This is a genomic window from Piscinibacter sp. HJYY11, assembly GCF_016735515.1.
Classification (GTDB): Bacteria; Pseudomonadota; Gammaproteobacteria; order Burkholderiales; family Burkholderiaceae_C; genus Rhizobacter.
Genome location: NZ_JAERQZ010000001.1, coordinates 1,875,495 through 1,931,126, shown reverse-complemented (window position 1 = coordinate 1,931,126; position 55,632 = coordinate 1,875,495). Strand labels below are relative to the sequence as shown.

Annotated in this window: 51 protein-coding genes and 1 tRNA gene (2 of these 52 running past the window's edge); 31 read left to right on the top strand and 21 right to left on the bottom strand. The window is 67.5% G+C overall.

Features of this window, described 5'->3' with window-relative positions; translation table 11 throughout:
• Positions 1-341: the 5' portion of a c-type cytochrome gene (locus JI745_RS08750; protein WP_201805482.1), read on the bottom strand. The gene continues 370 nt to the left of window position 1, outside the view; the window shows 341 of its 711 coding nt (coding positions 1-341); it begins with the start codon at positions 339-341; its stop codon lies beyond the left edge, outside the window.
• Positions 342-343: 2 nt separating this feature from the next.
• Complete coding sequence (locus JI745_RS08745) at positions 344-724, bottom strand: hypothetical protein (protein ID WP_201805481.1); 381 nt, start codon at positions 722-724, stop codon at positions 344-346.
• A gap of 214 nt (positions 725-938) precedes the next feature.
• Between JI745_RS08745 and JI745_RS08740 the strand changes: the two genes are divergently transcribed.
• The 4 genes from JI745_RS08740 to JI745_RS08725 all read left to right on the top strand — a co-directional run bounded on the left by JI745_RS08740 (position 939) and on the right by JI745_RS08725 (position 2,907).
• Positions 939-1,421 (top strand): host attachment protein, encoded by a 483-nt coding sequence (locus tag JI745_RS08740; protein WP_201805480.1) that lies wholly within the window; start codon positions 939-941, stop codon positions 1,419-1,421.
• A 162-nt stretch (positions 1,422-1,583) separates the two neighbouring features.
• Positions 1,584-2,111: a hemerythrin domain-containing protein gene (locus tag JI745_RS08735; protein ID WP_201805479.1), complete on the top strand. Its 528-nt coding sequence runs from the start codon at positions 1,584-1,586 to the stop codon at positions 2,109-2,111.
• A gap of 29 nt (positions 2,112-2,140) precedes the next feature.
• Positions 2,141-2,374: a hypothetical protein gene (locus JI745_RS08730; RefSeq protein WP_201805477.1), complete on the top strand. Its 234-nt coding sequence runs from the start codon at positions 2,141-2,143 to the stop codon at positions 2,372-2,374.
• Entirely contained in the window at positions 2,371-2,907 is a 537-nt protein-coding gene (locus tag JI745_RS08725) for a low affinity iron permease family protein (protein WP_201805475.1), read from the top strand. The genes JI745_RS08730 and JI745_RS08725 overlap by 4 nt, the downstream gene beginning before the upstream one ends.
• Positions 2,908-2,910: 3 nt before the next feature.
• Here JI745_RS08725 and JI745_RS08720 read toward each other — a convergent pair whose 3' ends face one another.
• Positions 2,911-3,276: a response regulator gene (locus JI745_RS08720; protein ID WP_201812438.1), complete on the bottom strand. Its 366-nt coding sequence runs from the start codon at positions 3,274-3,276 to the stop codon at positions 2,911-2,913.
• A 235-nt stretch (positions 3,277-3,511) separates the two neighbouring features.
• Between JI745_RS08720 and JI745_RS08715 the strand changes: the two genes are divergently transcribed.
• A complete protein-coding gene (locus JI745_RS08715) occupies positions 3,512-9,835 on the top strand; it encodes a HAMP domain-containing protein (RefSeq protein WP_310738544.1) in 6,324 nt (2,107 codons plus the stop codon).
• Positions 9,826-12,030 carry a response regulator gene (locus tag JI745_RS08710; RefSeq protein ID WP_310738543.1) on the top strand — a complete coding sequence of 735 codons (2,205 nt, stop codon included), beginning with the start codon at positions 9,826-9,828 and terminating at the stop codon, positions 12,028-12,030. The genes JI745_RS08715 and JI745_RS08710 overlap by 10 nt, the downstream gene beginning before the upstream one ends.
• A gap of 7 nt (positions 12,031-12,037) precedes the next feature.
• On the opposite strand, the gene JI745_RS08705 is transcribed toward JI745_RS08710, so the two are convergent.
• Together JI745_RS08705 and JI745_RS08700 are read right to left on the bottom strand one after the other, a co-directional pair.
• Positions 12,038-13,219, bottom strand: a complete 1,182-nt coding sequence (locus JI745_RS08705) for a GGDEF domain-containing protein (protein WP_201805473.1) — start codon at positions 13,217-13,219, stop codon at positions 12,038-12,040.
• 10 nt (positions 13,220-13,229) lie between these two features.
• Positions 13,230-14,372: a diguanylate cyclase gene (locus JI745_RS08700; protein ID WP_201805471.1), complete on the bottom strand. Its 1,143-nt coding sequence runs from the start codon at positions 14,370-14,372 to the stop codon at positions 13,230-13,232.
• Between the two features lie 195 nt (positions 14,373-14,567).
• On the opposite strand from JI745_RS08700, the gene JI745_RS08695 reads away from it, so the two are divergent.
• The 3 genes from JI745_RS08695 to JI745_RS08685 all read left to right on the top strand — a co-directional run bounded on the left by JI745_RS08695 (position 14,568) and on the right by JI745_RS08685 (position 17,361).
• Positions 14,568-15,218 carry a Spy/CpxP family protein refolding chaperone gene (locus JI745_RS08695; protein WP_201805470.1) on the top strand — a complete coding sequence of 217 codons (651 nt, stop codon included), beginning with the start codon at positions 14,568-14,570 and terminating at the stop codon, positions 15,216-15,218.
• A gap of 77 nt (positions 15,219-15,295) precedes the next feature.
• Positions 15,296-16,009, top strand: a complete 714-nt coding sequence (locus JI745_RS08690) for a response regulator (RefSeq protein ID WP_201805469.1) — start codon at positions 15,296-15,298, stop codon at positions 16,007-16,009.
• Positions 16,006-17,361 carry a HAMP domain-containing sensor histidine kinase gene (locus tag JI745_RS08685; RefSeq protein ID WP_201805468.1) on the top strand — a complete coding sequence of 452 codons (1,356 nt, stop codon included), beginning with the start codon at positions 16,006-16,008 and terminating at the stop codon, positions 17,359-17,361. The genes JI745_RS08690 and JI745_RS08685 overlap by 4 nt, the downstream gene beginning before the upstream one ends.
• 25 nt (positions 17,362-17,386) lie before the next feature.
• Here JI745_RS08685 and JI745_RS08680 read toward each other — a convergent pair whose 3' ends face one another.
• Genes JI745_RS08680 through JI745_RS08670 form a run of 3 tightly spaced genes read right to left on the bottom strand, consistent with a single transcriptional unit; the run spans position 17,387 to position 20,528 of the window.
• Positions 17,387-18,766 carry an MATE family efflux transporter gene (locus tag JI745_RS08680; RefSeq protein ID WP_201805467.1) on the bottom strand — a complete coding sequence of 460 codons (1,380 nt, stop codon included), beginning with the start codon at positions 18,764-18,766 and terminating at the stop codon, positions 17,387-17,389.
• Positions 18,763-19,203 (bottom strand): DUF3717 domain-containing protein, encoded by a 441-nt coding sequence (locus JI745_RS08675; protein ID WP_201812435.1) that lies wholly within the window; start codon positions 19,201-19,203, stop codon positions 18,763-18,765. The genes JI745_RS08680 and JI745_RS08675 overlap by 4 nt, the downstream gene beginning before the upstream one ends.
• Positions 19,204-19,217: 14 nt before the next feature.
• Positions 19,218-20,528 carry a tryptophan--tRNA ligase gene (locus JI745_RS08670; RefSeq protein ID WP_201805466.1) on the bottom strand — a complete coding sequence of 437 codons (1,311 nt, stop codon included), beginning with the start codon at positions 20,526-20,528 and terminating at the stop codon, positions 19,218-19,220.
• A gap of 130 nt (positions 20,529-20,658) precedes the next feature.
• Here JI745_RS08670 and purN point away from each other — a divergent pair, with 130 nt between their 5' ends.
• Positions 20,659-21,282, top strand: a complete 624-nt coding sequence (gene purN, locus JI745_RS08665; RefSeq protein WP_201805465.1) for a phosphoribosylglycinamide formyltransferase — start codon at positions 20,659-20,661, stop codon at positions 21,280-21,282.
• Here purN and JI745_RS08660 read toward each other — a convergent pair.
• Entirely contained in the window at positions 21,279-21,515 is a 237-nt protein-coding gene (locus tag JI745_RS08660) for a DUF1653 domain-containing protein (protein ID WP_201805464.1), read from the bottom strand. The genes purN and JI745_RS08660 overlap by 4 nt on opposite strands.
• A 23-nt stretch (positions 21,516-21,538) precedes the next feature.
• On the opposite strand from JI745_RS08660, the gene JI745_RS08655 reads away from it, so the two are divergent.
• The gene (locus JI745_RS08655) at positions 21,539-22,798 is read left to right on the top strand and encodes an RsmB/NOP family class I SAM-dependent RNA methyltransferase (protein WP_201805463.1); all 1,260 of its coding nucleotides are present in this window, start codon (positions 21,539-21,541) and stop codon (positions 22,796-22,798) included.
• A gap of 144 nt (positions 22,799-22,942) precedes the next feature.
• A complete protein-coding gene (locus tag JI745_RS08650) occupies positions 22,943-24,154 on the top strand; it encodes a fatty acid desaturase (protein WP_404932845.1) in 1,212 nt (403 codons plus the stop codon).
• A 105-nt stretch (positions 24,155-24,259) separates the two neighbouring features.
• Here JI745_RS08650 and rpmG read toward each other — a convergent pair whose 3' ends face one another.
• The 3 genes from rpmG to trxB form a co-directional block, all read right to left on the bottom strand.
• The gene (gene rpmG, locus JI745_RS08645; protein WP_047498832.1) at positions 24,260-24,427 is read right to left on the bottom strand and encodes a 50S ribosomal protein L33; all 168 of its coding nucleotides are present in this window, start codon (positions 24,425-24,427) and stop codon (positions 24,260-24,262) included.
• A gap of 14 nt (positions 24,428-24,441) precedes the next feature.
• On the bottom strand, positions 24,442-24,675 hold the full coding sequence (gene rpmB / locus JI745_RS08640; protein ID WP_201805460.1) for a 50S ribosomal protein L28: 234 nt from the start codon (positions 24,673-24,675) through the stop codon (positions 24,442-24,444).
• Positions 24,676-24,802: 127 nt separating this feature from the next.
• Positions 24,803-25,756 (bottom strand): thioredoxin-disulfide reductase, encoded by a 954-nt coding sequence (trxB, locus tag JI745_RS08635; RefSeq protein ID WP_201805459.1) that lies wholly within the window; start codon positions 25,754-25,756, stop codon positions 24,803-24,805.
• 166 nt (positions 25,757-25,922) lie between these two features.
• Between trxB and JI745_RS08630 the strand changes: the two genes are divergently transcribed.
• From JI745_RS08630 to JI745_RS08590, 9 genes are all read left to right on the top strand, one after another.
• A complete protein-coding gene (locus JI745_RS08630) occupies positions 25,923-26,588 on the top strand; it encodes a Crp/Fnr family transcriptional regulator (RefSeq protein WP_201805458.1) in 666 nt (221 codons plus the stop codon).
• Between the two features lie 70 nt (positions 26,589-26,658).
• Positions 26,659-29,022: a DNA translocase FtsK gene (locus tag JI745_RS08625; protein ID WP_201805457.1), complete on the top strand. Its 2,364-nt coding sequence runs from the start codon at positions 26,659-26,661 to the stop codon at positions 29,020-29,022.
• A complete protein-coding gene (lolA, locus tag JI745_RS08620; protein ID WP_201805456.1) occupies positions 29,019-29,630 on the top strand; it encodes an outer membrane lipoprotein chaperone LolA in 612 nt (203 codons plus the stop codon). Before JI745_RS08625 ends, lolA begins: the two co-directional genes overlap by 4 nt.
• Before the next feature lie 37 nt (positions 29,631-29,667).
• A complete protein-coding gene (locus tag JI745_RS08615; protein WP_201805455.1) occupies positions 29,668-31,008 on the top strand; it encodes a replication-associated recombination protein A in 1,341 nt (446 codons plus the stop codon).
• A gap of 178 nt (positions 31,009-31,186) precedes the next feature.
• Positions 31,187-32,110 (top strand): branched-chain amino acid ABC transporter permease, encoded by a 924-nt coding sequence (locus JI745_RS08610; RefSeq protein ID WP_201805453.1) that lies wholly within the window; start codon positions 31,187-31,189, stop codon positions 32,108-32,110.
• A gap of 10 nt (positions 32,111-32,120) precedes the next feature.
• The gene (locus JI745_RS08605) at positions 32,121-33,239 is read left to right on the top strand and encodes a branched-chain amino acid ABC transporter permease (protein WP_201805451.1); all 1,119 of its coding nucleotides are present in this window, start codon (positions 32,121-32,123) and stop codon (positions 33,237-33,239) included.
• Positions 33,236-34,027 (top strand): ABC transporter ATP-binding protein, encoded by a 792-nt coding sequence (locus JI745_RS08600; protein WP_201805448.1) that lies wholly within the window; start codon positions 33,236-33,238, stop codon positions 34,025-34,027. Before JI745_RS08605 ends, JI745_RS08600 begins: the two co-directional genes overlap by 4 nt.
• A gap of 2 nt (positions 34,028-34,029) precedes the next feature.
• A complete protein-coding gene (locus tag JI745_RS08595; protein ID WP_201805447.1) occupies positions 34,030-34,740 on the top strand; it encodes an ABC transporter ATP-binding protein in 711 nt (236 codons plus the stop codon).
• Between the two features lie 121 nt (positions 34,741-34,861).
• On the top strand, positions 34,862-35,710 hold the full coding sequence (locus JI745_RS08590) for a CsgG/HfaB family protein (protein WP_201805445.1): 849 nt from the start codon (positions 34,862-34,864) through the stop codon (positions 35,708-35,710).
• Positions 35,711-35,768: 58 nt separating this feature from the next.
• Here the strand turns inward: JI745_RS08590 and JI745_RS08585 are convergent, their stop codons facing one another.
• Positions 35,769-36,743 (bottom strand): tripartite tricarboxylate transporter substrate binding protein, encoded by a 975-nt coding sequence (locus JI745_RS08585; RefSeq protein ID WP_201805444.1) that lies wholly within the window; start codon positions 36,741-36,743, stop codon positions 35,769-35,771.
• Positions 36,733-37,770, bottom strand: coding sequence for a CDP-6-deoxy-delta-3,4-glucoseen reductase (locus tag JI745_RS08580; protein WP_201805443.1), 1,038 nt, complete (start codon positions 37,768-37,770; stop codon positions 36,733-36,735). The genes JI745_RS08585 and JI745_RS08580 overlap by 11 nt, the downstream gene beginning before the upstream one ends.
• A gap of 56 nt (positions 37,771-37,826) precedes the next feature.
• Between JI745_RS08580 and JI745_RS08575 the strand changes: the two genes are divergently transcribed.
• The gene (locus JI745_RS08575) at positions 37,827-38,717 is read left to right on the top strand and encodes an SDR family oxidoreductase (protein WP_201805442.1); all 891 of its coding nucleotides are present in this window, start codon (positions 37,827-37,829) and stop codon (positions 38,715-38,717) included.
• Here JI745_RS08575 and JI745_RS08570 read toward each other — a convergent pair.
• Positions 38,714-39,304 (bottom strand): rhomboid family intramembrane serine protease, encoded by a 591-nt coding sequence (locus JI745_RS08570; protein WP_201805441.1) that lies wholly within the window; start codon positions 39,302-39,304, stop codon positions 38,714-38,716. The genes JI745_RS08575 and JI745_RS08570 overlap by 4 nt on opposite strands.
• 93 nt (positions 39,305-39,397) lie before the next feature.
• Between JI745_RS08570 and JI745_RS08565 the strand changes: the two genes are divergently transcribed.
• The 4 genes from JI745_RS08565 (at position 39,398) to JI745_RS08550 (ending at position 41,267) form a co-directional block, all read left to right on the top strand.
• Positions 39,398-39,482, top strand: a tRNA-Leu gene (locus JI745_RS08565).
• Positions 39,483-39,583: 101 nt separating this feature from the next.
• Positions 39,584-40,486 (top strand): cysteine synthase CysM, encoded by a 903-nt coding sequence (gene cysM, locus JI745_RS08560; protein WP_201805440.1) that lies wholly within the window; start codon positions 39,584-39,586, stop codon positions 40,484-40,486.
• Positions 40,483-41,034, top strand: a complete 552-nt coding sequence (locus JI745_RS08555) for an NUDIX domain-containing protein (RefSeq protein ID WP_201805439.1) — start codon at positions 40,483-40,485, stop codon at positions 41,032-41,034. Before cysM ends, JI745_RS08555 begins: the two co-directional genes overlap by 4 nt.
• 5 nt (positions 41,035-41,039) lie before the next feature.
• Positions 41,040-41,267, top strand: coding sequence for a sulfurtransferase TusA family protein (locus JI745_RS08550; protein ID WP_201805438.1), 228 nt, complete (start codon positions 41,040-41,042; stop codon positions 41,265-41,267).
• Here the strand turns inward: JI745_RS08550 and galU are convergent.
• A complete protein-coding gene (gene galU, locus JI745_RS08545; protein WP_201805437.1) occupies positions 41,264-42,130 on the bottom strand; it encodes a UTP--glucose-1-phosphate uridylyltransferase GalU in 867 nt (288 codons plus the stop codon). The two genes, JI745_RS08550 and galU, sit on opposite strands and share 4 nt — an antisense overlap.
• 80 nt (positions 42,131-42,210) lie before the next feature.
• Here galU and JI745_RS08540 point away from each other — a divergent pair, with 80 nt between their 5' ends.
• A complete protein-coding gene (locus JI745_RS08540; RefSeq protein ID WP_201805435.1) occupies positions 42,211-43,188 on the top strand; it encodes a D-isomer specific 2-hydroxyacid dehydrogenase family protein in 978 nt (325 codons plus the stop codon).
• Here the strand turns inward: JI745_RS08540 and JI745_RS08535 are convergent.
• Positions 43,130-45,967: a valine--tRNA ligase gene (locus JI745_RS08535; protein ID WP_201805433.1), complete on the bottom strand. Its 2,838-nt coding sequence runs from the start codon at positions 45,965-45,967 to the stop codon at positions 43,130-43,132. The genes JI745_RS08540 and JI745_RS08535 overlap by 59 nt on opposite strands.
• 131 nt (positions 45,968-46,098) lie before the next feature.
• Between JI745_RS08535 and JI745_RS08530 the strand changes: the two genes are divergently transcribed.
• Genes JI745_RS08530 through JI745_RS08515 form a run of 4 tightly spaced genes read left to right on the top strand, consistent with a single transcriptional unit; the run spans position 46,099 to position 50,780 of the window.
• Positions 46,099-47,214 (top strand): hypothetical protein, encoded by a 1,116-nt coding sequence (locus JI745_RS08530; RefSeq protein ID WP_201805430.1) that lies wholly within the window; start codon positions 46,099-46,101, stop codon positions 47,212-47,214.
• Positions 47,211-48,872 carry a VWA domain-containing protein gene (locus JI745_RS08525; protein ID WP_201805428.1) on the top strand — a complete coding sequence of 554 codons (1,662 nt, stop codon included), beginning with the start codon at positions 47,211-47,213 and terminating at the stop codon, positions 48,870-48,872. Before JI745_RS08530 ends, JI745_RS08525 begins: the two co-directional genes overlap by 4 nt.
• Positions 48,869-49,576: a hypothetical protein gene (locus JI745_RS08520; protein WP_201805426.1), complete on the top strand. Its 708-nt coding sequence runs from the start codon at positions 48,869-48,871 to the stop codon at positions 49,574-49,576. Before JI745_RS08525 ends, JI745_RS08520 begins: the two co-directional genes overlap by 4 nt.
• On the top strand, positions 49,560-50,780 hold the full coding sequence (locus JI745_RS08515; RefSeq protein ID WP_201805424.1) for a toxic anion resistance protein: 1,221 nt from the start codon (positions 49,560-49,562) through the stop codon (positions 50,778-50,780). The genes JI745_RS08520 and JI745_RS08515 overlap by 17 nt, the downstream gene beginning before the upstream one ends.
• A gap of 12 nt (positions 50,781-50,792) precedes the next feature.
• Here JI745_RS08515 and JI745_RS08510 read toward each other — a convergent pair whose 3' ends face one another.
• The 4 genes from JI745_RS08510 to JI745_RS08495 form a co-directional block, all read right to left on the bottom strand.
• On the bottom strand, positions 50,793-52,151 hold the full coding sequence (locus tag JI745_RS08510) for an amidase family protein (RefSeq protein WP_201805423.1): 1,359 nt from the start codon (positions 52,149-52,151) through the stop codon (positions 50,793-50,795).
• A 58-nt stretch (positions 52,152-52,209) separates the two neighbouring features.
• A complete protein-coding gene (locus JI745_RS08505) occupies positions 52,210-53,187 on the bottom strand; it encodes a GMP reductase (RefSeq protein WP_201805422.1) in 978 nt (325 codons plus the stop codon).
• Positions 53,188-53,410: 223 nt separating this feature from the next.
• Positions 53,411-55,477, bottom strand: coding sequence for a xanthine dehydrogenase family protein molybdopterin-binding subunit (locus JI745_RS08500; protein WP_201805421.1), 2,067 nt, complete (start codon positions 55,475-55,477; stop codon positions 53,411-53,413).
• Positions 55,474-55,632 carry the final stretch of a (2Fe-2S)-binding protein gene (locus JI745_RS08495; protein WP_201805420.1) on the bottom strand. 315 nt of this gene lie beyond the right edge of the window, so the window shows 159 of its 474 coding nt (coding positions 316-474); its start codon lies beyond the right edge, outside the window; its stop codon occupies positions 55,474-55,476. Before JI745_RS08495 ends, JI745_RS08500 begins: the two co-directional genes overlap by 4 nt.

Below are 55,632 nucleotides of genomic sequence, written 5' to 3'. Positions count from 1 at the left end.
AGGCTGGCGTAGTAGGCCGAAAGGTCTCGCAGGTCCTGGTCGTCGAGGTCGCGGGTGTTGAGCTGCATGACGTCGTGCTTTCGCTGCCCGCTGCGATATCGCTGCAACTGCATCAGCAGGTAGGACGCATGCTGGCCGGCGAGCTTGGCGAACCGCGCGTCGGCGTTGGTGTGCCCATCGCCCTGGCCTTGCGCGCCGTGGCATTCGTGGCAGCGCTCCGCCTCGGCCTTGAGGCGGCCGGCCTCCACGTTGCCGATGGGCGGCGACGCCGCCATCGCCGCAGCGAATGCCGCCACGGCCAGCACCAGCGTGCCGGAGCGTGCGGCGACGCGCATCGCCATGCTCATTCCTTCTTGTAGAAGGTGTGGCAGGTGCGGCAGGTGCGCGAAAGGTCTGTGGCGGCGTTGGTGGCGGCTTCGAAGTCGCTGCTGCCCGCCGACTGGATGATGGCCTGCGTGAGCGTGCGGCTCTTCTTCGACAGCTCGACCGCATTGGCCGCATCGCCGCGGGCGATGAAATGCGCTTCCACCTGGGTGAAGAGCCCGTCGAGCTCCTTCGCGTCGGCGAGCGTGGCACGGGCATCGCGTAGCGCGATGTTGGACGAGAGGCTCTTGTTGAGGTCCTCGATGGTCTGCATGAGCTCCATGCCGAGCTCGAGCGTGGCAGAAGAGACGGTGCCCGCCAGCATCAGCGTGGCGGCGAGAAAAGCGAAGGCCTTGTGCATGGGAGAAAGGAACAAGCAGCGGTCGGGGGCAGGCCCATCCCGCAAGACACGTACCAAGCCGCAAGCCGGTGCGATGGGCCGATCCGGTCGGCAGGTGTTGGCGCAGCAACAGCCTGCTGTTGCATTGCAGCGTTGCCTTGTCGATTGCGCAGCAGCCATCGGCACAGCGCTTGCCGGTCCAGTGCTCCATGCATGACGACGAAAGGAGCACACGATGACGAAGCACACCATCTGGGTCGTGGTGGCCGACGAGGCCATCGCCCGCATCCTCGAACGCAGCGACGACGGTGAGCTGGAGCCGGTCGAGGAGATGACCGACGCGGCCGCGCATGCCAAGGGCCAGGACCTGCGGCGCGACGCGGTGGGCCGGCGTGCCGCCTCGGCCAGCGGCGGACTGGCCACGCAGGGCAACGCCACGGCCTCGGCCGGGGCCGACGAGCGGCACCTCGAAGCCGACGGCTTTGCACGCCGTGTCGCGGCCTACCTCGAGACCGCGATGCATCGCAGCCTTTTCGACGAGCTGCGCCTGGTGGCGGCGCCACGCTTCCTCGGGCTGCTGCGCAAGCAACTCCATCCGGAAGTGGCCAAGCGGGTGAGCGACTCGCTCGACAAGGACCTGGTGCACATGGTCAACAGTGACATCACGGCTCGGCTTTTCCCGCCCCGCAGTGCCGGCGGGCAGGCAGCACGTCCGTGAAAGCGGCAGGCTCCGTCAGCAGCCGCGGTGCTGCGCTTGTAGGAGTTTTCCTCGACTTGCTGACAGGGGCCTTTTGCGCCGTTGCAATCGTTCGTACGCTTCACCCATGCACTGACGAACAGTGATCCTTCAACAGACAGCCACGCAGTACGGAGCCAGCCAATGCCCACCACCTCTACCCAGTCGCGCAAGTCCACCACCACCCGTTCGGCGGCCTCGCGCCAGCCCGACGCCATCAAGCTGCTCACGCGGGACCACAAGGACGTGAAGGCCTTGTTCAAGGAGTACGAGAAGCTCGTCAAGGCCGAGGCCGAGGAAAGCCAGAAGCAGGCCCTCGCCGAGCAGATCTGCGAGATGCTGACGGTGCACACCCAGATCGAGGAAGAGCTGGTGTACCCAGCCGCCTACGAGACCCTGGAAGACGAGGCCGACCTGGTCGACGAGGCGCAGGTCGAGCACGCGAGCGCCAAGGACCTGATCAAGCAGATCCGCACCATGCAACCGTCCGACGACCTGTACGACGCCAAGGTCACGGTGCTGGGCGAATACGTCGAGCACCACGTCAAGGAAGAAGAAAAGGAGATGTTCCCGAAGCTCAAGAAGACGGAACTCGACCTCAAGGAACTGGGCGCCTCGTTGCAGGCCCGCAAGAACGAGCTGATGGGCGAGGAAGCGCCCAAGGCTCACTGATCAACCCTCCAACCGAAAGGGGCCCGGCCATGAAAACCGCGCCTTCCCTCATCGCCACGGTGACCGCGGTGGGAGCCCTCGCCGCCGGCGGACTGCTGGCGTCCGAGGACCGCATGCTCTTCGAGCCACAGCAGGCCACGCTGGTCGGCCTGGTGGACGACGTCAGCGAAGCGCTGATCGACGAGCCGCCGGCCCCCCGCCACGCGGTCGAGCCGCGGCGTTCCGCTCACCGCGCCGGGTCGGGGGCGCTGGAGCGTCGATGAGCGAGGTGGAGCGCGCCGGGGGGCGCGGGGGCCACCCGGGGGCCATGCCGTCGACGACGAGCACGTCGTACGCGGCCACCCACTCGCCCCTGCTCACCGCCTTCGACCGTTTTGCCTCCAGCGTCACCCGCTGGGCGGGCACGCCCACGGCGTTCTGCGCCGCGCTGCTCGTGATCGCGGCGTGGGCGCTGACAGGCCCGCTCTTCGATTTCTCGGAAAACTGGCAGCTGGTCATCAACACCGGCACCACCATCGTGACCTTCCTGATGGTGTTCCTCATCCAGCAGAGCCAGAACAAGGACAGCGTGGCGATGCACCTGAAGCTCAACGAGCTGCTGGCGGCCAACCGCCAGGCCAGCAACCGCATGATCGGCATCGAAGACCTGGACGAGCAGGACCTGCGCGAGGTGGCGAGCTTCTACATGCGCCTGTCGCAGCGGGCCAAGGAAACCGGCCCCCTCAAGGAAGCCCACTCGATCGACGAGGAAGGCATGCCGACCGATGCGCCGGCACGCGAGCGGCAGGCCGCCTGAGGCTCAGGCCGGCGTGCGCACCTGGTCGCACACCTCGTTGACCAGCGCCTCCATCTCTTCCGGCTCGAAGGGCTTGAGCAAGGCCCGCACGTTGGGCCCGAACTGGCCCACCGCATCGCCGAACTCATAGCCCGAGCACAGCACGATGCGGCGGTTGGGCGCGTCGGCCAGCAGCTTGCGCGCAAAGTCGGTGCCCGACATGCCGGGCAGGCTCACGTCGGTGATGACGATGTCGGCTTCGCGCTCCGCCAGCAGCGCGAGCGCCTCTTCCGCGGTGGCACAGCACAGCACCTCCCGGCCCGGTGCTTCGAGCAGCATGCCGATGGTGTCGCGCAGGTCGTCGCTGTCTTCGACGTAGAGGATGGTCACCGCATTCACAAAAAAGGCTCCAGTTGGGTGTCGCGCAGTCTAAGCGCCGGTTTCGGGTCTGGCGATGCGAGCGATCCCTGCAGCAGCAGTCACCACGAGGGGTGTAGGCCCATTCCTACAGCATGTGTCGGGCTTGTCCGTCACTGGCAGTGCGTCGCCAAGCCCTACGCTGCGGTCACCCATCGTCCGCGCGCGCTGCGCCAGCGCGCGCCTGCCCCTGCTGAAAGCTCCTCCCATGAAAGTCATCGAAGACACGGCAATCGCCGTTCCTGCCGAACGCGAGATGGTCGTCCTGCTGAATGCGTTGACCCAGTTGCGCCGGGGTGATTCGAGCGCGCGCCTGCCCCTGCATTGGGAAGGCGTCGCCGGCCGTGTGGCCGACGTGTTCAACGACCTCGTCGACCAGAACGCGGCACTGGCCGCCGAGCTCGGCCGCCTGCGCCAGGTGGTGGGCAAGGAAGGCAAGCTCAAGCAGCGGGCGTCGCTGCCCGACGCGCGTGGCTTCTGGGGCGAGTCGGTCAACTGCATCAATGCGCTGATCGACGACCTGGTGCACCCCACCTCCGAAGTGGCGCGTGTGATCGGCGCGGTGGCGCAGGGCGACCTCTCCAAGAGCATGGCGCTCGAGGTGGAAGGTCGCGAACTCGAAGGCGAGTTCCTGCGCACCGCCAAGACCATCAACAAGATGGTCGACCAGCTTTCCAACTTCTCGGCCGAGGTGACGCGCGTGGCGCGCGAAGTGGGCACCGAAGGCAAGCTCGGTGGCCAGGCGAAGGTGAAGGGCGTGGCCGGCACCTGGAAGGACCTCACCGACTCGGTGAACTCCATGGCCGGCAACCTGACCGACCAGGTGCGCAACATCGCCGACGTGACCACCGCGGTGGCCAAGGGCGACCTCTCCAAGAAGATCGACGTGGACGTGAAGGGTGAGTTCCTCACGCTCAAGAACACCATCAACACCATGGTGGACCAGCTGCGAAGCTTCGCGTCGGAAGTGACGCGGGTGGCGCGCGAGGTGGGCACCGAGGGCATCCTGGGCGGCCAGGCGCGGGTGGAGGGTGTGTCGGGCACCTGGAAGGACCTGACCGACTCGGTGAACTCGATGGCCGGCAACCTGACCTCGCAGGTGCGCAACATCGCCGATGTGACCAAGGCCGTGGCGGCCGGTGACCTCTCAAAGAAGATCACCGTGGACGGCAAGGGCGAGATCCTGGAACTCAAGAGCACCGTCAACACGCTGGTGGACCAGCTGCGATCCTTCGCGGCGGAAGTGACCCGCGTGGCGCGCGAAGTGGGCACCGAAGGCAAGCTCGGCGGCCAGGCCGACGTGCAAGGCGTGGCCGGCACGTGGAAAGACCTGACCGAGTCGGTGAACTTCATGGCCGGCAACCTGACCTCTCAGGTGCGCAACATCGCCGACGTGACGAAGGCGGTGGCGGCCGGTGACCTCTCCAAGAAGATCACGGTGGACGTGAAGGGCGAGATCTCGGAACTGAAGACCACCATCAACACCATGGTGGACCAGCTGCGATCGTTCGCCGCCGAGGTGACGCGTGTGGCACGCGAGGTGGGCACCGAAGGCAAGCTCGGCGGCCAGGCCGACGTGCAGGGCGTGGCCGGCACCTGGAAGGACCTCACCGACTCGGTGAACTTCATGGCCGGCAACCTCACGTCCCAGGTGCGAAACATCGCCGACGTGACCAAGGCCGTGGCCGCAGGCGACCTCTCCAAGAAGATCACGGTGGACGTGAAGGGCGAGATCCTGGAGCTGAAGAACACCGTGAACACCATGGTGGACCAGCTCTCCTCCTTCGCCGCGGAAGTGACCCGCGTGGCCCGCGAGGTGGGCACCGAAGGCCGCCTCGGCGGCCAGGCGCAGGTGCGCGACGTGTCAGGCACCTGGAAGGACCTGACCGACTCGGTGAACTCCATGGCCGGCAACCTGACCTCTCAGGTGCGCAACATCGCCGACGTGACGAAGGCGGTGGCGGCAGGCGACCTGTCCAAGAAGATCACGGTGGACGTGAAGGGCGAGATCCTCGACCTCAAGGCCACCATCAACACCATGGTGGACCAGCTGCGAAGCTTCGCGGCCGAAGTGACCCGCGTGGCCCGCGAGGTGGGCACCGAAGGCAAGCTCGGCGGTCAGGCCGACGTGCAGGGCGTGGCCGGTACGTGGAAGGACCTGACCGAGTCGGTGAACTCCATGGCCGGCAACCTGACGAGCCAGGTGCGAAACATCGCGGAGGTGACGACCGCGGTGGCCGCCGGCGACCTGTCCAAGAAGATCACGGTGGACGTGAAGGGCGAGATCTCGGAGCTCAAGAACACCATCAACACCATGGTGGACCAGCTCTCCTCCTTCGCCGCGGAAGTGACCCGCGTGGCGCGCGAGGTGGGCACCGAGGGCAAGCTGGGCGGCCAGGCCGACGTGCAGGGCGTGGCCGGCACCTGGAAGGACCTGACCGAGTCGGTGAACTTCATGGCCGGCAACCTGACCTCGCAGGTGCGAAACATCGCCGACGTGACGAAGGCGGTGGCCGCCGGTGACCTCTCCAAGAAGATCACGGTGGACGTGAAGGGCGAGATTCTGGAGCTGAAGAACACCGTGAACACCATGGTGGACCAGCTCCGATCGTTTGCCGCGGAAGTGACCCGCGTGGCGCGCGAGGTGGGCACCGAAGGCAAGCTCGGCGGCCAGGCCGACGTGCAAGGCGTGGCCGGCACCTGGAAGGACTTGACCGAGTCGGTCAACTTCATGGCCGGCAACCTGACCTCCCAGGTGCGAAACATCGCCGAAGTGACGAAGGCGGTGGCGGCCGGCGACCTGTCCAAGAAGATCTCGGTCGACGTGAAGGGCGAGATCTCCGAGCTCAAGAACACCATCAACACCATGGTGGACCAGCTGCGAAGCTTCGCGGCCGAAGTGACGCGTGTGGCGCGTGAAGTGGGTACCGAAGGCAAGCTCGGCGGTCAGGCCGACGTGCAGGGCGTGGCCGGCACCTGGAAGGATCTGACCGACAGCGTGAACCTGATGGCTTCGAATCTCACGAGCCAGGTGCGCAACATTGCCGACGTGACGAAGGCGGTGGCAGCCGGTGACCTCTCGAAGAAGATCACGGTCGACGTGAAGGGCGAAATCCTCGAACTGAAGGCCACCATCAACACCATGGTGGACCAGCTCTCCTCCTTCGCGGCCGAAGTGACCCGCGTGGCGCGCGAGGTGGGCACCGAAGGCCGCCTCGGCGGTCAGGCACAGGTGCGCGACGTCTCCGGCACCTGGAAGGACCTGACCGAAAACGTGAACTTCATGGCCGGCAACCTGACCGGCCAGGTGCGCGGCATTGCGAAGGTGGTGACGGCCGTGGCCAACGGCGACCTGAAGCAGAAGCTGACGGTGGAGGCCAAGGGCGAGATCGCGGCTCTCGCCGAGACCATCAACTCGATGACCGACACGCTCGCCACCTTCGCCGACCAGGTGACCAGCGTGGCGCGTGAAGTGGGCGTGGAAGGCAAGCTCGGCGGCCAGGCCAAGGTGCCGGGCGCCGCGGGCACGTGGAAGGGCCTCACGGAAAACGTGAACCAGCTCGCCGCCAACCTCACCACCCAGGTGCGCGCGATCGCCGAGGTGGCGACCGCGGTGACGCAGGGTGACCTGACGCGGTCGATCACGGTGAAGGCGCAGGGCGAGGTGGCCGCGCTGAAGGACACCATCAACGAGATGATCCGCAACCTGAAGGACACCACGCAGAAGAACACCGAGCAGGACTGGCTGAAGACCAACCTCGCCAAGTTCAGCCGCATGCTGCAGGGCCAGAAGGACCTGCTCACCGTGGGCCAGCTGATCCTCTCGGAGCTGGCGCCGGTGGTGGGTGCGCAGCAGGCCGAGTTCTACGTGCTGACCAGCGCGGGCGGCGCCACCAAGTTGCGCCTCTTCGGCAGCTACGCCTCGGGCGGGCAGGACTCGCACGGCAAGGAGGTCGAGCTGGGCCAGGGCCTGGTCGGCCAGTGCGCGATCGAGAAACGCAAGATCCTGCTCACCAACGTGCCGAGCCAGGCCTTCCGCATCGCGACCGGCCTCTCGGAGGCCGCGGCGATGGACGTGCTGGTGCTGCCGATCGTGTTCGAAGGGGAGGTGCGCGGCGTGCTGGAGCTCGCGTCGCTGGAGCGCTTCAACCCGGCGCACCAGGCCTTCCTCGACCAGCTCACCGAATCCATCGGCATCGTGATCAACACGATCAGCGCCAACATGCGGACGGAAGACCTGCTGAAGCAGTCTCAGTCGCTCGCCGAGGAGCTGCAGAGCCGGCAGCAGGAATTGCAAACCACCAACGAGGAACTGCAGGAAAAGGCCCGACTGCTCGTCCACCAGAACCAGGAAGTGGAGCGCAAGAACGCCGAGGTGGAGCAGGCCCGCCAGGCGCTGGAAGAAAAGGCCGAGCAGCTGGCGCTGACGTCCAAGTACAAGTCGGAGTTCCTCGCCAACATGTCGCACGAGCTGCGCACGCCGCTCAACTCGCTGCTCATCCTCTCCGACCAGCTCTGCAAGAACGCCGAAGGCAACCTCACCAACAAGCAGGTGGAGTTCGCCAAGACCATCCACCTGTCGGGCAACGACCTGCTGGCGCTCATCAACGACATCCTCGACCTGTCGAAGATCGAGTCGGGCACGGTGGTGGTCGACGTCTCGGAGCTGCGGCTCGAAGACCTGCAGCGCAGCGTGGACCGCAGCTTCCGCCACGTGGCCGAGAGCAAGCACGTCGAGTTCGAGATCGCCGCCATCCCGCCGCTGCCCAAGACGGTGGTCACCGACGTCAAGCGCCTGCAGCAGATCATCAAGAACCTGCTGTCCAACGCCTTCAAGTTCACCCACCAGGGCTCGGTGCGGCTGTCGCTTGAGGTAGCGCACGGCGGCTGGTCGCGCGACAACGAAGACCTCAACCGCGCGAGCCAGGTGCTCGCCTTCTCGGTGACCGACACCGGCATCGGCATCTCGCCCGACAAGCAGCAGATCATCTTCGAGGCCTTCCAGCAGGCCGACGGCTCCACCAGCCGCAAGTACGGCGGCACGGGCCTGGGCCTGGCCATCAGCCGCGAGCTGGCCCGCCTGCTGGGCGGCGAGATCCGGCTCGTGAGCGCGCCAGCCCAGGGCAGCACCTTCACGCTCTACCTGCCGCAGAGCTACTCGCCGACGCGCAGCCCGCGCCACAGTCGCCCCTCGCAGATCGTGCACGACGTGGTGGCTCGCGACCTGCCGGCCCCGTCGTCTGACCTGGTCTTGCCGGCACCCCGTGTGGTGGTCGGCCCGCAACCGGCGAGCGACGACCTGCACGACCCCGAGGCCCAGGCCGCAGCCAACCCGGCGAACGACGACCGCAACGACATCCTGCTCGGCGACAAGGTGCTCCTGATCGTGGAGAACGACCTCGCCTTCGCGCAGGTGCTGCTGCAGGCCGCGCGGCGCGTGGGCTTCAAGGGCCTGGTGAGCACCAGCGGTGCGGCGGCGCTCGCGATGACGCGCGACTTCCAGCCCGCCGTCATGACGCTCGACATCTTCCTGCCCGACATGGAAGGCTGGCGCATCCTCGAACGACTGAAGTCTGACCTCGCCACGCGCCACATCCCGATCTGCGTCGTCTCAACGGATGACTCGCGCGAGCGTGCCCTCGGTGCCGGGGCGGTGGGCTTCCTGACCAAGCCGCTGCAGTCGGTCGACGAGGTGGAGCAGGCGCTCGGCCACCTCTACGAGTTCGCCGACCGGCGCAAGAAGCGGCTGATGGTGATGATGGCCGCCACGCCCACGCGAGACGCCTATCTCGACGCGCTCGATGCCGACACCGACGTCGTGCAGCCCGACAGCGCCGCCGCCGCGCGGGTGCAGATGCGCACCGGCAACATCGATTGCCTGGTCACCGATGGCAGCGTGCCCGAGTTCGGGCCCGAGGACGTGATCGAGGCGCTGGAGTCGCGGCCGCTCGCGCGGCAGATGCCCATCGTGCTGACGAGCACCGACCCCGCGGTCACGAGCGTCTGGGGTCGTGGCCACAGCGCCTTCGCGCTGCGCCGCGCGGCCTCGCTGGAGCACATGCTGGATGCGACGGCTTTCTTCCTGCACCGTGATGAAGCCGCGCTCACCGAGCAGGAGCGCCGTTCGGTGCATGCGGTGGCCGATGCCGACCGCACGCTCGAAGGCCGCAAGGTGCTGATCGTCGACGACGACATGCGCAATATCTTCGCGCTCGCCACCGTGCTCGACGCCCACGGCATGGTGATCGTCTCGGCCGAGAACGGCCGCGACGCGATCCGCCTGGTCGAGACCGATCCCGAGATCGACGCCGTGCTGATGGACATCATGATGCCGGAGATGGATGGCATGGAGACCATGCGGCGCATGCGCCAGCTCCCGCGCGGCAAGGACCTCCCGCTGATCGCGGTGACGGCCAAGGCGATGAAGGGCGACCGCGAGAAGTGCATCGATGCCGGCGCGTGGGACTACCTCTCCAAGCCGGTTGACACCGCGTACCTGCTGGTCGTGCTGAGGGGGTGGCTGTGCCGCTGACCCATTCAGCGCCGGGCGCGGCCGACGAGGTTGACGAGAAGGTCAACATCCTCATCGTCGACGACCTGCCCGAGAAGCTGCTCGTCTTCCGCACGGTGCTCGAAGAGCTCGGGCAGGAGCTCGTCTTCGTGCGCTCGGGGCGTGAAGCACTGCGGGAAGTCCTGCAGCGCGAGTTCGCCGTCATCCTGCTCGACGTCAACATGCCCGACATCGACGGCTTCGAGACGGCGGCGCTCATCCGACAGTACAAGCGCTCGGTCGACACGCCCATCATCTTCATCACCTCGTATGCCGACGAGATGCAGACCGAGCGCGGCTATGCGCTGGGGGCGGTTGACTACATCCTCTCGCCGGTGGTGCCGCACATCCTGCGCAGCAAGGTGCGGGTCTTCGTGCGGCTCTTCGCCCTGCAGCGCCAGCTGCGCCGCCAGGCCGATGCGCGCGCGGCGCTCGCCGCGGCCGAAGCGGCGCAGGCCGCCGCCGAAGACAGCGACCGGCGCTCCGCCTTCCTCGCCAGCGCCAGCCACGTGCTCAACAGCTCGCTGCAGACGGCCGTGAGCCGGCGTGACCTGGCCCGCCTGCTCGTGCCCACGGTGGCGACCATGGCGGTGGTGCTGGGCAGCGAAGACCTCGACAACCGGCCGGAGGTGGTGCTGGCCCGTGACGGCGAGGTGCGCGAGCTGCCCTGGACCTCGCTCGACGGCAGCGTGCGTGTCGCGCTGCGCCGTGCCATCCAGGACCGCACCCGTGTCGACCTCGACCAGATGCTTCTCGCCGCGCTGGAAGAAGCGGTGCACGACGGCCCGGGGGCCTCGTCCGGCGAGCGCAGCGCACGGCCGTGGCAGCGCGCGGCGGCCCTGCCGCTGATCAACGGCGACCGGCTGCTGGGGGCGCTCTTCGTCGCCAGCGACGGCAGCGACCACCTGGTCGACTGGCGGGTGCTCGACGACCTGGCCGCACGCGCTGCGATGGCGCTGGAGAACGCCACGCTCTATGGCAGCCTGCAAAGCGAGATCGTCGAGCGGCGCGCCGCCGAGATGGAGCTGCAGGAAGCCGGCCGCCGCAAGGACGAGTTCCTCGCAATGCTCTCGCACGAGCTGCGCAACCCGCTGGCGCCCATCCGCACCGCGCTGGAGGTGATCCGCCGTGTGGCGCCGCCCGACCCCAAGCTCAACCGCGCCTCCGACATCATGGTGCGCCAGGTGCAGCAGATGACGCGCCTGATCGACGAGCTGCTCGACGTGGCGCGCATCAGCCAGGGCAAGATCGTGCTCACGCGCGAGAAGGTCGACCTCAACGCGGTGATCGCGCACAGCGTCGAGACCGCACAGCCGCTCGTCGATGCGCGCGGCCAGACGCTGCAGGTCATGCCCCTGGCCGAGCCGGTGTGGCTGCAGGGCGACTTCGCGCGGCTGGCGCAGATCCTCTCGAACCTGCTCAACAACGCCTCCAAGTACAGCGAGCGCGGCACGGTGGTGCGCCTGCACGCGAGCCGCGACGGCGAAGGCGCGGTGATCCGCGTGCGCGACCAGGGCATCGGCATCGACCCGCAGCTGCTGCCGCGCATCTTCGACCTCTTCACCCAGGGCTCGCGCGGCCTCGACCGCTCGCAGGGCGGGCTGGGCGTGGGCTTGACGCTCGCGCGCCGCCTGACCGAGATGCACGGCGGCCGCCTGGAAGCGGCGAGCGAAGGCGTGGGCAAGGGCTCCGAATTCACCCTGCGCCTGCCCTGCGTGGGCCTGATCGCCAGCGGCGACCCAACACCCACGCAGCCCGAGCAGCCGGCGCCTCCCTCCTGCCGCGTGCTTGTGGTCGACGACAACCGCGACGCGGCGCAGAGCGTGGCGAGCTTCTTCGAGTTGAGCGGCCACGAGGTGCGCACCGCCGCCGATGGCGGCGAGGCGCTGGTGGCCGCCGAGCTCTTCGTCCCGGAGGTGGTGGTGCTCGACATCGGCCTGCCGGTGCTCGATGGCTACGAAGTGGCGCGCCGCCTGCGCCAGATGCCGGCGCTGAAGGATGCGCTGCTGCTGGCGCTCACCGGCTACGGGCAGCGCGAAGACCGGCAGAACGCCGAGGCGGCGGGCTTCAACCAGCACTTCGTGAAGCCGGCCGACCCGATGGCGCTGCTCACCTGCATCGACGGCTGGTTGCGGGACCGGCCCGCCACCCCCGCCGTGGAGCGCTCGAGCGCCTGAGCCCGGCTCAGGCGTCGACGCGCGTGCAGTCGCGGCCGTCGCGCTTGGCGCGGTAGAGCGCGCTGTCGGCGCGCTGCAGCAGCGCTTCTGGGGTCTCGCCCGGCCGGTAGGCGGCGATGCCGCAGGAGAAGGTCATCGAGAAGCCGGGGGCGACGCTGCTCCAGTCGGCTTCCTTCAGCGCGCCGCGCATGCGGTCGATCGGGACTTCGGCGGTGTCGAGTTCGGTGCTGGTCATCACCAGCAGGAACTCCTCGCCTCCATAGCGGCCGAAGCGGTCGGCCTTGCGGGTGAGGGCCGACAGCGTGCCGGCAAAGATCTTGAGCGTCTTGTCGCCGGCCAGGTGGCCCAGCTGGTCGTTGACGGCCTTGAAGCGGTCGAGGTCCATGATGGCCACGCACAGCGGCTGCTTGGAACGGTCGGCACGCTGCAGCTCGTCGCGCAGGGCGGCGAAGAGGCTGCGCCGGTTCATCACGCCAGTGAGCTCGTCGTGGTGGGCCAGCAGGTCCACCTTGGCGGTGAGCTCGGCCAGCTCGCGGCCGCGGGCCTTGAGGCGGCTCGTCATCTGCCGGTTGAAGCTGCCGATCAGCACGCAGCGCCACAGCGTGATCACGAAGAACGCGAAGCTGATGACCTGCTCGGCCGTGCTGGCGTTCGGGATGTGCAGCGGCGTGCCCACCACGGCCAGCACGCCGGCGGCGCTGGTCGCGGCGATCGCCCAGGCGATGAGCGAGCGCGTCACGTCGAGCGACAGGGTCAGCGTGCAGTACACGATGAACAGCAGCAGGGCGAACATGAAGCTCACCTCGGGCACGAAGGCCATGCAGGCCAGCTGCAGCACCTGCGCCGGGATGGTCTGCCCGACGGTGATGCCGCTGTCGCGGAAGCGCTGTGTAAAGCCTGAGGCGATCAGCGTGTAGGTCACCGCCGTGATCAGCAGCCCGCTGCCGGTGTAGGCGAGCACCGGGAGCCAGCCGATGGTGCCGGCAAAGTGGAAGGCCACCAGCACCAAGCCGTCGATCAGGTAGCTCACGAGGATGAGCCGCTGGTTGTTCAGGTGATGCGCATACCGGCGGTCGGGTTTGACGGCCCCTCGGCCGACGGGTACGTCGGCCGATCCCCCGAGGGGATGCGGGCCGGCTTGGGAGCGGCCCGGCGCTCGACCCGCGTCTGGGTGGGTGAGATCGCTCATGGGTCGGTCCTCACAGGGCGCGGCTGCAGTTGCGGCCGCTGCGCTTGGCTTCGTACAGCCCGAGGTCGGCGCGGCCGAGCAGCACTTCGACCGATTCGGTGCCGTTGTAGGTGGCGATGCCGGCGGAGAAGGTCACGCGCAGCTCGGGCGAGATGTCGCTCCAGTCGATCTTGGCCACCGCGGCCCGCACACGCTCGACGGCCTGCAGCGAGGCCTCGGTCGAGGTGTCGTTCAGGAGGATGAGGAATTCCTCGCCGCCGTAGCGGCCGAAGCGGTCGGTGGTGCGGGCGTGGCGCTGCACGGCGGTGGCGAAGCGGCGCAGCACCTCGTCGCCACAGAGGTGGCCGAGGGTGTCGTTCACCGCCTTGAAGTGGTCGAGGTCGAGCAGGGCCACGCTCACCGGCACGCCGGCGCGGTCGTGCCGGGCCAACTCCTCGCCGAGGAAGTGCAGCATGCGGCGGCGGTTGAGCGCGCCGGTCAGCTCGTCGTGGTGGGCCAGGCGCTCGATCTCGGCCAGCTTGGCCTGCATCTCGATGCCGCGATCGCGCAGCAGGCGGTTGTTGTGGGTGTTGATCACGCTCAGGAACACGCAGCGCCCGAGCGAGACCACGAAGAAGAGAAGCGACAGCCAACGCTCCAGCGGCGTGGCGCTCGGCACGGTGAGCGGCTTGCCCTGCCCGAAGGTGAGGGCGGCGAAGAGCACCACCACCACGACCAGCATCGTGTGGAGCCGGCGCTTAGGCATGCGGTAGGTCGCGGTGAGCATCAAGGTGAAGAGCACCAGCGCATAGGCAAAGGCGAGCTCCGGGAAGAGGGCGACGCCGAGCAGCGTGAGCGCCGCATTGCCGTCGGCCTGCACCCTCGACATGCTCGGGTCCTGCAGCTTCTCGCTCCTGCCGGTGGAGATGAGCCAGACACAGGCGGCCGACAGCAGCACGCCCGGCAGCCCGTAGCACACGCCCGCGCTCCAGTGCACCGTGCCGCTCAGCGCGAAGAGGCTCAGCAGCACGCCGTTGAGCACGTAGCTCGCGCCGATGACGGCGCACTCCACCGCCCACACCCGCTGGCGATTGCGGGCGTGTGCGTCGCCGTCGCTGTCGGCGCGGGGCTCGACGGCGGGTGCGGACGCAGCGGTGATGGCGGTGTTCGACATCGTTGTTCGATTGCAGCGGCGAGGGCGCCTGACGGGAGACTTCGTTTGCCTTATCGGCGGCCACTCACATCACTTGAGGGGTGGGTGTGCACTGCTGCACGGTTCACACATCTTTACCCCCCGGCCACCTGCACTTCACCCCCGGCGCCGACAGTGTGACCGTGGGCGATGGGCCCCATTCCCAGGAGATACGTGATGTTGCAAGGCAAGGCAGAAGCTGGCATGGCGGTGGCGACCGGCACCCGCGGCCTGAAGCTCGTGATGCTGGTGACGCTGCTCGCCCTGGGCGGCACGGTGGCGCTGTCGGCCTGGGCCCAGCCCGCCGGCTCGCAGGACGCGCCGGCGCGGCATGGCGCACCGCACCATGGCGCGCACGGCCACCACGGCCCGCGCGGTGGCGACTTCGGCTTCGGCGGCCGTGGCCTCTTCCTCGCACCGCCCGAGCACGCCGAGCGCGCCGAGCGCGCCGTCGACCGGTTCCTCAAGGGCGTGGACGCGACGGATGCCCAGCGCTCGCAGATCCAGCAGATCGTGCGCACGGCTGCTGCGGACTTGAAGCCCGTGCATGCCACCGTGCGCGGCCTGCGCGAACAGATGCAGCAGCTCTTCACCGCGCCGGTGGTTGATGCCCGCGCCGTGGAAGCCACGCGCGTGCAGCTCGTGCAGCAGCACGACCAGGCCAGCAAGCGCATCAGCCAGGCCATGCTCGACATCAGTGCCGTGCTGAGCCCCGAGCAGCGCGCCAGGTTGGCTGCGAAGGTGAAGGAGCGCCAGGAGCGCATGAAGGAGCGCCTGCAGAACCGCACCCTCGAGCGTCGCGGCGCCGCCAGCGCCCCTGCGCGATGAATGCCCCCGGCTTGTGGTCTGATTCGGCCTCGGCCCTGCCGCATGAGCCGCGGGGCGTTTCGATGGATGCCGCAGTCATGAGTGCTCGCCTGTTGATGATCGATGACGATGCCCGCCTCTCGGCGATGGTGGGCGACTACCTGGGCAACGCCGGCTACAAGGTCGAGGTGGCGGGCTCGTTGGCCGCCGGCCGCGAGCGGATGGCCGCCGAGTCCTACGACGCCTTGCTGCTCGACCTGATGCTGCCCGACGGCGATGGCCTCGACCTCTGCCGCGAGCTGCGCAGCGACCCCCGCACGCGCAAGCTGCCGCTGCTGATGCTCACCGCCCGCGGCGAGCCGATGGACCGCATCGTCGGCCTGGAGCTCGGTGCCGACGACTACCTGCCCAAGCCCTTCGAGCCGCGCGAGCTGCTGGCCCGCGTGAAGGCGCTGCTGCGCCGGGCCGCGCCCGACGATGCGTCGGACGAGGTGCTGCGCTTCGGCCGGCTCGAGATCGACCTGGGCGCCCGCGTGGCCCGGCTCGACGGCAAGCCCTGCGACCTGACCAGCCACCAGTTCGACCTCCTGGTCGTGCTGGCGCAGAGCCCGGGGCGTGTGCTCTCGCGCGACCAGATCATGGACAGCCTCAAGGGCCACCCGCTCGAAGCCTTCGACCGATCGATCGACGTGCACATCTCGCGCATCCGCGCAGTGATCGAAGACGACCCCAAGGCACCCAAGCGGGTGCTGACGGTGCGGGGCGCCGGGTATGTCTTTGCCAAGAAGCAAGACGCAGGCACCGACGAATGAGAACGCTCACGCTGCGCATCTACCTCACGGTGGTCGCGGTTCTGTTGCTGTTCGCCTTCGGCTCCGGCTGGCTCTTCCAGCGCCAGATGCAGCGCGAACGGCAGCTTGCCGAGTCGGCCGTGTCCGAGCGCATGGGCGCCTGGGGCGACCTGCTGCAGCGTGCCTTGCCGCCCGCCGAGGCGCCGGTGTCCGAGCAGGCCGCGGCCCTTGCGGAATGGTCGCAACGGCTGCGCCTGCCCCTGGCGCTGGACGACCGTGCCGGGGTGCGCATCGCGGCGTCCGAGTCGTTCCAGCGCCGCCAGGCCGACGGCAGCGGGCGCCTGCATGCGGTGCCGCTCGACGATGGGCGCACGCTGTGGGTGTCGCGCCTGGGGGCGGGCGCCCGCCTGCGGGCGATGACCGGGCAAGGCGGAGGGGGAGGCGGCCCGCGTGGCGACGGGCCGGTGATCCGCTCACTGCCGCCGCCCTTGTTGCCGTTCATGCCGCCGGCCTGGCAGGGCTTCGGGCCGGTGGTGCTGCTGGTGTTGCTCTTCGTGGCCGTGGCCGCGGGCGCGTGGCCCGCGGTGCGCCACCTCACGCGGCGTCTGCAGGCCCTGAAGCAGGGCGTGGAGCAGTTCGGCGCCGGTCAGCTTCACCACCGGGTGGAGGTGAGCGGGCGCGACGAGGTGGCCGCGGTGGCGGCGAGCTTCAACCTGGCGGCCGAGCGCATCGAGAACCTCGTGCGCTCGCACCAGTCGCTGCTGGCGAATGCGAGTCATGAGCTGCGCTCGCCGCTCGCGCGCATGAAGATGGCGGTGCAGATGCTGGACGGCGCCTCGCCGCAGCAGTCGCAGCGCCTGAAGCACGAGATCGAGACCAACGTGGCCGAGCTCGACGCGCTGGTCGAGGAGGTGCTGCTCGCGAGCCGCCTGGATGCGGTGCAGCGCGTCGACAAGCGCGACCCGGTGGACCTGCTGGCGCTCGCCGCCGAGGAAGGCTCGCGCGTGGGGGCTGCCGTGGACGGCACCTCCGCCACCGTGGCCGGCGACGAGCGCCTGCTGCGCCGCGCGCTGCGCAACCTGCTGGAGAACGCGCGCCGCTATGGTGGTGACGACATCACCGTCAACGTCAGCTCCGGCGGCAACCAGGCGACGGTGCAGGTGTGCGACCGCGGCCCCGGCGTGCCCGAAGCGCAGCGCGAGCGCATCTTCGAGGCGTTCTACCGCCTGCCCGGCCATGCCGAGCAGGCCGGTGGTGTGGGCCTGGGGCTGAGCCTCGTGAAGCAGATCGCGGAGCGGCACGGAGGCAGCGTGCGCTGCACGGGCCGCGACGGCGGGGGCAGCTGCTTCGAGCTGGTGTTTCCGAGGGCCTGACGGAGCCCCCATCGCTGGCGCCGGACTATCGCCTGCCTTTGTGTCGCAGCACCCAGGCCATCAGCGTGACCAAGCCACCACCTGACAGCACCAGCCCGGTGACCGACGCGGCCCAGAAGCCTTGTGCCCCGGTCAGCGACGGGGGCGTGAGGCCGGTGAGGTTGAACGCGAGCACGTAGCCGCCGCCCAGCCCGACGCCCCATAGCGCCACCGCGTAGATGACCATCGGCGCTGTCGCCACGCGGTAGGCACGCATGACGAACGACGCGACCGTCTGCGTGGCATCGGCCACGTGGAAGATCGCCACGTAGGCGAGCAGCGGCATCGCTGCGGCCACGATCACCGCGTTGTTGGTGTAGGCCTGCAGCACCGGCTCGCGCAGCAGGTAGACCGTGGTGCCGAGCACGGTGGCGACGATCGCACCGATCTGCAGCCCATGCCAGCCGAGGCGCCGTGCATCCGCATGCCGCTCGGCCCCGATGCTCTGCGCGACGAGCGTGCTGGTGGCATTGGCAATGCCCAGCGGCATCATGAACATCAACGACACCAGGTTGGCTGCGAGCTGGTGGCCTGCAACCTCGGTGGTGCCGATGCGCGAGATGAAGATCGCCATGAAGGTGAAGCCGGTCACCTCGATCAGGATCGACAGGCCCATCGGAATGCCCAGGCGCAAGAGCTCCCTGAGGCTTGCCCAATGCGGCGCGTTGAGCCGCGTGACGTGCAGGCCGAAGGGTGCGTAGAACGGGTCGCGCCGCAGCACCCACCAGGCGATGGCAAGCTGCGCCCACATCGCGATCGCGCTCGCGAGCCCGCAGCCGGCCGCGCCCATCGACGGGATGTGCAGCGCCGGCAGCCCGTAGATGAAGAGGGCATTGAGCGGCAACTTGAGCGCCAGTGCCCCGAGCTGCAGCGCCATCACCACCTTGGGCCTCGAGACGGCCGTGTTGAAGCCGCGGAAGGCCTGGAAGACCAGCGAGGGCGGCAGCGCGAGCGCGAGGTAGCCAAGGTAGGCCTGCACCTTCTCGGCCACTTCGGGCCTGGCCTGCGCGGCGTAGAGGAAGGGGGCCGGCATCAGCAGCAGCGCGCTGCCGAGCACCGAAAGGCCGAGCGCCACCCACACGGCCTGGTGCAGCTGCGCGCCGGCGTCTTCCATCTTCTTCGCGCCGAAGAGCTGCCCGGCGATCGGGCCGATGGCGAGCACCATGCCCATGAAGCCGACGAAGACCGTGATGTAGGCCGCGGCGCCCACCGCGAGCGCGGCGAGGTCAAGGGCCGAATAGCGCGCCACCATCACCGTGTCGACGGTGCTGAAGGCGAGCACCGCCACCTGCCCGACGAACACCGGCCAGGCCAGCGGCACGATCCGGCGTGCGCTGTCGAGCAGGCCCTGCCCGGCGACCGTCAAGCGGCGCCCTCGGCGGCCGTGTTCTGCGGCTGCGCGTCGGGTGCGCGTTCGCTGTAGCGGTTGAAGCGCCAGGCGGTGCCTTCGAAGGTGATGCGGCGCCAGGTCTGGCGCTTCTCCGACGGGGTCATCACCGTCCAGTTCTGCACCTCGTCGAAGGTGCGGCCGCAGCCCTTGCAGACGTCGTCGCCCTGGCTCGTGGAGCAGATGGCGATGCAGGGGGCGTCGGGCGTGCTCGCGTACCAGGCGAGCCAGGCGTCGCGCGCCTTGGGCGGCATGGTGTCTTCGTCGCACTCGGGCTCGTGGTAGTACACCATCAGCGCGTACACCTCGGCGAGCGCCAGCACCTCCTTGCAGGCGGTGATGCCGTCGGGCGAGGGCGAGCGCTCGCGCCACCAGTTGATGGCGGACTCGATGTCGGTGATGTGGATGCCGGCCATGCGGGGCGTCGCGGTCAAGCCTTGCTTTCGGCGGCGGCAGCGATGAGAAGCTCCGCGAGCGCGGCTTCGACGCCCGCGCGGTCGACGAACTCGATGGGCGCGTCGTCGAGTGCCTTGCTGCCTTCGGTCTTCAGGCGCTTGACCCACTGGCCGGCTTCGCGGCCGTCGGCGAGGCCGCGGCTCTGCAGCAGCGTGGTGCCGTTGGCGGCGGTGAGCTTGAAGTAGAAGCGGCCGTCGTTTTCGCGGTATTGCTTGAAGAGGGGCAGGGCGGCGGCCTTGCTCGCGGCGGTCTTCGTCGCCACCGGCCGCGCGACCATCTTGCGCAGGCCGACGGCGGCGCGAAGCTCCTGCATCAGCGGCACGGCGACGGCACGGGCCTTGGCAGCGCCTTCCAGCAGCGCTTCTTCCACGCGCTCGGGGTGGGCCATGAGGTCGTCGTAGCGGGCGCGCATCGGGCCGAGGTGCGACTCGATCAGCTCGACGGCGCGCTGCTTGGCGTCGCCCCAGGCGAGGCCAGCGCGCAGGTCGGCGCGCATCCGGGCGCGCTGTTCGGCGTTGGCGAAGGCGTCGTAGATGGTGACGAGCGATGAGCCCTCCGGGTCCTTCGGCTCACCGGGCAGGCGCGAGTCGGTGACGATGCGGGCCACGGCCTCCTTCAGGCCCTTGGGGCCGCCTTCGAAGAGCGGGATGGTGTTGTCGTAGCTCTTGGACATCTTGCGGCCGTCGAGCCCCGGCAGCGTGGCCACTTCTTCCTCGACCTCGGCGCTGGGCAGCACGAAGAGCTCGCGGCCGTTGCCGAAGAGGTGGTTGAAGCGCTGCGCCACGTCGCGCGCCATCTCGATGTGTTGCACCTGGTCGCGGCCGACCGGCACGCGGTGCGCGTTGAAGAGCAGGATGTCGGCGGCCATCAGGATGGGGTAGCTGTACAGGCCCATCGTGATGTTGGCGTCCGGGTCCTCGCCGGCGGCCACGTTGGCATCGAGCGCCGCCTTGTAGGCGTGCGCGCGGTTCATCTGGCCCTTGGAGGTGACGCAGGTGAGCAGCCAGGTGAGCTCGGGCGTCTCGGGGATGTCGCTCTGGCGGTAGAAGGTGACGCGACTCGTGTCGAGCCCGGCGGCGAGCCAAGTCGCGGCGATCTCGAGGCGCGAGCGCTCGATGCGCGCGGGGTCGTCGCACTTGATGAGCGCGTGGTAATCGGCGAGGAAGAAGAAGCTCTCGACCCCCGGCGCCTGGCTCGCGCGGATGGCGGGGCGGATGGCGCCGACGTAGTTGCCGAGGTGGGGCGTGCCGGTGGTGGTGATGCCGGTCAGGACGCGTTCAGTCATAGAGGCTCTCGAAGGGGGCACCGATTATCGAGCAACGCCCGAGGAGCCGGCTTTGCCGGGCCTCTGGGCGGCGCCCCTTGGGGGCAGGAGCGAGAGCGACTGGGGGCTGTCATCTACACTGCCGGCCCCTATGAAAAACATCGTGATCCTGATCTCCGGCCGGGGCTCCAACATGGAGGCAATCGTTCAGGCGTGTGCCACGGAAGGCTGGTCCGCGCGCATTGCAGCGGTTGTGAGCAACCGGCCTGATGCGGCGGGGCTGCGCTTCGCACAGGCACGCGGGATCGCGACGGCGGTGGTCGATCACAAGGGGTTTGCCGACCGCGAAACCTTCGACGCCGAGCTCGCGCGGGTGGTGAACGGCTTCGCGCCCGACGTGGTGGTGCTCGCGGGCTTCATGCGCATCCTCACGCTTGGCTTCGTGAAGCAGTTCGAGGGCCGCATGCTCAACGTGCACCCGTCGCTGCTGCCGGCGTTCCCCGGGCTCGGCACGCACCAGCGCGCCATCGAGGCCGGCTGCAAGGTGGCGGGTGCGACGGTGCACTTCGTGACGCCCGAGCTGGACCACGGGCCCATCATTGCCCAGGCCGCCGTGGCGGTGCTGCCGGGGGACACCGAAGAGACGCTGGCCGCGCGCGTGCTGTCGCGCGAACACCTGCTCTATCCGAAGGCGGTGCGCTGGCTCGTCGATGGGCTGCTGCGCGTGGAGAACGGCGTCGTCACGCAGAGCAAGGGCGAGCCGCAGCTGCTCTAGCCGATGCGCGTGAAGCGCGGGCGGCGCGCGCCGTCGATCTCGACGTCTTCGAAGAACATCGCGTGCGGCCGCACCCACAGGCCGCTGGCGTTGTAGAGCGGGCGGTAGAGGACGAGCGGCTCCAGCGTCTCGCTGTGGCGCGCAACGCCGAGCACTTCGTATTCGTGGCCCTTGTAGTGGCGGTAGCGGCCCAAGGGCGTGTCGGGCAGGGGCTGAAGGTTGTCGTCGCTCATGAGGCGGCAAGGATAATCGCGGGATGCACCCCAACGCCTTGCTCGAACTCGCCACCGATCTGCTGCACAAGGTCCTGCAGTTCGACTCACCGGCAGACCGTGTGGTCTCCGATTTCTTCCGCGCCAACCGCGCGCTTGGCCAGCGCGAGCGCCACACCCTTGCCGAGACCACCTACACCGTGCTGCGCGAGCGCCTGCTGTACCAGCACCTCGCGCAATCGGGCAAGGGCGAGATGGAGCGCCGGCTGGCGGTGCTCGCCTGGCAGGGCAACGAAGGCTTCCTGCGTGCGGCACTGAGCGAGCCCGAGCAGCAATGGCTGGCCCAGGTGCAGGCGGTCGACCGCAGCGCTTTGAGCGAGAAACTGCGCCACAACCTGCCCGAGTGGCTGGCCGACATGCTGAAGGCGCAACTCGGCGACGAGTTCTGGCCGCTGGTGGAAAGCCTCAACGTCAGCGCGCCGCTCGACTTGCGCGTCAACACCTTCAAGGCCAAGCGCGAAGAGGTGGCCCAGGCCCTCGCCGACGCCCGCATCGATGCCCAGCCCACGCCGTATTCGCCCTGGGGCCTGCGGGTGCAAGGCAAGCCGGCGCTGAACAAGCTCGACGTTTTCACCCGTGGCGACGTGGAAGTGCAGGACGAGGGCAGCCAGCTGCTGTCGCTGCTCACCGACCCGAAGCGCGGCGAGATGGTGGTCGACTTCTGCGCCGGAGCCGGGGGCAAGACGCTCGCGCTTGGCGCGGCGATGCGCAACACCGGCCGGCTCTACGCCTTCGACACCTCCGGCCATCGCCTTGCGGCGCTCAAGCCGCGCCTGGCCCGCAGCGGGCTGTCCAACGTTTACCCGGCCCAGATCGCCCACGAGCGCGACGAGCGGATCAAGCGGCTGGCCGGCAAGATCGACCGGGTGCTGGTCGATGCCCCTTGCTCCGGGCTGGGCACGCTGCGCCGCAATCCTGACCTGAAATGGCGGCAATCGCCCGAGTCAATTGAGGAATTGCGCGTGAAACAGGCGGCAATCCTGGCGAGCGCGGCCCGCCTGGTGAAGCCGGGCGGACGCCTCGTGTACGCCACCTGCAGCGTGCTGGAGCAGGAGAACGAGGCGATCGTGACGGAATTCACGACAGCGCAGGGCAAGGAGTTCAAACCCCTGCCGGCAGCCGAATTGCTGGAGAAGGCGCACGTGGCCGGTGCCGAGGGGCTCGTCCGCGGGGAGTTCTTGAGGCTCTGGCCACACCGTCACGGAACCGATGGTTTTTTTGCCGCGGCGTGGGAACGTCGCTGATCCTGATGTCTCCAATCCAGGCCTTCAGTTCGGGAAGACGGGTGTGCAAACCACGCAGTTTTCCGGATTCCGGCTGGAGGGCCCCCTCTACAATGGCCCACCCGTTTGGGTGAGTCGCTTTCAAGGTAGCTGATGAACGAAATGATGTCTTTGTGGGATGGTCTGGTCGCCTGGCTGGCCGGTGGTCTGGTGGAAACGTCCTGGTGGCAGATCGTGCTGTACACCCTGGCCACGACGCACATCACCATTGCTGCGGTCACGATCTTCCTGCATCGTTCGCAAGCCCACCGCGCGCTCGACCTGCACGCCATCCCCTCGCATTTCTTCCGCTTCTGGCTGTGGCTGGGCACCGGCATGGTGACCAAGGAATGGGTCGCCATCCACCGCAAGCATCACGCGAAGTGCGAGACGCAGGACGACCCGCACAGCCCGGTCGCCCACGGCATCAAGACCGTGCTGCTGACCGGCAGCGAGCTCTATCGCGCCGAAGCGAAGAACCAGGAAACGCTCGCCAAGTTCGGCCACGGCACGCCCGATGACTGGATGGAGCGCAATGTCTACAGCCGCTTCACCTGGCAGGGCGTGGGCATCATGCTCATCCTCAACCTGATGCTGTTCGGTGCGGTCGGCCTGACTGTCTGGGCCGTGCAGATGCTGTGGATCCCGATCACCGCCGCCGGCATCATCAACGGCCTCGGCCACTGGTGGGGCTACCGCAATTTCGAGGCGCAGGACGCGAGCACCAATGTGTCGCCCTGGGGCATCATCATCGGCGGCGAAGAGCTGCACAACAACCACCACACCTACCCGACCTCGGCCAAGCTGTCGGTCAAGAAGTACGAGTTCGACATCGGCTGGGCGTACATCCGCGGCCTGGAAATGATCGGACTCGCCAAGGTCCGCAAGACGCCGCCGATGCTCAAGCTCGGCAATGTCAAGCCTGTCGCCGACTCCAAGACGCTCGAGGCGCTCATCGCCAACCGCTATGAAGTGATGGCGAAATACGCCCGAAACCTGCGTGTGGCTTGCGCGGGCGAGGTCAAGCGCCTGAAGGCCGAAGGTGCTGCTGGCCACGCCAAGCTGGCCAACATGCGTCTGGCGCGCCGCTGGTTGCACCGCGATGCCGACAAGATCCCGAGCCATGTGAAGGCGGCGGTCGAGAGCGCCCGAGACCAGAGCCCAGCGCTGATCAAGCTGGTGGCCATGCGCGAGGAACTGCGTTCGCTGTGGACCCGCACCAACGTGTCGGCCGAGCAGCTGGTAGCCGACCTGCAAGCCTGGTGCAAGAAGGCGGAAGAGAGCGGTATTGCCGCCCTGCAGGAGTTCGCCCTGAAGCTGCGCGCGGCGCACGCGTGATGCCTGTAGGCTAGAGAAGACGGCGGGCCCGCTTGGCGGGCCCTTCCTTTTTTTGGGGCAACAAAAAACCCGCCGGAGCGGGTTTCTGTTTGAAGCGAGCCTGAATTACTTCAGCTTCGTTTCCTTGTACATCACGTGCTTGCGCGCCTTCGGATCGAACTTCATGATTTCGATCTTCTCGGGCGTGGTCTTCTTGTTCTTGTCGGTCGTGTAGAAGTGACCGGTGCCGGCTGACGATTCCAGCTTGATCTTTTCGCGTCCACCTTTTGCCATGATCGGCTCCTAACTTAGATTTCGCCGCGGGCGCGCAGGTCGGCGACGACTTGCTCGATGCCCACCTTGTCGATCAGGCGCAGGGCCGCATTGGAGATGCGCAGGCGCACCCAGCGGTTTTCGGTCTCGAGCCAGAACCGGCGGTATTGCAGGTTGGGCAGAAACCGGCGCTTGGTCTTATTGTTGGCGTGGGAAACGTTGTTGCCCACCATCGGGCCCTTGCCCGTGACTTGACAGACGCGTGCCATGACGCTTCTCCGTGTGATCTGTTTGACTGGAGCCGAGGCCGTGCAGGAAATGCGCAGCTGGTTTCGGCAAAGACCGCGAGTATAGCCCGCTTTTTTCTGCCTGCCTACCCTGGCGCTCAGCCCCCTGTCAATGCCCCAGGAAACGCTGGGCGTCCAGCGCGGCCATGCAGCCGGTGCCCGCACTGGTGATGGCCTGACGGTAGATGTGGTCCTGGACGTCGCCTGCGGCAAAGACCCCCGGCACGCTGGTCATCGTGGCCATGCCGTTCAGTCCGCTCTGGGTGACGATGTAGCCGTCCTTCATTTCCAGTTGACCCTTGAAGATGTCAGTGTTGGGCTGGTGGCCGATGGCGATGAAGCAGCCCTTGACGTCGATGTCGCTTGTCGTGCCGCCCTGGGTGCTCTTGATGCGCACGCCGGTCACGCCGGACGCATCGCCCAGCACTTCGTCCAGCGTCTGCCACAGGTGCAGTTGCATCTTGCCGGCAGCGACCTTCTCCATCAGCTTGTCGATCAGGATGGCCTCGGCGCGGAACTTGTCGCGCCGGTGAATCAGGTGCACCTTGCTCGCAATGTTGGACAGGTACAGGGCTTCTTCGACGGCCGTGTTGCCGCCGCCCACCACGCACACCTCCTGCCCACGGTAGAAGAAGCCGTCGCAGGTGGCGCAGCCGCTCACACCCCGGCCCATGAAGGCCTCTTCCGAGGGCAGGCCCAGGTACTTGGCCGAGGCGCCCGTGGCGATGATCAGGGCGTCGCAGGTGTAGGTGCCCGAGTCGCCCTTGAGCGTGAACGGGCGCTTGGAGAAGTCGACGGTGTTGATGTGGTCGAACACGATCTGCGTATTGAAACGCTCGGCGTGCTGCAGAAAACGCTGCATCAACTCCGGGCCTTGCACCCCCATCACGTCGGCCGGCCAGTTGTCGACTTCGGTCGTGGTCATGAGTTGCCCGCCTTGAGCGATGCCGGTCACCAGCATGGGCTTGAGGTTGGCGCGTGCGGCATAGATGGCCGCGGTGTAGCCCGCAGGGCCGGAGCCCAGGATCAGGACCTGGGCGTGTTGGGTGTTGTTCTGTGTCATGGCGGATCAGGGAACGGAAACGGCAATAGGGCGCCAGTCTGACATGGGGTTGACGCCGACTGGCATCAATTCATGTAATGGCGACAATTGCGCATATGCTATGAAAACGTTAGTTTTCCACGCTTGAATTCTCGGGCTGCGCATTCCACAACAAGGAGGTTCTCCGATGGCCATGTTGTCCAATCTGGACTTGATCCGACGCGTGCCGCTGTTTTCCCTGCTGACCAACGAGCAGGCCACGGCCATCGCCGACAGCGTGGTGAAGCGCCGTTTCCGTCGCGGCGAGATCATCGTCGAGCATGGCAAGAAGTCGAACGCGCTGTTCATCCTGCTCACCGGCCGCGCCCGCGTGCTGACTTCCGACTCCCGCGGCCGTGAGGTCATCCTCGCGGTGCTGCACCCTGGCAACTACGTCGGCGAGATGAGCCTCATCGACAACGAGCCGCACTCGGCCACCGTGCGTGCCGAGGTGCAGACCGACATGCTCATCCTCGGCCGCGCCGAATTCGCCCGCTGCCTGCCCGAGAACTCGAGCCTCTCCTACGCAATCATGCGCGGCCTGGTCACGCGCTTGCGTAGCGCCGACCGCCAGATCGAATCGCTGGCCCTGCTGGATGTCTATGGCCGCGTAGCCCGATCGCTGCTCGACATGGCCGAAGACGACGGCGACGTGAAGATCATCCGCAACAAGGTGTCGCGGCAAGACATGGCCAAGATCGTCGGCGCCTCGCGCGAGATGGTGAGCCGCGTGATGAAGGACCTGGAAGACCGCGGCATGGTCGAGACCCAGGAAAACGGCTCGGTCATCATCAAGGAACGCCTGACGGGCTGAGCTTCGCTCATGCCCTTCGGCGTGGGGCGATTCGGCAGAGTCGCCACACCGCATCGGCCACAATGGCTGCATGACGTTTCCCCTCGGATCGCTACGCCCTGACGGCGGCTCGGCGGCCTCGGCTGCCGGCACCTACACCCGCGACGGGGCGCCCGCTGCTCCTCCCATCACCCCCGTCGGCCTGCGGGCGCGCTTCGGCGTGCTCGTCGGTGGTGTGCTGTGGTTGCTGGCGCTGATCGCGCTTGCCAGCCACAACCCGGCCGACGCGGCCTTCTCGACGTCCGGCAGCAATGCCGTGCCGCTCAACAAGGTCGGCGCCCTGGGCGCACGCTTCTCCGACATCGCGTTCGTGCTCTTCGGCTACTCGGCCTGGTGGGGCATGTTGATCAGCCTGCGCGCGTGGCTGAGTGCGCTGGCGCGCGTGCTGCGCGGCGGCGAGCCGCTGCAGGGCCAGCGGCCCCAGCCGCCGTTGTGGATGTTCTGGGTCGGGGTGGCGTTGCTGATGAGCGCGAGCTCGGCGCTCGAATGGACGCGCCTCTACCGGTTCGAGGCCTCGGTGGCCGGTGGCAATGCCGGCGGGGTGCTGGGCTATCTGCTCGGGGGCGCCAGCCAGAGCCTGCTGGGATTCGTCGGCTCCGGGGTGCTGTGGATCGCCGTGCTGGTGGCAGGCTTGGCCTTGGCTTTCCGCTTCTCGTGGCTGCGCACGGCCGAGGGCATCGGCCAGTGGATCGATTCGTTGCGCGAGAAACGCGTCGAGCGCATCGAGCGCGCCGAAGACCAGCGCATCGGCGAACGTGCCGTGCGCGAGCGCGAGCATGTGGTCGACGTCGAGCACCAGCTGCACGAAGAGCATGTGCCGATCGTCATCGAGACGCCGGTGATCGAGGTGCCGAAGTCCGAGCGCGTGGTCAAGGAGCGCCAGAAGCCACTCTTCACCGAGCTCGCCGACACCAAGCTGCCGCAGGTCGACCTGCTCGATGCGGCGCCCGGTCGCCAGGAGACGGTGACGCCCGAGACGCTCGAGATGACCTCGCGCCTCATCGAGAAGAAGCTGAAGGACTTCGGCGTCGAGGTGCGTGTGGTCGCCGCCTCCCCTGGCCCGGTCATCACGCGCTACGAGATCGAGCCGGCCACCGGCGTGAAGGGCTCGCAGATCGTCAACCTCGCGAAGGACCTCGCGCGCTCGCTGAGCCTCGTGAGCATCCGCGTCGTCGAGGTGATCCCGGGCAAGAACTACATGGCGCTGGAGCTGCCCAATGCCAAGCGCCAGACCATCCGCCTCTCCGAGATCCTCGGCTCCCAGGTCTACAACGACGCCGCCTCGCAGCTCACCATGGGCCTGGGCAAGGACATCATCGGCGCGCCCGTCGTGGCCGACCTGGCGAAGATGCCGCACTGCCTCGTGGCCGGCACCACCGGCTCGGGCAAGTCGGTCGGCATCAACGCGATGATCCTGTCGCTGCTCTACAAGGCCGAAGCACGCGACGTGCGCCTCATCCTCATCGACCCGAAGATGCTGGAAATGAGCGTGTACGAAGGCATCCCGCACCTGCTGGCGCCTGTGGTCACCGACATGAAGCAGGCCGCCAACGCGCTCAACTGGTGTGTGGGCGAGATGGAGCGCCGCTACAAGCTGATGAGCAAGCTGGGCGTGCGCAACCTCGCCGGCTACAACAAGAAGATCGCCGAAGCCACCGAGCGCGGCGAATCCATGCCGAATCCGTTCAGCCTCACGCCCGAGCAGCCCGAGCCGCTGGAGCGCCTGCCGCACATCGTGGTGGTAATCGACGAGCTGGCCGACCTGATGATGGTGGTCGGCAAGAAGATCGAAGAGCTGATCGCCCGCCTCGCGCAGAAGGCGCGCGCCGCCGGCATCCACTTGATCCTCGCCACGCAGCGCCCGAGCGTCGACGTGATCACCGGCCTCATCAAGGCCAATATTCCCACCCGACTCTCGTTCCAGGTCAGCAGCAAGATCGACAGCCGCACCATCCTCGACCAGATGGGCGCCGAGGCGCTGCTGGGCATGGGCGACATGCTCTACATGGCGTCGGGCACCGGCCTGCCGGTGCGCGTGCACGGCGCTTTCGTGAGCGACGACGAAGTGCACCGCGTGGTCGACTACCTCAAGCAGCAAGGCGAGCCCAACTACATCGAAGGCATTCTCGAAGGCGGCACGCTGGATGGTGAAGGTGACGTGAGCACCGCCGACATGCCGGGCGGTGGCGGCGGCGAGAACGATCCGATGTACGACCAGGCCGTGGCCGTGGTGCTGCAACACCGCCGTGCGTCGATCTCGCTCGTTCAGCGCCATTTGCGCATCGGCTACAACCGTGCAGCCAGACTCCTGGAACAAATGGAGAAATCCGGCCTCGTAAGTGCCATGTCCACCAACGGCAACCGCGACATCATCGTCCCGGCCCGCAGCGAATGAAGAAGATTCTTTTCTCGACCTTGCTGATGTTTGCTGCGGCGGCAGCCAACGCGCAATCCGCGGTCGACACGCTCAAGGACTTCGTGCGCGATGTGAAGACCGGCCGCGCCGAGTTCACGCAGACCGTCACCTCTCCAGATGGCGCGAAGAAGAAGACCTCGAGCGGCAAGTTCGAGTTCTCGCGCCCCAACCGATTCCGCTTCACCTACCTCAAGCCCTTCGAGCAGACCATCGTGGCCGATGGCCAGAAGGTGTGGATCTACGACGCCGACCTGAACCAGGCCAGCTCGCGCAAGTTCAGCCAGGCGCTCGGTGCCACACCCGCCGCGCTGCTGGCCGGTGGCTCGCTGGAAAAAGATTTCGACCTCGCCGCTCAGCCGGCGAAGGATGGGCTGGACTGGGTCGAAGCCACGCCCAAGGCGAAGGACGGCAGCTTCAAGTCCGTGCGCGTCGGGTTCAAGGGCAAGACCTTGAGCGCGATCGAGGTGGTCGACGCGTTCAACCAGCGCTCGCTGCTGCAGTTCAGCCAGTTCGTGGCCAACGAGCCGGTCAAGCCCGAGACCTTCGTCTTCACCGTGCCCAAGGGCGCCGACGTCATCGAGCAGTGAAGCGCAGGGGCAAAGTCCCCGCTGCGACAATCCGCCGATGGAATCGTTGCAGCTGCCCCTGGGAAACGATGAGCCGCAGGCCCCGCTGGCCGAGCGCCTGCGGCCCAAGACGCTGGCCGAAGTGATCGGCCAGCAGCACCTCCTGGGCGAAGGCAAGCCGCTGCGCGTGGCGTTCGAGTCGGGGCGCCTTCACTCGATGATCCTCTGGGGCCCGCCGGGTGTCGGCAAGACGACCCTCGCACGGCTGATGACCGATGGGTTCGATGCCCAGTTCATCCAGATCTCGGCGGTGCTGGGCGGCGTGAAAGACATCCGCGAGGCTGTCGAGCGTGCGCAGGTCGCGCAGGGCACCGGCAAGCGCACGGTGGTGTTCGTCGACGAAGTGCATCGCTTCAACAAGGCCCAGCAGGACGCCTTCCTGCCGCACGTCGAATCGGGCCTCTTCACCTTCATCGGTGCGACGACGGAGAACCCTTCGTTCGAAGTCAACTCGGCCTTGCTCTCGCGCGCGACGGTGCATGTGTTGAAGTCGCTCACCGACGACGACATGACCCAGCTGCTGCAGCGCGCCCGCGAGCTGCTGGCCGCGCCGCCACTGAGCGACGCCGCCCGCGACCGCCTCATCGGCTATGCCGACGGCGACGCACGCCGCCTGCTCAACGCCTACGAGAACCTCGTGCGCATGGCCGACAAGACGGCTGACACCATCGACGAAGCGCAACTCGAACGCTCGCTGGGCGAGCAACTGCGCCGCTATGACAAAGGCGGCGAGCAGTTCTACGACACGATCTCGGCCTTGCACAAGGCCGTGCGTGGCAGCGACCCCGATGCTGCGCTCTACTGGTTCGTGCGCATGCTCGATGGCGGCGTGGATCCCCGCTACGCCTCGCGCCGCCTGGTCCGCATGGCGAGCGAAGACATCGGCCTCGCCGACCCGCGCGCGCTGCGCATGGCGCTCGACGCAGCCGAGACCTACGAGCGCCTGGGCAGCCCCGAGGGCGAGCTGGCGCTCGCACAGGCGGTGGTCTTTCTCGCGATGGCGCCCAAGTCCAACGCGGTCTACACCGCCTACAACACCGTACGGGCCTTCATCGCCAAGGACGGCACCCGTGCGGTGCCGCTGCACCTGCGCAACGCACCGACCAAGCTCATGAAGGATCTCGACTACGGGCGCGACTACCGCTATGCGCACAACGAGCCGGGAGGCTTTGCGGCCGGTGAGAACTACTGGCCCGACAAGCTTGCGCCGCAGCGCTTCTACCAGCCTGTCGACCGCGGCCTGGAGCTCAAAATAAGGGAGCGACTCCAGGAGTTGAGGCGCCTCAACGACGAGGCACGCGAGCGCGCGACAGAGGGAGACAAGCGCAAGAATCGCTGATTGCCGTACGGGGAAACGCGCAGCAGGCGCCGCTCAGATGGCCCCCTAGAATCGCCCCCGTCACAGCCCAGACATCAGACAAAGCCCAGGCGTCCACACGACGGCGGGCTTTTTGCTTACAGGCAGGGGCGGCGTCCACAAGACGATCCGCTTTCGACTTCCCCAGGAGACTCCTTCGATGGATACATTCATCCAGCAGATCATCAATGGTCTGGTGCTCGGCAGCGTGTATGCGCTGGTGGCCCTCGGCTACACGATGGTCTACGGCATCATCAACCTCATCAACTTCGCGCATGGCGAGGTGCTGATGGTGGGCGCGCTCACGAGTTGGACCGTGGCCACCGCGCTCATCGGCATCGGATGGCCAGGCTGGGTGGTGATGCTCATCTCGCTGCTCGCCGCGATCATCGTGTGCTCGGTGCTCAACTTCAGCATCGAGAAGATCGCGTACCGGCCACTGCGCACCGCGCCGCGCCTGGCGCCGCTGATCACCGCGATGGGCATGTCGCTCCTCTTGCAGACGCTCGCGATGATCATCTGGAAGCCGAACCCGAAGCCGTATCCGATCCTCATCTCGGCCGAGCCGTATGAAATCGGCGGCGCCGTGATCAACACCATCCAGATCGTCATCCTCATCACCACGGCGATCACACTCGCCGGCCTGATGTACCTCGTCAACCGCACCAAGCTCGGCCGCGCGATGCGCGCCACCGCCGAGAACCCGAAGGTCGCTGGCCTCATGGGAGTGCGTCCCGACATGGTGATCTCGGCCACCTTCATCATCGGCGCGGCGCTCGCGGCGCTGGCCGGCGTGATGTACGCGGCCAACTACGGCTCAGTGCAGCACTCGATGGGCTTCCTGCCGGGCCTCAAGGCCTTCACCGCCGCGGTGTTCGGCGGCATCGGCAACCTGGCCGGTGCGATGGTGGGCGGCGTGCTGCTCGGCCTGATCGAAGCCATGGGCGCCGGCTACATCGGCGACCTGACCGGCGGCATCCTGGGCAGCCATTACCAGGACATCTTCGCCTTCATCGTGCTCATCCTCGTGCTCACGTTGCGGCCGCAGGGCCTGCTCGGCGAGCGTGTGGCCGACCGGGCTTGAGGAGCGAGCGATGAACCTTCGAGACAACAAGCTCATCACCTTCATCATCGCCGGCGTGCTGCTGGCCATCACCCCGCTGATCGCGCAGCAGTTCGGCAACGCGTGGGTGCGCATCATCGACATCGCGTTGCTCTACGTGCTGCTGGCGCTGGGCCTCAACATCGTGGTGGGCTATGCCGGCCTGCTCGACCTGGGCTACGTGGCCTTCTATGCGGTCGGGGCCTACATGCTGGGGCTGCTGGCCTCGCCGCACCTGTCGCAAACGTTTCCGGGCTTCGCAGCGGCCTTCCCCAACGGGTTGCACACGCCGCTATGGCTGGTGATCCCGCTCGGTGCGCTCTTGGCGGCGGTGTTCGGGGTCGTGCTGGGTGCGCCTACGCTCAAGCTGCGCGGCGACTACCTCGCGATCGTCACGCTCGGCTTCGGCGAGATCATCCGCGTGTTCCTCACCAACCTCGACGCACCGGTCAACATCACCAACGGCCCCAAGGGCCTGAGCCAGATCGACTCGTTCAAGGTGCTGGGCTACGACTTCGGCAAGTCGCACACCCTCTTCGGCATCGAGATCCCCTCGGTCACCGGCTACTACTACCTGTTCCTGGCGCTCGTGATCGTGAGCGTGATCATCTGCCACCGGCTCGAGCAGTCGCGCATCGGCCGGGCGTGGATGGCGATCCGCGAAGACGAGATCGCCGCCAAGGCCATGGGCATCAACACCCGCAACATGAAGCTGCTCGCCTTCGGCATGGGCGCGACCTTCGGCGGTGTGTCGGGTGTGCTGTTCGCGAGCTTCCAGGGCTTCGTGTCGCCTGAGTCGTTCAGCCTGCACGAGTCGGTGATGATCGTCGCGATGGTGGTGCTCGGGGGCATCGGGCACATTCCCGGCGTGATCATCGGCGCGCTGCTGCTGGCCGCGCTCCCAGAGGTCTTGCGCTACGTTGCCCACCCGCTGCAAAGCATGACCGACGGCCGCCTCGACGCTGCGATCCTGCGCCAGCTGCTGATCGCGCTCGCGATGATCGCGATCATGCTGTCGCGGCCGCGTGGGCTGTGGCCGGTGCCCGAGCACGGGCGAATGCGGCCCGGCTCGCCTGACCAGGACCCGGCACCGAAGGGGACCCTGTCATGAGCAGCACGACCAACGCAACCCCGGTGCTCGAAGTCGCCAACGTCTCCAAGCGATTTGGCGGCCTGCAGGCCCTGAGCGACGTGGGCATCCGCATCGAGCCGGGCCAGGTCTATGGCCTGATCGGCCCCAACGGTGCGGGCAAGACCACCTTCTTCAACGTGATCACCGGGCTCTACACGCCCGATTCCGGCAGCTTCAAGCTGGGCGGGCAGCCGTACAAGCCGACCGCCGTGCACGAAGTGGCCAAGGCCGGCATCGCCCGCACCTTCCAGAACATCCGCCTCTTCGCCGACATGACGGCGCTCGAGAACGTGATGGTGGGCCGCCACGTGCGCACCGCCTCGGGCCTGATCGGTGCGGTGTTCCGCACCGGCGGCTTCAAGGCCGAAGAACGCGCCATCGCCACACGCGCGCAGGAGCTGCTCGACTACGTGGGCATCGGCAAGTACGCCGAGTTCAAGGCGCGCACGCTGAGCTACGGCGACCAGCGCCGCCTGGAGATCGCCCGCGCACTTGCCACCGACCCCAAGCTCATCGCGCTCGACGAGCCCGCCGCCGGCATGAACGCCACCGAGAAGGTGGTGCTGCGCGAGCTGATCGACCGCATCCGCAAGGATGGCCGCACCATCCTGCTGATCGAGCACGACGTGAAGCTGGTGATGGGCCTGTGCGACCGCGTGACCGTGCTCGACTACGGCAAGCAGATCGCCGAGGGCTCGCCCGCCGACGTCCAGAGAAACGAAAAGGTGATCGAGGCCTACCTCGGCGCCGGCCACAAGGCGCACTGACCATGACGACCCTTCTGAAAGTGACTGGCCTGAAAGTGGCCTATGGCGGCATCCAGGCCGTGAAGGGCGCGTCGTTCGAGGTGAACGAAGGCGAGCTCGTGAGCCTGATCGGTGCCAATGGCGCCGGCAAGACCACCACGCTCAAGGCCATCACCGGCCTGCAGCCGGTGGGTGCGGGCGACATCGAATTCCTCGGCCGCAGCATCAAGGGCCAGGGCGCATGGGACCTGGTGAAGCAGGGCCTCGTGATGGTGCCCGAGGGCCGCGGCACCTTCACTCGCATGTCCATCACCGAGAACCTGCTGATGGGCGCCTTCGTGCGTAACGACAAGGAGATCGACGCCGACATCGACAAGGTGTTCGGCATCTTCCCGCGTCTCAAGGAGCGCCGCAACCAGCTGGCCGGCACGATGTCGGGCGGCGAGCAGCAGATGCTGGCGATGGGCCGGGCATTGATGGCACGTCCCAAGGTGCTGCTGCTCGACGAGCCCTCGATGGGCCTGTCGCCCATCATGGTCGACAAGATCTTCGAGGTGGTGGCCGACATCGCCAAGCAGGGCGTCACCATCCTCCTCGTTGAGCAGAACGCGAGCCGTGCGCTGCAACTGGCCAACCGCGGCTACGTGATGGAGTCGGGCGAGGTCACGATGAGCGGTCAAGCCTCGGCCCTGCTGAGCGACCCGAAGGTGCGGGCGGCCTACTTGGGCGAGTAGGACGAGTCGGGCGAATCGCCCGCTCGGGTGCGACCAAAGTCACCTCTCTGGCGAGGGGTGCACTTCTATACTTTCCCGCAGCCTGGCATCGGTCGGGCGTGTCACCGTGGAAAGGTTTTCGATGAACGCAACGCTCACCCGTCTCACCCAATTCGCGCTCGCGGCTTCGGCGGTGGCCGTGCTCAGCGGCTGCGGTTCGACCATGCCTTCGATGGGCGGCAACAAGGGCGTGGTGTCCGGCTCGGCCGGCGGCTCCACCACCGAGGGCAACAACAGCCAGCTCGAGAAGTGCGCCGAGACGCTCGGCACCGTGGCCATCGACGAGGATTCGCAGGCGCCCTGGTACTACGAGCTGCGACGCAACAGCCTCGGTTCCACCGTGCCGGTGCTGCGCCTGATGATCCAGCAGAGCAACTGCTTCGTGATCGTCGAGCGTGGCCGCTCCATGAACAACATGATGCGAGAGCGCCAGCTTGAGTCGAGCGGAGAAATGCGGCAGGGCAGCAATTTCCAGAAGGGCCAGATGGTCGCAGCTGACTACACCATGCAGCCGTCCATCCAGTTCTCGGGCCGCACCGGCGGCGCTGCGGCAGGCCTGCTCACCGGCCGCCTGGCGCCCCTGAGCGTGGTGGCGGGCAGCGTGAAGCGCAACGAAGCCGCGACCACGCTGCTCCTGATCGACAACCGCTCCAGCGTGCAGATCGCCGCGGCCGAGGGCTCGGCGGGCAACTTCGACTTCGGCCTCTTCGGTGGCGGCTTCCTCGCCGGGCTGGCCGGTGGTGGAGGTGGCTACTCCAACACCCCGCAAGGCAAGGTGATCGTGGCGGCGTTTGCCGACTCGTTCAACCAGATGGTCAAGTCGCTGCGCAACTACAAGGCGCAGACGGTCAAGGGCGGCCTGGGCACCGGAGGCCGCCTGGGGGTGGACGGCGGCAGCACGCCGGCGTCGAAGGAGCTCAACAAGAAGTAAGCCTCCCGGCTTGCTTGATCGAAAGGCCGCGCTCGCAAGAGCCGCGGCCTTTTTGTCGTCAGTCGACCTTCGCGCCCGAGGCCTTCACGACCTTTTCGTACTTCGCGTTCTCGCGCTTCACGAACTCGCCGAACTGCTGCGGCGTGAAGGGCATCGCCTCGGCCATCAGCGTGGCGAGACGGGCTTGGAGCTCCGGCGAGGCCAGCGCCTCCGTGAAGGCCTTGTTCAGCCGCTGCGTCTGGTCGGCCGGCAGGCCGGCCGGCCCGAAGAGGCCGAACCAGGTGTTCACGTCGAAGCCCGCCAGCGTCTCCGCGATGGCCGGCAGCTCGGGCGTGGCCTTGGCGCGCTTCGCGGTGGTCACGGCCAGGGCCTTCAGCTTGCCGGCCTTGATGTTGGCCGAGGCGCTCGCAAGGTTGTCGAAGGTGAGGTCGACTTCGCCCGACAGCAGCGCCAGTTGCGCCGGGTTGCCGCCGGCATAGGGGATGTGGACCATGAACACGCCGGCCTGCGACTTGAACATCTCGCCCGCCAGGTGACCCGCGCTGCCGTTGCCGCCCGAGCCGTAGTTGAGCTTCCCGGGGTTGGCCTTCGCGTACGCCACCAGGTCGGCGACGCTTGCGATCTTCAGGCGTGCGGCGGTCTGCGGGTTCATCACCAGCACGTTGGGCACCTGCGCCACGCCGGTGAGCGGCGTGAAGTCGCGCAGCGCGTCGTACGGCATGCGGGTGTAGAGCCAGGGGTTGATCGCGTGCGTGGCGACTGCGCCCATCACGATGGTCTGGCCGTCGGGCGCCGACTTGGCCACGAGATCGGCGCCCAGGTTGCCGCCGGCGCCGGGCTTGTTTTCCACGATCACGGTGCCGAGGGTGTCTTTCACCTTGTCGGCCAGCGTGCGGGCCACGATGTCGAGCGGGCCGCCGGGCGGGTAGGGCACGACGAGGCGGAGCGGCTTGGCGGTCTGCGCTGAGGCAGGCAGCGAGAGGCTCGCGGCGATCAGCGCAAGGGTCTGGCGGCGGGTCGGTTCATTCACCATGTTTGTCGGCTTCGGAGGTGAAGCTGTCAGCAAAGAATTCGTCGAGGGGCAGGTTGCAGTGCGCCACGAAGTCGCGCTGCGCGGAGTCGACCATGACCGGCGCCCCGCAGGCATACACCTGGTGGCCCGACAGGTCGGGCAGGTCGGCCATCACAGCCTGGTGGACGAAGCCGGTGCGGCCAGTCCACCCGTCCTCAGGCCTCGCGTCCGACAGCACCGGCACGTAGCGCAGGTTGGGCATCACGCGGGCCGCTTCCACGCACCAGGCGTGCATGTAGAGGTCGGCCAGGCTGCGGCAGCCCCAGTACAGCACGGCAGGGCGGGTGATGCCCTTGGCCTGCATGTGCTCGATGATGGCCTTCACCGGCGCGAAGCCGGTGCCGCTCGCGAGCAGCACGATGGGCTTCTCGCTGTCTTCGCGCAGGAAGAAGCTGCCGAACGGGCCTTCGAGGCGGAGGATCTCCCTTTCCTTCATCGCCCCGAACACATGGTCGGTGAACAGGCCGCCGGGCATGTGGCGGATGTGCAGCTCGATGCCGGGCTTGTCGCGCTGGCTGCTCGGCGCGTTGGCCATGCTGTAGCTGCGGCGGGCGCCGTCCTTCAGGATGAACTCGATGTACTGGCCGGCACGGTATTGCAGCGCGTCGTTGGCAGGCAGTTGCAGCTGGATCACCGCCACATCGCGCGCGGGCTTGGTGATGGTGGTCACGCGGCAGGGCATCTTGCGCACCGCGAATTCGCCGGCTCCGGCGACCGTGCGCGCTTCGAGCACCACGTCGGTCTGCGCGGCGGCGCGGCAGGTGAGGGTGTAGCCGGCTTCCTCTTCCGCGGGGCTCAGGGCCTTGACCTGGTGCGTGCCGTGGATCACGCGGCCTTCGACCAGCTTGCACTTGCACGAACCGCAGGCACCGTCTCGGCAGCCGTAGGGCAGGCCGATGCCCTGGCGGATGGCGGCGAGCAGGATGGGCTCGTCGCGGTCCACCGAGAAGCTCACGCCGCTGGGCTGGACGGTCACTTTGAACGTCATGGGATAACCTCTTCTGAACCCTTCGTCGAACGACCTGCGATTTTGCCCGCTCGCCCATGTCCCTTCCCCGACCCTTCAGGCGCCCGACCTTGCTCATCGTGGGCTGTGGTGACGTCGGCATGCGGGTGCTGCGCCTGCTGAGCGGGCGCTACCGGCTGCTGGCACTCACCTCGAATGCCGCGCGCATCCCGGCCTTGCGGGCGGCCGGGGCGGTGCCACTGGTGGGCAACCTCGACGACGCGGCCAGCCTGCAGCGACTGGCCGGCCTCGCCGATGCGGTGCTGCATCTGGCGCCACCGCCGCAGCAGGGCGAGGCCGACACACGCACGGCCCGGCTGCTGCAGGCGCTCGCTCGCCAGGGCCGGGTGCGGCGCATCGTGTATGCGAGCACCACCGGTGTCTATGGCGATGCACAGGGCGCGCGTTTTGACGAAGTGCGTGCGGTGGCGCCGGCGACGGACCGTGCGCGGCGCCGCGTCGATGCCGAGGCCCGCGTACGCTGGTACGGCCGCGCCTTCGGTGCGCGCGTGACGGTGCTGCGCATCCCCGGCATCTACGCGGCAGACCGCGAAGGCGGTCATCCGCGCGAGCGCCTGGCCCGGGGCACGCCGGTGCTCGTGGCAGCCGACGATGTCTACACCAACCACATTCACGCCGACGACCTGGCCCGTGCGTGTGTGGCCGCGCTGCACCGCGGCCTGCCACAACGCGTGGTGCATGCGAGCGACGACACCGAGCTGAAGATGGGCGAGTACTTCGACCTGGCGGCCGACCTCTGCGGCCTGCCGCACCCGCCGCGCATCACGCGCACCGAAGCGGCCGAGCACATGTCGCCGGTGCAGCTGTCGTTCTGGAGCGAGTCGCGCCGGCTCGACAACGGCCGCCTCAAGCGAGAGCTGCGCGTGAAGCTGCGGCACCCGACGGTGCGCGAGGGCTTGCTGGCCTAGCGTCGAGGCTTGCCGAAGGGCGGCAGGCCCCGCCAGTACCGGATGGTGAGCCAGCCGCCCAGCATCCCGCCGATGTGCGCAAGCGAGCCGAGATCCCCCGTGTAGCTCATCAACAGCGCGATCACACCGAAGACGATCACGAAGACCTTCATCTTCATCGGGATCGGCGGGAAGAGAGGCATCACCGTGCGGTCGGGGAAATACATCGCCGCGGCAACGAGCAGCGCATAGAGGCCGCCCGACGCACCCACCAGGCGGCTCATGCCCGCGCCCGGCAGGGCGGTGGCGATGAGGAAGAGCAGGCCGCCGAAGATGGCACCGATCGCGAGGAACACCATGTAGCGCTTGCGGCCCCACAGCATCTCGAGCTCCGAGCCGAACATCCACAGGCCGAGCATGTTGAAGAAGAGGTGCAGCACGCTGCCGTGCAGGAAGGCATAGCTCAGCGCCTGCCACGGCATGAAGAATCCGCTGCCGATCGGAAACAGCGCGAACCAGCGGTCGATCAGGGGTGTGAAGATCTGCAGGCAATAGATCGCCGTACAGGCCAGCATCAGGAACTGGGTGATCGGTGGAATCGGAGGCATGCGCAGCGCAGATGACGGAAAGCCGCAAGCGTACCCCGATTGCTCGCGGTGATGAGAAAGCCCTGTGGCAAAATCGCGCGCTCTGCTGTACCGGCCTCGGTGGCGAAATTGGTAGACGCGCGGGACTCAAAATCCCGTTCCGCAAGGAGTGTCGGTTCGATTCCGACCCGAGGCACCACCCCCTCTCTTCACTGTCGACCGCGCCGGTCTTCATGGCAGAGCCACTGCCGATGCCGGGGCGAGCCGCCCCTGCGACAATGCGCGGCAGGAGAGATCACCGTGCATTACAAGACCATCGAAGACACCATCGGCCGCACCCCGCTCGTGCGGCTGGTGCGCATTCCGGGGGCGGAGAACGAACGCCGCGGCAACGTGATCCTCGGCAAGCTCGAAGGCAACAACCCCGCTGGCTCGGTGAAAGACCGGCCCGCCATCAGCATGATCCGCCGTGCGGAAGAGCGCGGCGACATCAAGCCTGGCGACACGCTGATCGAGGCCACCTCGGGCAACACCGGCATCGCGCTTGCAATGGCCGCCGCGATCCGCGGCTACCGTATGGTGCTCATCATGCCGGAGGACCTCTCCATCGAACGCGCCCAGACCATGAAGGCCTTCGGCGCCGAACTCGTGCTCACGCCGCGCAGCGGCGGCATGGAATACGCGCGCGACCTGGCCGACCAGATGGTGCGTGACGGCAAGGGCATGGTGCTCGACCAGTTCGCCAACGCCGACAACCCGCGCGCCCACTACGAGACCACCGGCCCCGAGATCTGGGACGACACCGAAGGGCGCATCACCCACTTCGTGAGCGCAATGGGCACCACCGGCACCATCACCGGCACCTCGCGCTACCTGAAGGAAAAGAACTCGGCGGTGCGCATCATCGGTGCCCAGCCGTCCGAGGGCTCGCGCATCCCCGGCATCCGCAAGTGGCCCGAGGCCTACATGCCGAAGATCTACGACCCGACCTACGTCGACGAGGTGGTGAACGTGTCGCAGGAAGCGTCGGAAGAGATGGCGCGACGCCTAGCGCGCGAGGAAGGCATCTTCGGCGGCATCTCGGCGGCGGGCGCGTGCTGGGTGGCGCTCGAGATCGCGAAGAAGGTCGAGAACGCCACCATCGTCTTCGTCGTCTGTGACCGCGGCGACCGCTACCTCTCGACGGGAGTGTTTCCCGCATGAAGCACCAGTTCAACTTCTGTCCCAACTGCGCCACCGAACTGCAGCAGCTCACCGCCGACGAAGACGGCGGGCCGAAGGTGCGCACGCGTTGCCCGGCGTGCAACTGGACGCACTGGAACAACCCGACACCGGTGCTCGCCGCGGTGATCGAGATGCCCGACCGGAACGGCGACCTGCTGCTGGCGCGCAACGCCGCCTGGCCCGGCCGCTTCTTCGGCCTCATCACCGGCTTCATGGAAGCAGGCGAGACGCCTGAAGGCGGCATCGCACGCGAGGTGCTGGAAGAGACTTCGCTCACCGTCGACTCGGTGAAGCTGATCGGGGTCTACGACTTCCAGCGCATGAACCAGGTCATCATCGCCTACCACGTGGTCGCGCATGGCGAGATCAAGCTCTCGCCCGAGCTCGCCGAGTACAAGATCGTCTCGCCGCACGAAGTGAAATGCTGGCCCGCCGGCACCGGCCAGGCGCTGGCCGAATGGCTCACCTCGCGCGGCATCACGCCGCAGTGGCTCGACCTGCCGCCACGTCGCCCGTCCGAAGGTTGAACGCGATGGACTTCCACAAGGAACTCGACACCCGAGGGCTCAACTGCCCGCTGCCCATCCTCAAGGCCAAGAAAGCGCTTGCCGACATGCACAGCGGCGAGATTCTGAAGGTGGTGGCGACCGACCCCGGGTCGATGCGCGACTTCCAGGCGTTTGCGCGGCAGACGGGGAATGAACTCGTCGAGCAGTCAGCAGCGAACGACGAGTTCGTGCACTACTTGCGCCGCCGCTAGATCTCTACCGAGCGCAGGTAGTCGCGGAAGCCGGGGCCGAGCACAGGGTGCTTCAAGGCCAGCTCCACGTTGGCCTGCAGGAAACCTTCCTTGCTGCCGCAGTCGTAGCGCTTGCCCTCGTAGCGATAGGCAAACACCTTCTCGCGACGCAGCAGCCCGGCGATGCCGTCGGTGAGCTGGATCTCGCCACCCACGCCGCGCGGCTGGTTGGAAATCTCATGGAACACGCCCGGCGTCAGGATGTAGCGGCCGGCCACGCCCAGGCGTGAGGGCGCCACTTCAGGCGCCGGCTTCTCGACGATGCGGCTCACGTCCATCAGGTGATCGTTGACCGGCGTGCCGGCCACGATGCCGTAGCGCCGGGTGTGCTCGGCGGGCACTTCCTGCACCGCGAGGATGGACACACGCCATTCGTTGAACTGCTCGACCATCTGCTTGAGCACGGGCTTGTCGCCCACCATCAGGTCGTCGGCCAGCAGCACGGCGAACGGGTCCTTGCCGATCAGGCGCTGCCCGCACAGCACGGCGTGGCCGAGGCCCAGGGCCTGCGCCTGTCGCACGTAGATGCACTCCATGTCGTCGGGCTTCACCGAGCGCACCACGTCGAGCAGTTCCTGCTTCTTGGCCTGCTCAAGCGCGACTTCGAGCTCGAAGGTCATGTCGAAGTGGTCTTCGATCGGGCGTTTGTGGCGGCCGGTCACGAAGATCATCTCGCGCACGCCAGCCGCATAAGCCTCCTCGACGGCGTACTGGATGAGCGGCTTGTCGACCACCGGCAGCATCTCTTTCGGTTGTGCTTTTGTCGCCGGCAGGAAGCGGGTGCCGAGTCCCGCCACGGGGAAGATCGCTTTGGTGACTAACATCTGCTTACAATCGTGGTCCTGAGGAAGGGTCTCAAGAGATTCTGTCACGCGCTCTGTGGCAGTCGGGACCCCGGGAATGCATGGACATACTCATCATCGAGCCCCTCGAAAACGAGGTGATGCAGTGGCTGGCGGCTCGGCATTCGGTGCGCTATGCCCCCGAGCTGGCGCGCGATCCACGTGATTTCCGGCAGTCGCTCTACAACGTCCGCGCGCTGATCCTTCCTTCTTTCGTTGCGCTGGACAGCGCGGCGCTTCACTACGCGCCGGTGCTGCGCGCCATCGGCCGCGTGAGCGGTGGTGCGGAGAACGTCGACCTCGAGGCCTGCTCTCGCGCCGGCGTGGAGGTCGTGCGCAGTGCCACCGCCACCGCGCAGGCCGAAGCCGAGTTCATGATCGGCGCGATGCTCTCGCTGCTGCGCCGCGTGCCGGTCGAAGGCGCCGACGGCATGCTGGTCGGCCGCGAGCTGGGCGCCTGCACCGTCGGCCTCATCGGCATGCCGCCGGCCGCCAAGGCCATGGCGCAGATGTTGTCGGGCTTCGGCTCCCGCATGGTGGGCTACGACCCGTCCCTGCATGCGAGCGATGGTGTGTTCGAACGCTGGCGTGTCACGCCGCTCGGCCTGCGCGAACTGCTGGAGACGAGCGACGCGGTCTGCGTTCAGCTCAACTATTTCAGCCGCTACCAGGGCCTGCTGGGCGAGCGTTTCCTGCCTTATTGCAAGCCCAACCAGGTGATGGTGAGCATCTCGCATTCGGGCGTGTTCAACGAGCGCGCCTTGGCCGACGTGCTGATCAGCGGCCGTCTCTCGGCCTGCTGGCTCGACAGCCTGGAGCCCGGCGCGCTCGACGAGGGTCGCCCGCTCAAGGGGATGGACACGCTGCAGATCACGCCGCGTGTGGCGAGCACCACGCGCGAATCGCGCCTGCGCAGCTCGTGGGCCGTGGCCCGGCGCATCGACGAGCTGCTGCAGGCGACGCCGCCGGCGCCGCGTGAATTCAGGACGACGGACCCAGGCGTCCCAACTGATCTCGCAGCCGCTCAAGAGCAGCCGTGAAGTCGGCGATGCGCTGACGCTCCTGCGCCACCACCTCGGCCGGGGCGCGCGCGACGAACGATTCGTTCGACAGCTTGCCCGTCGCCTTGGCGTGTTCTCCTTCCAGGCGCTTGATTTCCTTGTTCAAGCGCTCGGTCTCGGCGGCGACGTCGATCTCCACGTGCAGCGCCAGTCGCGATTCGCCCGACACCACCACGGGCGCCTGGCGTGTGGCGGCGTTGAACGCGGCCTCGTCGTCGAACACCTTCACTTCCGACAGCTTGCCGAGCGTCTTCAGCACGGCCGCGGCTTCGTTCAGGAAGCCGTTGTCGCCGATCGCATAGAGCGGCACACGGTCGCTGGGTGACAGGCCCATCTCGCCGCGCAACGCACGGCAGGCGCTGACCAGGCCCTTGAGCTTGGCCATCCACGCATCGGCCTTCGGGTCGATGCGGTCGAGCTGCGCCGTCGGGTAGGGGGCCGTCGCGATGGTGTCGGCATTCTTGCGGCCGGCAATCGGAGCCACCGTGTCCCACAGCTCCGCCGTGATGAAGGGCGTGAGCGGGTGCAGCAGGCGCAGCACTGCCTCCAGCGTGCGGATCAGCGTGCGGCGCGTGGCGCGTTGCTGCGCCTCGTTGCCGTTCTGGATCTGCACCTTGGCGATCTCGATGTACCAGTCGCAGTACTCGTCCCACACGAACTGGTAGAGCGTGTTGGCCACGTTGTCGAGGCGGTACTCCTCGAAGCCTTGCGCCACGGCCGCCTCCACGCGCTGCAGTTCGCTCGCGATCCAGCGGTCGGCCTGGCTGAAGCTCAGGTAGCCGTGGGCGGCGCCGCCCGGCGCGCATTCGGCCTTGGTGTGCTCCTTCAGGCCGCAGTCCTGGCCCTCGGTGTTCATCAGCACGAATTTGGTCGCGTTCCAGAGCTTGTTGCAGAAGTTGCGATAGCCCTCGCAGCGCTTGGTGTCGAAGTTGATGCTGCGGCCGAGCGTGGCGAGCGCGGCGAAGGTGAAGCGCAGCGCATCGGCGCCGTAGCCGGGAATGCCTTCCGGGAATTCCTTCTCGGTCGCCTTGCGCACCTTGGGCGCGGTCTCGGGCTTGCGCAGGCCTTGGGTGCGCTTCTCCAGCAGCGGGGCAAGCTCGATGCCGTCGATCAGGTCGACCGGGTCGAGCACGTTGCCTTCCGACTTGCTCATCTTCTTGCCGTGCGCATCGAGCACCAGGCCGTGGATGTAGACGTGCCTGAACGGCACCTTGCCCGTGAAGTGCTTGGTCATCATGATCATCCGGGCGACCCAGAAGAAGATGATGTCGTAGCCGGTCACGAGCACGGAAGACGGCAGGAAGAGGTCCTGCTCGATCGTCTTCTCGGGCCAGCCGAGTGTGGAGAAGGGCACGAGCGCCGACGAATACCAGGTGTCGAGCACGTCCTCGTCGCGGCGCAGCGCGCCGGTGTAGCCCGCGGCACGCGCCTGGGCCTGCGCTTCTTCCTCGCTGTGCGCCACGAAAAGCTGGCCAGCATCGCCGTACCACGCCGGGATCTGGTGGCCCCACCAGAGCTGGCGAGAGATGCACCAGTCCTGGATGTTCTTCATCCACTGGTTGTAGGTGTTGACCCAGTTCTCGGGCACGAACTTCACGTCGCCCGTCTCAACGGCTTCGATGGCTTCCTGGGCGATGCTCTTGCCGTTGGCGCCGGCTTTCGTCATCGCCACGAACCACTGGTCGGTCAGCATCGGCTCGATGATCTGGCCGGTGCGAGCGCAGCGCGGCACCATGAGCTTGTGCTTCTTCACCTCGACGAGCAGGCCTTCGGCTTCGAGCTGCTCGACGATCTTCTTGCGGGCGACAAAACGGTCCAGCCCGCGGTAGGCCTCGGGCGCTTCGTCGTTCACCTTCGCGTCGAGCGTGAAGATGGTGAGCATGGGAAGCCGGTGGCGCAGGCCCACCTGGTAGTCGTTGGTGTCGTGCGCCGGCGTGACCTTCACGACGCCGGTGCCGAATTCCTTGTCCACGTAGTCGTCGGCGATCACCGGCACCAGGCGGCCGGTGATGGGCAGCTTCACCTGCTGGCCGATCAGGTGGGTGTAGCGAGAGTCTTCCGGGTGCACCATCACCGCCGTGTCGCCGAGCATCGTCTCAGGACGTGTGGTCGCCACGACCAGCGATTCAGACGAACCGTCGATCGGATAGCGGATGTGCCACAGCGAGCCATCCTCTTCCTCGCTCTCCACCTCCAGGTCAGACACCGCTGACTTCAGGACCGGGTCCCAGCTCACCAGCCGCTTGCCGCGGTAGATCAGGCCTTCGTCGTACAGCTTCACGAAGGTGTCGGTGACCACCTTCGAGAGCTTCTCGTCCATCGTGAAGTACTCGTGCTTCCACGACACCGAGTCGCCCATGCGGCGCATCTGGTTGGTGATGGTGGAGCCGGAAACCTCTTTCCACTCCCACACCTTGGCGACGAAGTTCTTGCGGCCGAGGTCGTGGCGGCTGAGCTTCTGCTGCTCGAGCTGGCGCTCCACCACGATCTGCGTGGCGATGCCCGCGTGGTCGGTGCCCGGCACCCACAGCGTGTTGTGGCCCAGCATGCGGTGGTAGCGCGTCAACGAGTCCATGATGGTCTGGTTGAACGCGTGGCCCATGTGCAGCGTGCCCGTCACGTTGGGTGGCGGTAGCTGGATGCAGAACGATGCCCTGGCCGGGTCGAGCGTGGGCTCGTAGGTGCCGCTTTTCTCCCACAAGGGGCCCCATTTGGCTTCGATGGCAGCGGGTTCGAATGATTTGGCGAGTTCTGTCATGGAAAGAGAGGGCCTGCGCCGAAGGCGGCGCCAAAAGGGCAAAGCGGGGAATGCCTGAATTGTAGGCGGGCCCTCCTGGGCAGACCCCGGCGCAGGCTATGCTCCCGTCGCGTCAAAGTGGAGGTTGTCGCATGTCCAAAACGAGCAAGCTGGTGCTGACCCTGGTCCTCCTGGCCGGGTTTGCGGCGGCTTTGTTTTTTGCGCTGCGGGGGCAGCAAGCCGAGGTGGCTGAAAAAGCCCTGGGGCCGGTGACCGAACTGAAGGGCGTGATCGCGCTCGACGTCGAGCCCTTCTTCAAGGACGAGCGTGTCAAGAAGATCCTGGCCGACAACCGCCTGCCGGTGTCGGTGGTGCGCGTGGGCAGCCGCGAGATGGCCGGCAAGGTGGTCGCAGGCCAGATGCCCGACTTCCTCTTCCCCTCGGGCGTGGTCGCCGCAAACCAGATCAGCGATGCCGCCCGCAAGGCCGGCATCAGCGTGGCCCAGTCCTCGCCCTTCCACACCCCGATGGTGATCGCGAGCTGGACGCCGGTCGCCAAGATCCTGGTGGCCAACGACATGGCCAAGCCGCTGGGCGAGCGCATCTACGGTGTCGACATGGCCAAGCTCACGCAGGCCATGCTCGCGAAGAAGCGCTGGAAGGACCTGAAGGACAGCAGCGCCTACGACGTGACACGCAGCGTGCTCGTCTCCACCACCGACGTTCGCCGCAGCAACTCGGCGGCCAATTACCTCGCGCTCACGAGCTACGCCGTGCACGGTGACGTGGTGACCGACCGGGCCACCGCGATCCCACTCGCCACCCGGCTGGCCGAGCTCTTCAAGCGCCAGGGCTACCAGGAGAACTACGTCAACGGCAACTTCGACGACTACGTGGCCATCGGCATCGGCAAGACGCCGCTGGCCTTCATCTACGAGAACCAGCTCGTCGCCTATGCGCTCGACAAGAAGGGCGTCGGGCCGGACATGGTGTTGCTCTACCCGCAGCCGACCATCGTCAACAAGGTCGTGTTCATCGCGGCGAGCGAGAAGGCCAAGGCGCTCGCCGACCTGCTGGCGCGCAACGTCGACCTGCAGCGCATTGCGGTGAGCTACGGGTTCCGGGTGGCGGACACGGGCCTTTTCATGGAGGCCGTGAAACCCACCGGCCTCGCGGTGGAGGAGCGCATCACGCAGGTCATCGACCCGCCGGCCTTCGAGCTGATGGCCGAGATGATCGATGCCGTGGCCAAGGAGATGACGCAATGAGAAGAATCCTGGGAGGGATGTTGCTGGCGGTGCTGTTCTTGACCGCCTGCGACAGGAAAGACGCGGCCGATGCACCGAAGGCGGCCGACAGCAACAAGCCGGTCTTCACCGTGCTTGCCACCACAGATCTCAAAGACGCGCAGCCGCTGGAAGAGATGGTCGAAAAGGCGACGGGCGTGCGCCTGCGCTTCACCTGGGGCGGCACGATGGAAAGCACCGAGGCGGTCTTGAGCGGCTCGACGCCTGCGCACGCCGCCTGGTTCGCCAACGCGAAGTACCTGCTGAGCGATCCGCAGGGCCAGGCCCGCGTGAAGCTGCAGGAAAAGATCATGCTGTCGCCCATCGCCGTCGGCGTGAACCAGACCGCCGCCAGGCAACTCGGCTGGGACGACCCAGCCACGGCCGCCAAGGTCGGCTGGCGCGAGATCACCCAAGCCGCCTCGCAGGGCAAGCTGCGCTACGCCCTGTCGAACCCCGCCACCTCCAACCAGGGCTTCATGGCGCTGATGGGCGTGGTGGCCGCGGCCAGCCAGAAGTCCGAAGCCCTGACCGCCGCCGACGTGAACCGCGGCGCCATCGCCAGCTTCCTCAAGGGCTACAAGCTCCCCGGCGACAACTCGACTTACCTCACCGAAAAGTTCCTCGAGCAGCAGGGCAACAACCCGTCGCAGGTCAACGCCTTCATCAACTACGAAAGCTGGCTGCTCTCGCTCAACAACGGCGGCAAGCTGCGCGAGAAGCTGGTGCTGGTCTACCCGCACGAAGGCGTGGCCACCGCCGACTACCCCTTCATGCTGCTGAAGGACGAGCGCCGCGACGACTACCTGAAGGTCGTGGCCTACCTCAAGGGCGCCGACGCGCAGAAGTGGCTCGCCCGCCAGACCCTGCGCCGCCCGATCAACGCCGAGGTGGCCGCCACCGTGGCCGACCTGCTGCCCAAGGAAGGCATGCGCATCGAGCTGCCGTTCTCGCCCGACCGCGCTTTGGCCGATGGCCTGATCGACGCCTACCTGAACGAATTCCGCCGCCCGATCGCCAGCACCTTCGTGCTCGACACCAGCGGCAGCATGGACGGCCAGGGCCGCCGCGCGCAACTCATCCAGGCGCTGCACTACGTGGCCGGCGCCGACAGCTCGCTCACCGGGCGTCTCGCCAAGCTGACGAACCGCGAGAAGGTCTGGATGCTGCCCTTCAGCGACCAACCCTGGCGCATGACCTACTTCGAGATCCCCACCGGCCGCCCGCAGGCCAAGGGCGTGCAGGTTCAGGAGGATTCCGAGGCCAAGCAGGCCGTGCTGGCCGAGGTGCGCGCCTACGCCGACGGCCTGCGCATGACCGGCGGCACCGCGCTCTACGACAGCGTGCTCGCCGCGCTCAAGCACATGCTGGAGCAGAAGCAGAAGAACCCCAACTACCAGTACTCGGTGGTCGCGTTCACCGATGGCGAGAACACCAAGGGCCGCAGCCTGGAGCAGTTCCAGCAAGCGTATGCGGCGCTGCCGGAAGACGTGCGCGGCATCCCGGTCTTCATGGTGCTCTTCGGTGAAGCGAAGGAAGCCGACCTCAAGGCCCTGGTGCAGACGACCGGCGGCAAAGTCTTCGATGCGCGCAAGACGCCGCTGTACGCGGTGTTCAAGGACATCCGCGCCTACCAATGATGGACAGGCTTGCGCGCATCCTGCTGAGCCCCGCCAACTGGTGCGGGCTCGGCCTCGCCACCGTGGTGCTGGTGCTGAAGGCGCTCAACCTCATCGGCGTCGCCGGCTTGCCGCTCGCCTTCGGTGGCTACATCGCCGGCTTCGTGATCGGCGGGCTGTGGCTGGGCTTTCCCAAGCTTTCGGGCCCGATGTGGGAAGACGCGCTCGAGTTCAGCGACGAGGGTGATGCGAGAGAAGCGATGACCCGCGCGCTCGCCGGCGTGCGTGGCCTCGTCGAATACAACCCCGAGAACCGCCTGCCCGCAAGCCTGCAGGCCAAGGCGCTCGACCTGTGCAAGTCGTTGCAATCGCTCTTGTCGCAATGGGAGCGCAGCCAGGGTGTGCTGTCGATGCAGGAGGGCTTCCACGCCCGCCACATCGCCATCTCGTACCTGCCCGATGCGCTGAAGGCGTATCTGTCGATTCCGCCACAGTACGCCGCCAGCCGCGTGCTGCACGATGGCAAGACGGCGCAGGACATCTTCCGCGATACGCTTAACGAGCTGGAGACCAAGGTGAAGCAGCTGGCCGATGACCTCGCCAGCCAGGATGCGCAGGCCTTCCTCGTGCACTCGCGATTCCTGCACGACAAATTCGGCAAGCCGTCGCTAGCCGCCCCTGAGATACAACCCGCAGCGGAGCCCAAGAATGAACAACGGCCCTGAAGACACCCCCACCGTCGCCTACGGCGGCGTGCCCAACTTCCAGCTCACCCCGCCCGAGGTCATCACCCCCGTGCCGGCCGAGGCCACGCGCACCGCGGTGCCACTGAAGCCCGAGGTGGCGAAGGCGGTCGATGACCAGGTGATGCGCTTCATCGACGCGCTGATGACCGAAGACGTGCACAGCGCCGAGTTCAAGCACAAGCTCGACAGCGCCTTCGCGCTCGGCCGCGAAGAGATCTCGAACGCGGCCGGCCTGATGCAGGGCCGCTTCCTGCAGCGCAACTTCATCGGCGCCGAAGAGACCGCGGCGTACAAGGCCATCGGCGAGATCCGCGGCCACCTCGACAAGCTCAACCCCGGCAACGAAGGCGACCTGCTGGCGCCCAACAAGCTGCTGGGCTTCATCCCCTTCGGCAACAAGCTCAAGGCCTACTTCCGCAAGTTCGAGAGCGCCGGCTCGCAGCTGCAGAAGAGCATGGCGCAGCTCTACGCGGCCCGCGACGACGTGCAGAAGGACATCGTCGACATCGAAGCCACCCGCACCAAGCTGTGGGAGGCGATGCAGAAGCTCGCCGCGGCTGCGCAGTTCGCCACTTCGCTCGATGCGCGCCTCGCCGAACGGGTGCAGTCCCTGAAAGCCACCGACCCGCAGCGCGCCAACGCGCTCGAACAGGAAGTGCTCTTCTACGCCCGCCAGAACCTCGCCGACATCCTGACGCAACAGGCGGTGTGCGTGAACGGCTACCTCGCGCTCGACGTGCTCAAGAAGACCGGCCGCGAGATGATGAACGGCTGCAGCCGCGTGGCGACCACCGGCATGAGCGCGCTCGCGGTCGCGCAGACCGTGGCGCGGGCCACCGGCAACCAGGTGCAGGTGATGGAGATGCTGCAAGGCGTCAACACCACCATCGGCAACCTCATCACCGAAACGGGCCGCCAGCTCAACAGCCACGTCGACAAGACGGCCGAGTTCGCGAGCAACCCCATGCTGGGCATCGACAAGATCAAGGAGATGTTCGAGCAGACCTACAAGGCCATGGATGCGATGGACAGCTTCCGCTCCAAGGCGATTGCGGCGATGGGCCAGAACAACACCATCATGGCCGAGCAGCTTCAGAAGAGCCAGCAGTACATCGACCGTGTGCGCCAGCAGCAGGCCCGCGAAGCCGGGCAGGCGCAGATCCAGGGGCCGGTGTCGCTCTGATCGGCGCCGCGTTCAGCGCCTGAGCTGGCCCACCATGCCGGCGAGCGCCAGTGTCGTGCGGTCTTCCTGCCACGGGCCGATGATCTGCACGCCGATCGGGAGGCCGTCTTTGGACTTGCTCGCCGGCGCGACGGTGGCCGGCAGGCCGGCGACGGTGGCGACGCCGGGCCAGGCGAGCTGGTCGCCATAGGGCGTGGGCTGGCCATCGACCGCCAGCTGCCGCCCCTGCCACGGCCCGTCGTCGAACTGGCGGAAAGCCGGTGTGCCGAACGCCGGTGCAAGCACGGCATCGAATTCGCGGAAGAAGGCGGCCCATTGGTTGCGCAGGCGCTGGCGTGCGTCGAGCAGGCCCAGCCACTGGTTGGCCGTGAGCGGCGGCTGCTGCTCGGGCGTGGCGCGGTTGACCTCGGTCATCAGCATCGGGATGTAGAGCTTGTGCGAGGCCTCCAGGTCCGGCAACAGCGGGCTGCTGCGCGAGACGGTGGCGCCGGCGCGCTCGAAGTCGGCGGCCAGGGCGGCCAGCACCTGGCGCGTGTCGGTGTCGGTAGCGCAGCGCGGGTGGGTGTCGACCACCAGCAGGCGCGCGCCCTTTGGCGACGTCGCGCGTGGCGGCGGCGGCGCGAAGCGCAGTCCCGGGTCCAGCGGGTCGGCCACGGCGAGCAGGTCGAAGGCCAGCGTGAGGTCGTCGATGTGGCGCGCCAGCGGGCCGATCACCGCGAGGCCCGAGCCGGCACCATCGGCCCGTGGCGGCTTGTGCCCGCGCGGCGGCAGCAGGCCGAAGCTCGGCTTGTGGCCGTAGAGCCCGCAGAAGTGCGCCGGCACGCGGACCGAGCCGCCGATGTCGGAGCCCAGCTCCAGCGGCACCATGTGCGACGCGAGCGCGGCAGCCGAGCCGCCCGACGACCCGCCCGGCGAGCGTTCGAGGTCCAGCGGGTTGTTGGTGCGGCCGTAGAGCGGGTGCACCGTCTGCCAGTCGCCCAGCGCCACCGGCACGTTGGTCTTGCCGAGGATGACCGCGCCGGCCTCCTTGAGTCGCGTGACGGCCAGCGCGTCCGCGTCGGGCCGGTAGTCGGCGAATTCGGCAAAGCCCCAGGTGGTGGGCAGGCCCGCCACGTCGAACGATTCCTTCACCGTCATCGGCACGCCCAGCAGGGGCCGGCGTTCGCCACGGGCCAGCGCCGTATCGGCCGCACGGGCGGCCTCTCGGGCCCGATCGAAGTCGCGCACCACCACGGCGTTGATCGTGGTGTCGCGCTGCTCGATGCGCGCGATGTGCAGGTCGCACAGCTCCAGCGCGCCGACCTTGCGTTCGGCCAGCAGGCGGGCCAGCTCAATCGCGCCGGCCTTTTCGATGGATGAGAACGACGACATGCGGTGCTCCTGATGAACGAGGTAGGCCTCGTTTCACCATAGCATCGCAGACAAGGCCTTACATCAGCAGATGCTCGCCCGCGTTGTCGCCGCCGAGGATCACGTAGTTGACCTTGCGGATGTCGGCGAGCCGGGTGCCGCCGGCGTAGCTGATGGAGCTCTGCACGTCTTCGCGCATCTCGCGCAGGGTGTCGGCGAGCTTGCCCTTCACCGGCTCAAGGATGCGCTTGCCTTCCACGTGCTTGTACTCGCCCTTGTTGAAGTCGCTCGCGGAGCCGTAGTACTCCTTGAAGAGCTTGCCGTCGACTTCCATCGTGCGGCCGGGAGATTCTTCGTGGCCGGCGAAGAGCGAGCCGATCATCACCATCGCCGCACCGAAGCGCACGCTCTTGGCGATGTCGCCATGGTCGCGGATGCCACCGTCGGCAATGATGGGCTTGGTCGCCACACGTGCACACCACTTGAGCGCGCTGAGCTGCCAGCCGCCGGTGCCGAAGCCCGTCTTGAGCTTGGTGATGCACACCTTGCCCGGGCCGATGCCGACCTTGGTCGCGTCCGCGCCCCAGTTCTCGAGGTCGATCACCGCCTCGGGCGTGCCCACGTTGCCGGCGATCACGAAGGTGCTCGGCAGCTTCTGCTTGATGTGCTCGATCATCTTGCGCACCGTCTCGGCGTGGCCGTGCGCGATGTCGATGGTGATGTAGTCGGCGCCCACGCCTTCGGCCGCCAGGCGGTCGATCATCTTGTAGTCGTCGGCCTTCACGCCGGCGCTGATCGACACGAACAGGCCCTTGTCGCGCATCTGCTTCGCATAGGCCACGTTGTCGAGGTCGAAGCGGTGCATCACGTAGAAGTAGCCGTTGGCGGCGAGCCATTCGGAGATGGGCTCGTCGACCACCGTCTTCATGTTGGCCGGCACCACCGGCAGCAGGAACTTGCGCCCGCCGAACTCGACCGAGCTGTCGCACTCGGAGCGGCTCTCCACGCGGCACTTGCGCGGCAGCAGAAGGATGTTGTCGTAGTCGAAGATTTCCATGGTCAGGCTCCTGAGGAAGGTCACAGATCGAAGGAGCGGCGCGTTATGTCCTGGAAGACGCAGTGCGCGGCCCAATGGCTGCGAGCGCTTGACTGGTGAGCCCGGTTGTCCGCGAAGGCCGCCAGCGAGGGCGGGGCAGACGAAAAAAACCGGGCGCCAAATTTGGGCCCGGTGGCGCATTCTACGCAGCCGCCGCCTGGGCGCGACGGTCAAAAACCACGGTTCAGGCGAGGTCGGCGGGGGTGACCGGCAGGCGGGTCGGCTGCTTGCCGCTGGCAGCCACCAGCGCGTTGTAGAGGGCGCCGGCGCCGGCCACGATGGCGGCCTCGCCGGCTCCGCTGGGCGGCTTGTCGCTCGGCACGAGGTCGATGTCGAGCGTGGGCATGTCGGTGATGCGTGGCAGCGGGTAGTCGGCCAGGCCTGTTTGCGCAGCGCGTGCGTCGGGCGCGCTGAGCCGTTCGAAAAGCACGAGGCTCAGGCTCCAGACGAGGTTGCCTTCGACCTGCGCGCGCACGCTGCGTGCATCGACCATTGCCCCGCAATCGTGGCTGCACCAGAGGCGCGTGACGCGGATGCGTTCGGCGGTGACGGCGACCTCGGCCACCGCGGCGACGACGCTCAGGCCCTTGTAGACACCGCAGGCCACGCCGCGTCCCACGCGCTCGCCGGCCGCGGCGGCGCGTGGCGCTTCGCGTTTGGCGCGCTCGGCCACCCGTTGCAGCACGGCGCCGAGGCGTGCGGGGTCCGCGAGATGCTCGCCCGCCGGTGCGTTCGCGAGGTGCCGCAGGCGAAACGCCACCGGGTCCTGCCGGCTGGCGCGTGCGGCCGCGTCCATCGCCGCTTCGATCGCCAGCACGTTGGGCCCGGCGCCCAGCCCGCGCCAGGGGCCGGTGGCCAGCGGCACGCGGGTGAGCTGCATCGAGCGGCGCTGGCGCGTGAAGGCATACGGCGCATGCTGGCCACGCGAGGTGCCGGCGTCGCCGACAAAATCGGTGAAGGTCTGCATCCACGGCGGCATGCCGGCCGAGGTGAAGATCACGTGCGAGCTCGAGAGTGCATGCCACCAGTCGGTGATGAGCCCGTCGGCACCCACGCGCACCTTCACGCGGTGCGACGAAGGCGGCCGGTGGAAGGCCCCGGTGAACTCGTCCTCACGCGTCCACTGCAGCTTGACGGGGGCCTTCATCGGCCGCGCCACGTACGCCGCTTCGCGTTCGACGAGCGCCAACGTGCGCCCGCCGAAGCCGCCGCCCAGGCGCTGGTTGTGCACCGTGATGCGCTCGACGGGCAGGCCGTGGTCACGCGCCATCACGTCGCGGATGAAGAACGGGTCTTGCGTGGCACACCAGAGGTCGAGTGTCAGCTTGCCGTCGGCGGTGGTGTCGAAGCGGGCGACCGCGCAGCGTGGCTCGATGGCGGCGTGGGCGGCCATCGGCACGTCGAGCCGCAGGTCGACCGTCCACGCCCCGTCCTCCACGCTGCCGCTGTCTTTGGTGAAGCGGCCTGTTGCCAGCACCGCGTCGATGTCGACCATGCGCTCGGCGTCGGGCATATGCGCCGGTTTCTTCCAGCGCACGGCCGCGGCCGTGCGCATCGCGAAGATTGATTGCGGATCGCGACCCACCAGCACCGGCCCGTCGATCCCGGGCAGCGTGAGCTGGGCGACGAAGCCCGGCACCGCCTGCACCGCCTCACGGTCCCAGCCTTCGAGCTCGACGCCGAGCTCGGGGCGCCACGGCGGGCGCAGCACGCTCGCGTGCAGCATGCCGGGCAGGCGCACGTCGGCGGCGAAGACGGGCGCGCCGGTCACGAGTGCGTGGTGCTGCGGCTGCGCGACGGGCGGCGACGTTGCCGCTTGGCGCAGTGCGCCGATGGCCCGCAAAGGCGGCGGCTCGACGCCCTGCGCCTTCATCTCGTCGCGCAGGCGGGCGCAAGCGGTGGCCAGCGGCACCAGCAGCTCGCGCACGGAGTCGCTGCCGACCGTGCCCTTCACGCGCCCGATGTCGCCGGTGCCGGGGATGCGCACGTCGATGGACTCTTCGCCCACGCCCAGCTCCAGCGCGGCGATGCGGCGCAGGCCGCCCAATACGTTCTGCCCCATCTCGACCCGCGGGCACCAGAGCACGAAACGGCCGTCGGCCGAACGGTGGATCCAGCCGACCGCGTCGTCGAGCGTCGGGGCGGGGCGCTTGGGGATGGGCGGGATCAGCGAGCAGCCGCCCAGCCCGAAGCTGACCGTGATGCCGCCGGCCGTGGCCAGCAGCGTGCGGCGTGACAGCGTGGCGCTCATCGTGCCCCTCCTTCACGCACGATCTGCGCCGCGCGGTGGATGGCGGCTCGGATGCGGTCGTAGGTGCCGCAGCGGCACAGGTGGCCTGCCATTGCAGCATTGATCTGCTCGTCGGTCGGGTTCGGCGTGGCGGCGAGCAGTGCCGCAGCGCCCAT

Excerpts from the sequence above, each read along its gene's own strand:
- JI745_RS08745 (WP_201805481.1), bottom strand. The coding sequence starts at position 724 with ATGCACAAGGCCTTCGCTTTTCTCGCCGCCACGCTGATGCTGGCGGGC.
- JI745_RS08740 (WP_201805480.1), top strand. The coding sequence starts at position 939 with ATGACGAAGCACACCATCTGGGTCGTGGTGGCCGACGAGGCCATCGCC.
- JI745_RS08735 (WP_201805479.1), top strand. The coding sequence starts at position 1,584 with ATGCCCACCACCTCTACCCAGTCGCGCAAGTCCACCACCACCCGTTCG.
- JI745_RS08730 (WP_201805477.1), top strand. The coding sequence starts at position 2,141 with ATGAAAACCGCGCCTTCCCTCATCGCCACGGTGACCGCGGTGGGAGCC.
- JI745_RS08725 (WP_201805475.1), top strand. The coding sequence starts at position 2,371 with ATGAGCGAGGTGGAGCGCGCCGGGGGGCGCGGGGGCCACCCGGGGGCC.
- JI745_RS08715 (WP_310738544.1), top strand. The coding sequence starts at position 3,512 with ATGAAAGTCATCGAAGACACGGCAATCGCCGTTCCTGCCGAACGCGAG.
- JI745_RS08705 (WP_201805473.1), bottom strand. The coding sequence starts at position 13,219 with ATGAGCGATCTCACCCACCCAGACGCGGGTCGAGCGCCGGGCCGCTCC.
- JI745_RS08700 (WP_201805471.1), bottom strand. The coding sequence starts at position 14,372 with ATGTCGAACACCGCCATCACCGCTGCGTCCGCACCCGCCGTCGAGCCC.
- JI745_RS08695 (WP_201805470.1), top strand. The coding sequence starts at position 14,568 with ATGTTGCAAGGCAAGGCAGAAGCTGGCATGGCGGTGGCGACCGGCACC.
- JI745_RS08690 (WP_201805469.1), top strand. The coding sequence starts at position 15,296 with ATGAGTGCTCGCCTGTTGATGATCGATGACGATGCCCGCCTCTCGGCG.
- JI745_RS08685 (WP_201805468.1), top strand. The coding sequence starts at position 16,006 with ATGAGAACGCTCACGCTGCGCATCTACCTCACGGTGGTCGCGGTTCTG.
- JI745_RS08675 (WP_201812435.1), bottom strand. The coding sequence starts at position 19,203 with ATGGCCGGCATCCACATCACCGACATCGAGTCCGCCATCAACTGGTGG.
- JI745_RS08670 (WP_201805466.1), bottom strand. The coding sequence starts at position 20,528 with ATGACTGAACGCGTCCTGACCGGCATCACCACCACCGGCACGCCCCAC.
- purN (WP_201805465.1), top strand. The coding sequence starts at position 20,659 with ATGAAAAACATCGTGATCCTGATCTCCGGCCGGGGCTCCAACATGGAG.
- JI745_RS08660 (WP_201805464.1), bottom strand. The coding sequence starts at position 21,515 with ATGAGCGACGACAACCTTCAGCCCCTGCCCGACACGCCCTTGGGCCGC.
- JI745_RS08655 (WP_201805463.1), top strand. The coding sequence starts at position 21,539 with ATGCACCCCAACGCCTTGCTCGAACTCGCCACCGATCTGCTGCACAAG.
- JI745_RS08650 (WP_404932845.1), top strand. The coding sequence starts at position 22,943 with ATGTCTTTGTGGGATGGTCTGGTCGCCTGGCTGGCCGGTGGTCTGGTG.
- rpmG (WP_047498832.1), bottom strand. The coding sequence starts at position 24,427 with ATGGCAAAAGGTGGACGCGAAAAGATCAAGCTGGAATCGTCAGCCGGC.
- rpmB (WP_201805460.1), bottom strand. The coding sequence starts at position 24,675 with ATGGCACGCGTCTGTCAAGTCACGGGCAAGGGCCCGATGGTGGGCAAC.
- trxB (WP_201805459.1), bottom strand. The coding sequence starts at position 25,756 with ATGACACAGAACAACACCCAACACGCCCAGGTCCTGATCCTGGGCTCC.
- JI745_RS08630 (WP_201805458.1), top strand. The coding sequence starts at position 25,923 with ATGGCCATGTTGTCCAATCTGGACTTGATCCGACGCGTGCCGCTGTTT.
- JI745_RS08625 (WP_201805457.1), top strand. The coding sequence starts at position 26,659 with ATGACGTTTCCCCTCGGATCGCTACGCCCTGACGGCGGCTCGGCGGCC.
- lolA (WP_201805456.1), top strand. The coding sequence starts at position 29,019 with ATGAAGAAGATTCTTTTCTCGACCTTGCTGATGTTTGCTGCGGCGGCA.
- JI745_RS08615 (WP_201805455.1), top strand. The coding sequence starts at position 29,668 with ATGGAATCGTTGCAGCTGCCCCTGGGAAACGATGAGCCGCAGGCCCCG.
- JI745_RS08610 (WP_201805453.1), top strand. The coding sequence starts at position 31,187 with ATGGATACATTCATCCAGCAGATCATCAATGGTCTGGTGCTCGGCAGC.
- JI745_RS08605 (WP_201805451.1), top strand. The coding sequence starts at position 32,121 with ATGAACCTTCGAGACAACAAGCTCATCACCTTCATCATCGCCGGCGTG.
- JI745_RS08600 (WP_201805448.1), top strand. The coding sequence starts at position 33,236 with ATGAGCAGCACGACCAACGCAACCCCGGTGCTCGAAGTCGCCAACGTC.
- JI745_RS08595 (WP_201805447.1), top strand. The coding sequence starts at position 34,030 with ATGACGACCCTTCTGAAAGTGACTGGCCTGAAAGTGGCCTATGGCGGC.
- JI745_RS08590 (WP_201805445.1), top strand. The coding sequence starts at position 34,862 with ATGAACGCAACGCTCACCCGTCTCACCCAATTCGCGCTCGCGGCTTCG.
- JI745_RS08585 (WP_201805444.1), bottom strand. The coding sequence starts at position 36,743 with ATGGTGAATGAACCGACCCGCCGCCAGACCCTTGCGCTGATCGCCGCG.
- JI745_RS08580 (WP_201805443.1), bottom strand. The coding sequence starts at position 37,770 with ATGACGTTCAAAGTGACCGTCCAGCCCAGCGGCGTGAGCTTCTCGGTG.
- JI745_RS08575 (WP_201805442.1), top strand. The coding sequence starts at position 37,827 with ATGTCCCTTCCCCGACCCTTCAGGCGCCCGACCTTGCTCATCGTGGGC.
- JI745_RS08570 (WP_201805441.1), bottom strand. The coding sequence starts at position 39,304 with ATGCCTCCGATTCCACCGATCACCCAGTTCCTGATGCTGGCCTGTACG.
- JI745_RS08555 (WP_201805439.1), top strand. The coding sequence starts at position 40,483 with ATGAAGCACCAGTTCAACTTCTGTCCCAACTGCGCCACCGAACTGCAG.
- JI745_RS08550 (WP_201805438.1), top strand. The coding sequence starts at position 41,040 with ATGGACTTCCACAAGGAACTCGACACCCGAGGGCTCAACTGCCCGCTG.
- galU (WP_201805437.1), bottom strand. The coding sequence starts at position 42,130 with ATGTTAGTCACCAAAGCGATCTTCCCCGTGGCGGGACTCGGCACCCGC.
- JI745_RS08540 (WP_201805435.1), top strand. The coding sequence starts at position 42,211 with ATGGACATACTCATCATCGAGCCCCTCGAAAACGAGGTGATGCAGTGG.
- JI745_RS08535 (WP_201805433.1), bottom strand. The coding sequence starts at position 45,967 with ATGACAGAACTCGCCAAATCATTCGAACCCGCTGCCATCGAAGCCAAA.
- JI745_RS08530 (WP_201805430.1), top strand. The coding sequence starts at position 46,099 with ATGTCCAAAACGAGCAAGCTGGTGCTGACCCTGGTCCTCCTGGCCGGG.
- JI745_RS08525 (WP_201805428.1), top strand. The coding sequence starts at position 47,211 with ATGAGAAGAATCCTGGGAGGGATGTTGCTGGCGGTGCTGTTCTTGACC.
- JI745_RS08520 (WP_201805426.1), top strand. The coding sequence starts at position 48,869 with ATGATGGACAGGCTTGCGCGCATCCTGCTGAGCCCCGCCAACTGGTGC.
- JI745_RS08515 (WP_201805424.1), top strand. The coding sequence starts at position 49,560 with ATGAACAACGGCCCTGAAGACACCCCCACCGTCGCCTACGGCGGCGTG.
- JI745_RS08510 (WP_201805423.1), bottom strand. The coding sequence starts at position 52,151 with ATGTCGTCGTTCTCATCCATCGAAAAGGCCGGCGCGATTGAGCTGGCC.
- JI745_RS08505 (WP_201805422.1), bottom strand. The coding sequence starts at position 53,187 with ATGGAAATCTTCGACTACGACAACATCCTTCTGCTGCCGCGCAAGTGC.
- JI745_RS08500 (WP_201805421.1), bottom strand. The coding sequence starts at position 55,477 with ATGAGCGCCACGCTGTCACGCCGCACGCTGCTGGCCACGGCCGGCGGC.